The 54753-nt window shown below is 57.8% G+C and carries 57 protein-coding genes, 1 other RNA gene and 1 riboswitch (2 of these 59 cut by a window edge); of the genes, 32 read left to right on the plus strand and 26 right to left on the minus strand.

Features of this window, described 5'->3' with window-relative positions; genetic code table 11:
- Positions 1–441 carry the final stretch of an EamA family transporter RarD gene (gene rarD / locus ACRZ96_RS14880; RefSeq protein WP_170406626.1) on the plus strand. The gene continues 465 nt to the left of window position 1, outside the view, so 441 of the gene's 906 nt are visible here — the last part of the coding sequence; its start codon lies off the left edge, out of view; the stop codon is at positions 439–441.
- On the opposite strand, the gene ACRZ96_RS14885 is transcribed toward rarD, so the two are convergent.
- Positions 438–989 carry an SGNH/GDSL hydrolase family protein gene (locus tag ACRZ96_RS14885; protein ID WP_480705826.1) on the minus strand — a complete coding sequence of 184 codons (552 nt, stop codon included), beginning with the start codon at positions 987–989 and terminating at the stop codon, positions 438–440. The genes rarD and ACRZ96_RS14885 overlap by 4 nt on opposite strands.
- Before the next feature lie 155 nt (positions 990–1144).
- A complete protein-coding gene (locus tag ACRZ96_RS14890; protein WP_480771697.1) occupies positions 1145–1555 on the minus strand; it encodes a nuclear transport factor 2 family protein in 411 nt (136 codons plus the stop codon).
- A gap of 97 nt (positions 1556–1652) precedes the next feature.
- Between ACRZ96_RS14890 and ACRZ96_RS14895 the strand changes: the two genes are divergently transcribed.
- Positions 1653–2300: an RluA family pseudouridine synthase gene (locus ACRZ96_RS14895; RefSeq protein WP_480771696.1), complete on the plus strand. Its 648-nt coding sequence runs from the start codon at positions 1653–1655 to the stop codon at positions 2298–2300.
- A gap of 2 nt (positions 2301–2302) precedes the next feature.
- Here the strand turns inward: ACRZ96_RS14895 and ACRZ96_RS14900 are convergent, their stop codons facing one another.
- Complete coding sequence (locus ACRZ96_RS14900) at positions 2303–2494, minus strand: hypothetical protein (protein ID WP_480705821.1); 192 nt, start codon at positions 2492–2494, stop codon at positions 2303–2305.
- A 104-nt stretch (positions 2495–2598) separates the two neighbouring features.
- Between ACRZ96_RS14900 and ACRZ96_RS14905 the strand changes: the two genes are divergently transcribed.
- The 4 genes from ACRZ96_RS14905 to ACRZ96_RS14920 all read left to right on the plus strand — a co-directional run bounded on the left by ACRZ96_RS14905 (position 2599) and on the right by ACRZ96_RS14920 (position 5578).
- On the plus strand, positions 2599–3291 hold the full coding sequence (locus ACRZ96_RS14905; protein WP_480562316.1) for a helix-turn-helix transcriptional regulator: 693 nt from the start codon (positions 2599–2601) through the stop codon (positions 3289–3291).
- Positions 3292–3409: 118 nt separating this feature from the next.
- Positions 3410–4081 (plus strand): YiaD family glycine zipper/OmpA-like lipoprotein, encoded by a 672-nt coding sequence (locus tag ACRZ96_RS14910; protein WP_480562317.1) that lies wholly within the window; start codon positions 3410–3412, stop codon positions 4079–4081.
- A gap of 96 nt (positions 4082–4177) precedes the next feature.
- Positions 4178–4720, plus strand: coding sequence for an NADPH-dependent FMN reductase (locus ACRZ96_RS14915; protein WP_480814789.1), 543 nt, complete (start codon positions 4178–4180; stop codon positions 4718–4720).
- A 45-nt stretch (positions 4721–4765) separates the two neighbouring features.
- Positions 4766–5578, plus strand: coding sequence for an HTD2 family dehydratase (locus tag ACRZ96_RS14920; RefSeq protein WP_480814790.1), 813 nt, complete (start codon positions 4766–4768; stop codon positions 5576–5578).
- On the opposite strand, the gene ACRZ96_RS14925 is transcribed toward ACRZ96_RS14920, so the two are convergent.
- Entirely contained in the window at positions 5570–6604 is a 1035-nt protein-coding gene (locus ACRZ96_RS14925; protein ID WP_480814791.1) for an NAD(P)/FAD-dependent oxidoreductase, read from the minus strand. The genes ACRZ96_RS14920 and ACRZ96_RS14925 overlap by 9 nt on opposite strands.
- A gap of 55 nt (positions 6605–6659) precedes the next feature.
- Between ACRZ96_RS14925 and mnmC2 the strand changes: the two genes are divergently transcribed.
- Positions 6660–7325 carry a tRNA (5-methylaminomethyl-2-thiouridine)(34)-methyltransferase MnmC2 gene (mnmC2, locus tag ACRZ96_RS14930; RefSeq protein ID WP_480814792.1) on the plus strand — a complete coding sequence of 222 codons (666 nt, stop codon included), beginning with the start codon at positions 6660–6662 and terminating at the stop codon, positions 7323–7325.
- Positions 7322–8200, plus strand: a complete 879-nt coding sequence (locus ACRZ96_RS14935; RefSeq protein ID WP_170596824.1) for a DMT family transporter — start codon at positions 7322–7324, stop codon at positions 8198–8200. Before mnmC2 ends, ACRZ96_RS14935 begins: the two co-directional genes overlap by 4 nt.
- Here the strand turns inward: ACRZ96_RS14935 and ACRZ96_RS14940 are convergent.
- The gene (locus tag ACRZ96_RS14940) at positions 8165–10138 is read right to left on the minus strand and encodes a lytic transglycosylase domain-containing protein (protein WP_170625801.1); all 1974 of its coding nucleotides are present in this window, start codon (positions 10136–10138) and stop codon (positions 8165–8167) included. The genes ACRZ96_RS14935 and ACRZ96_RS14940 overlap by 36 nt on opposite strands.
- A 123-nt stretch (positions 10139–10261) precedes the next feature.
- On the opposite strand from ACRZ96_RS14940, the gene dapA reads away from it, so the two are divergent.
- On the plus strand, positions 10262–11134 hold the full coding sequence (gene dapA / locus ACRZ96_RS14945; RefSeq protein WP_170406596.1) for a 4-hydroxy-tetrahydrodipicolinate synthase: 873 nt from the start codon (positions 10262–10264) through the stop codon (positions 11132–11134).
- 132 nt (positions 11135–11266) lie between these two features.
- On the opposite strand, the gene ACRZ96_RS14950 is transcribed toward dapA, so the two are convergent.
- From ACRZ96_RS14950 to pdxR, 5 genes are all read right to left on the minus strand, one after another.
- Complete coding sequence (locus ACRZ96_RS14950; protein ID WP_480814793.1) at positions 11267–12154, minus strand: dimethyl sulfoxide reductase anchor subunit family protein; 888 nt, start codon at positions 12152–12154, stop codon at positions 11267–11269.
- Entirely contained in the window at positions 12154–12903 is a 750-nt protein-coding gene (locus ACRZ96_RS14955) for a 4Fe-4S dicluster domain-containing protein (protein ID WP_170514754.1), read from the minus strand. Before ACRZ96_RS14955 ends, ACRZ96_RS14950 begins: the two co-directional genes overlap by 1 nt.
- Before the next feature lie 91 nt (positions 12904–12994).
- Positions 12995–15811, minus strand: coding sequence for a molybdopterin oxidoreductase family protein (locus ACRZ96_RS14960; protein ID WP_480705807.1), 2817 nt, complete (start codon positions 15809–15811; stop codon positions 12995–12997).
- Between the two features lie 169 nt (positions 15812–15980).
- Positions 15981–17756 carry a sulfoacetaldehyde acetyltransferase gene (gene xsc, locus ACRZ96_RS14965; protein WP_170425785.1) on the minus strand — a complete coding sequence of 592 codons (1776 nt, stop codon included), beginning with the start codon at positions 17754–17756 and terminating at the stop codon, positions 15981–15983.
- 124 nt (positions 17757–17880) lie between these two features.
- A complete protein-coding gene (pdxR, locus tag ACRZ96_RS14970) occupies positions 17881–19341 on the minus strand; it encodes a MocR-like pyridoxine biosynthesis transcription factor PdxR (protein WP_170398719.1) in 1461 nt (486 codons plus the stop codon).
- 146 nt (positions 19342–19487) lie between these two features.
- On the opposite strand from pdxR, the gene ACRZ96_RS14975 reads away from it, so the two are divergent.
- Positions 19488–19796: an ArsR/SmtB family transcription factor gene (locus tag ACRZ96_RS14975; RefSeq protein ID WP_170398716.1), complete on the plus strand. Its 309-nt coding sequence runs from the start codon at positions 19488–19490 to the stop codon at positions 19794–19796.
- Positions 19789–20820 carry a permease gene (locus ACRZ96_RS14980; RefSeq protein ID WP_480705804.1) on the plus strand — a complete coding sequence of 344 codons (1032 nt, stop codon included), beginning with the start codon at positions 19789–19791 and terminating at the stop codon, positions 20818–20820. The genes ACRZ96_RS14975 and ACRZ96_RS14980 overlap by 8 nt, the downstream gene beginning before the upstream one ends.
- 44 nt (positions 20821–20864) lie before the next feature.
- On the opposite strand, the gene ACRZ96_RS14985 is transcribed toward ACRZ96_RS14980, so the two are convergent.
- Entirely contained in the window at positions 20865–21254 is a 390-nt protein-coding gene (locus ACRZ96_RS14985) for a hypothetical protein (RefSeq protein ID WP_170398710.1), read from the minus strand.
- Between the two features lie 54 nt (positions 21255–21308).
- Positions 21309–22070 (minus strand): DUF1013 domain-containing protein, encoded by a 762-nt coding sequence (locus tag ACRZ96_RS14990; protein ID WP_170398707.1) that lies wholly within the window; start codon positions 22068–22070, stop codon positions 21309–21311.
- Positions 22071–22200: 130 nt separating this feature from the next.
- Here ACRZ96_RS14990 and ACRZ96_RS14995 point away from each other — a divergent pair, with 130 nt between their 5' ends.
- Entirely contained in the window at positions 22201–22830 is a 630-nt protein-coding gene (locus ACRZ96_RS14995; protein WP_170508836.1) for a ribonuclease T2 family protein, read from the plus strand.
- On the opposite strand, the gene ACRZ96_RS15000 is transcribed toward ACRZ96_RS14995, so the two are convergent.
- The 5 genes from ACRZ96_RS15000 to ACRZ96_RS15020 all read right to left on the minus strand — a co-directional run bounded on the left by ACRZ96_RS15000 (position 22827) and on the right by ACRZ96_RS15020 (position 27068).
- The gene (locus tag ACRZ96_RS15000) at positions 22827–23315 is read right to left on the minus strand and encodes a hypothetical protein (protein WP_170406567.1); all 489 of its coding nucleotides are present in this window, start codon (positions 23313–23315) and stop codon (positions 22827–22829) included. The two genes, ACRZ96_RS14995 and ACRZ96_RS15000, sit on opposite strands and share 4 nt — an antisense overlap.
- 104 nt (positions 23316–23419) lie before the next feature.
- Complete coding sequence (locus ACRZ96_RS15005; RefSeq protein ID WP_170398699.1) at positions 23420–24001, minus strand: histidine phosphatase family protein; 582 nt, start codon at positions 23999–24001, stop codon at positions 23420–23422.
- Positions 24002–24070: 69 nt separating this feature from the next.
- Positions 24071–24664: a recombination mediator RecR gene (gene recR / locus ACRZ96_RS15010; RefSeq protein WP_170425779.1), complete on the minus strand. Its 594-nt coding sequence runs from the start codon at positions 24662–24664 to the stop codon at positions 24071–24073.
- Between the two features lie 64 nt (positions 24665–24728).
- Positions 24729–25073 carry a YbaB/EbfC family nucleoid-associated protein gene (locus tag ACRZ96_RS15015; RefSeq protein ID WP_170398693.1) on the minus strand — a complete coding sequence of 115 codons (345 nt, stop codon included), beginning with the start codon at positions 25071–25073 and terminating at the stop codon, positions 24729–24731.
- 234 nt (positions 25074–25307) lie between these two features.
- Positions 25308–27068 carry a DNA polymerase III subunit gamma/tau gene (locus ACRZ96_RS15020; protein ID WP_480705801.1) on the minus strand — a complete coding sequence of 587 codons (1761 nt, stop codon included), beginning with the start codon at positions 27066–27068 and terminating at the stop codon, positions 25308–25310.
- 172 nt (positions 27069–27240) lie between these two features.
- On the opposite strand from ACRZ96_RS15020, the gene ACRZ96_RS15025 reads away from it, so the two are divergent.
- Positions 27241–27741, plus strand: coding sequence for a phosphatase domain-containing protein (locus tag ACRZ96_RS15025; RefSeq protein WP_170398687.1), 501 nt, complete (start codon positions 27241–27243; stop codon positions 27739–27741).
- A 4-nt stretch (positions 27742–27745) separates the two neighbouring features.
- Here ACRZ96_RS15025 and ACRZ96_RS15030 read toward each other — a convergent pair whose 3' ends face one another.
- Positions 27746–28153 (minus strand): hypothetical protein, encoded by a 408-nt coding sequence (locus ACRZ96_RS15030; protein ID WP_170625809.1) that lies wholly within the window; start codon positions 28151–28153, stop codon positions 27746–27748.
- A 91-nt stretch (positions 28154–28244) separates the two neighbouring features.
- A riboswitch (cobalamin riboswitch) is annotated at positions 28245–28464 on the minus strand.
- A gap of 122 nt (positions 28465–28586) precedes the next feature.
- Here ACRZ96_RS15030 and ACRZ96_RS15035 point away from each other — a divergent pair.
- The gene (locus ACRZ96_RS15035) at positions 28587–29444 is read left to right on the plus strand and encodes an alpha/beta hydrolase family protein (RefSeq protein ID WP_480705799.1); all 858 of its coding nucleotides are present in this window, start codon (positions 28587–28589) and stop codon (positions 29442–29444) included.
- Positions 29445–29480: 36 nt separating this feature from the next.
- Here the strand turns inward: ACRZ96_RS15035 and rsgA are convergent, their stop codons facing one another.
- The 3 genes from rsgA to ACRZ96_RS15050 all read right to left on the minus strand — a co-directional run bounded on the left by rsgA (position 29481) and on the right by ACRZ96_RS15050 (position 32668).
- Entirely contained in the window at positions 29481–30509 is a 1029-nt protein-coding gene (gene rsgA, locus ACRZ96_RS15040; RefSeq protein WP_170611237.1) for a ribosome small subunit-dependent GTPase A, read from the minus strand.
- Positions 30510–30668: 159 nt separating this feature from the next.
- An RNA gene (ffs, locus tag ACRZ96_RS15045) (signal recognition particle sRNA small type) lies at positions 30669–30767 on the minus strand.
- A 38-nt stretch (positions 30768–30805) separates the two neighbouring features.
- Complete coding sequence (locus ACRZ96_RS15050; RefSeq protein ID WP_480771693.1) at positions 30806–32668, minus strand: bifunctional 2',3'-cyclic-nucleotide 2'-phosphodiesterase/3'-nucleotidase; 1863 nt, start codon at positions 32666–32668, stop codon at positions 30806–30808.
- Positions 32669–32864: 196 nt separating this feature from the next.
- On the opposite strand from ACRZ96_RS15050, the gene nudC reads away from it, so the two are divergent.
- From nudC to ACRZ96_RS15065, 3 genes are read left to right on the plus strand one after another with little or no spacing between them, the layout of a single operon-like run.
- Entirely contained in the window at positions 32865–33848 is a 984-nt protein-coding gene (gene nudC / locus ACRZ96_RS15055; protein WP_170425765.1) for an NAD(+) diphosphatase, read from the plus strand.
- Positions 33849–33887: 39 nt separating this feature from the next.
- The gene (locus ACRZ96_RS15060) at positions 33888–34355 is read left to right on the plus strand and encodes an SRPBCC family protein (RefSeq protein ID WP_170406543.1); all 468 of its coding nucleotides are present in this window, start codon (positions 33888–33890) and stop codon (positions 34353–34355) included.
- A gap of 14 nt (positions 34356–34369) precedes the next feature.
- Positions 34370–34867, plus strand: a complete 498-nt coding sequence (locus ACRZ96_RS15065; protein ID WP_480705795.1) for an N-acetyltransferase family protein — start codon at positions 34370–34372, stop codon at positions 34865–34867.
- A gap of 116 nt (positions 34868–34983) precedes the next feature.
- Here ACRZ96_RS15065 and ACRZ96_RS15070 read toward each other — a convergent pair whose 3' ends face one another.
- A complete protein-coding gene (locus ACRZ96_RS15070) occupies positions 34984–35817 on the minus strand; it encodes a prephenate dehydratase (RefSeq protein WP_170398663.1) in 834 nt (277 codons plus the stop codon).
- A gap of 121 nt (positions 35818–35938) precedes the next feature.
- Between ACRZ96_RS15070 and ACRZ96_RS15075 the strand changes: the two genes are divergently transcribed.
- The 5 genes from ACRZ96_RS15075 to ACRZ96_RS15095 all read left to right on the plus strand — a co-directional run bounded on the left by ACRZ96_RS15075 (position 35939) and on the right by ACRZ96_RS15095 (position 42311).
- Complete coding sequence (locus tag ACRZ96_RS15075; RefSeq protein WP_170398660.1) at positions 35939–36448, plus strand: c-type cytochrome; 510 nt, start codon at positions 35939–35941, stop codon at positions 36446–36448.
- A 175-nt stretch (positions 36449–36623) separates the two neighbouring features.
- Positions 36624–38534 (plus strand): extracellular solute-binding protein, encoded by a 1911-nt coding sequence (locus ACRZ96_RS15080; protein WP_170732480.1) that lies wholly within the window; start codon positions 36624–36626, stop codon positions 38532–38534.
- A gap of 1 nt (position 38535) precedes the next feature.
- The gene (locus tag ACRZ96_RS15085; RefSeq protein WP_170398655.1) at positions 38536–39630 is read left to right on the plus strand and encodes a microcin C ABC transporter permease YejB; all 1095 of its coding nucleotides are present in this window, start codon (positions 38536–38538) and stop codon (positions 39628–39630) included.
- Positions 39631–40737, plus strand: a complete 1107-nt coding sequence (locus tag ACRZ96_RS15090) for an ABC transporter permease (RefSeq protein WP_170398652.1) — start codon at positions 39631–39633, stop codon at positions 40735–40737. It abuts the gene before it with no gap.
- Positions 40734–42311: an ABC transporter ATP-binding protein gene (locus tag ACRZ96_RS15095; RefSeq protein WP_480705793.1), complete on the plus strand. Its 1578-nt coding sequence runs from the start codon at positions 40734–40736 to the stop codon at positions 42309–42311. Before ACRZ96_RS15090 ends, ACRZ96_RS15095 begins: the two co-directional genes overlap by 4 nt.
- A 22-nt stretch (positions 42312–42333) precedes the next feature.
- Here ACRZ96_RS15095 and ACRZ96_RS15100 read toward each other — a convergent pair whose 3' ends face one another.
- Positions 42334–44259, minus strand: coding sequence for an elongation factor G (locus ACRZ96_RS15100; RefSeq protein WP_480705791.1), 1926 nt, complete (start codon positions 44257–44259; stop codon positions 42334–42336).
- A 213-nt stretch (positions 44260–44472) separates the two neighbouring features.
- Entirely contained in the window at positions 44473–45828 is a 1356-nt protein-coding gene (hemN, locus tag ACRZ96_RS15105; protein ID WP_170398643.1) for an oxygen-independent coproporphyrinogen III oxidase, read from the minus strand.
- Between the two features lie 61 nt (positions 45829–45889).
- Between hemN and fnrL the strand changes: the two genes are divergently transcribed.
- Both fnrL and ACRZ96_RS15115 read left to right on the plus strand, forming a co-directional pair.
- Positions 45890–46633 (plus strand): transcriptional regulator FnrL, encoded by a 744-nt coding sequence (gene fnrL, locus ACRZ96_RS15110; RefSeq protein WP_170406526.1) that lies wholly within the window; start codon positions 45890–45892, stop codon positions 46631–46633.
- A gap of 39 nt (positions 46634–46672) precedes the next feature.
- On the plus strand, positions 46673–46927 hold the full coding sequence (locus ACRZ96_RS15115) for a GlsB/YeaQ/YmgE family stress response membrane protein (RefSeq protein WP_170398637.1): 255 nt from the start codon (positions 46673–46675) through the stop codon (positions 46925–46927).
- 42 nt (positions 46928–46969) lie between these two features.
- Here the strand turns inward: ACRZ96_RS15115 and ACRZ96_RS15120 are convergent, their stop codons facing one another.
- Entirely contained in the window at positions 46970–47809 is an 840-nt protein-coding gene (locus ACRZ96_RS15120) for a universal stress protein (RefSeq protein WP_170398633.1), read from the minus strand.
- A gap of 192 nt (positions 47810–48001) precedes the next feature.
- On the opposite strand from ACRZ96_RS15120, the gene ccoN reads away from it, so the two are divergent.
- The 4 genes from ccoN to ccoP are packed head-to-tail and all read left to right on the plus strand — an operon-like array spanning position 48002 to position 51436.
- Positions 48002–49609, plus strand: coding sequence for a cytochrome-c oxidase, cbb3-type subunit I (gene ccoN / locus ACRZ96_RS15125; RefSeq protein WP_170398630.1), 1608 nt, complete (start codon positions 48002–48004; stop codon positions 49607–49609).
- A gap of 14 nt (positions 49610–49623) precedes the next feature.
- On the plus strand, positions 49624–50352 hold the full coding sequence (ccoO, locus tag ACRZ96_RS15130) for a cytochrome-c oxidase, cbb3-type subunit II (RefSeq protein ID WP_170398627.1): 729 nt from the start codon (positions 49624–49626) through the stop codon (positions 50350–50352).
- A gap of 11 nt (positions 50353–50363) precedes the next feature.
- Positions 50364–50576 carry a cbb3-type cytochrome c oxidase subunit 3 gene (locus tag ACRZ96_RS15135; protein ID WP_170398624.1) on the plus strand — a complete coding sequence of 71 codons (213 nt, stop codon included), beginning with the start codon at positions 50364–50366 and terminating at the stop codon, positions 50574–50576.
- Positions 50573–51436, plus strand: coding sequence for a cytochrome-c oxidase, cbb3-type subunit III (gene ccoP, locus ACRZ96_RS15140; RefSeq protein WP_170398621.1), 864 nt, complete (start codon positions 50573–50575; stop codon positions 51434–51436). Before ACRZ96_RS15135 ends, ccoP begins: the two co-directional genes overlap by 4 nt.
- A 151-nt stretch (positions 51437–51587) precedes the next feature.
- Here the strand turns inward: ccoP and ACRZ96_RS15145 are convergent, their stop codons facing one another.
- The gene (locus ACRZ96_RS15145) at positions 51588–51746 is read right to left on the minus strand and encodes a hypothetical protein (protein ID WP_170398617.1); all 159 of its coding nucleotides are present in this window, start codon (positions 51744–51746) and stop codon (positions 51588–51590) included.
- Between the two features lie 101 nt (positions 51747–51847).
- Between ACRZ96_RS15145 and ACRZ96_RS15150 the strand changes: the two genes are divergently transcribed.
- The 4 genes from ACRZ96_RS15150 to ACRZ96_RS15165 all read left to right on the plus strand — a co-directional run.
- Complete coding sequence (locus tag ACRZ96_RS15150) at positions 51848–52726, plus strand: LysR family transcriptional regulator (RefSeq protein WP_480705784.1); 879 nt, start codon at positions 51848–51850, stop codon at positions 52724–52726.
- A gap of 111 nt (positions 52727–52837) precedes the next feature.
- Complete coding sequence (ccoG, locus tag ACRZ96_RS15155) at positions 52838–54265, plus strand: cytochrome c oxidase accessory protein CcoG (protein ID WP_170398610.1); 1428 nt, start codon at positions 52838–52840, stop codon at positions 54263–54265.
- A 2-nt stretch (positions 54266–54267) separates the two neighbouring features.
- Positions 54268–54726, plus strand: coding sequence for a FixH family protein (locus ACRZ96_RS15160; protein WP_170406514.1), 459 nt, complete (start codon positions 54268–54270; stop codon positions 54724–54726).
- Between the two features lie 2 nt (positions 54727–54728).
- On the plus strand, positions 54729–54753 hold the 5' portion of the coding sequence (locus ACRZ96_RS15165) for a heavy metal translocating P-type ATPase (protein ID WP_480814794.1). 2153 nt of this gene lie beyond the right edge of the window; the window shows 25 of its 2178 coding nt (coding positions 1–25); the start codon lies at positions 54729–54731; its stop codon lies beyond the right edge, outside the window.

Genomic DNA, 54753 nt, shown 5'->3' on the forward strand with positions numbered 1-54753 from the left:
AGCTTACCCTGGGCGGCTTTGGGCTTAATGTTCAGCTGGGGGTTTTATGCGTTCTTCAAGCGCTCACTCCCAATTGGGCCCAACCAAGGGTTTTTGTTGGAAGTCCTGATTCTACTGATACCCGCCCTGGCCTACGTCACCTGGCTTGGAACAAGTGGTGCCGGGCATTTTGGAGCAGCCGTGTCAGACACTGCGCTGCTTGCAGGCGCGGGGCTGGTGACTGCAATTCCGTTGCTGCTTTATGCCAATGGGGCCAAACTGGTGCGTCTGTCGACGATGGGCATCCTGCAGTACATCGCGCCCACGATGATTTTTATCACCGCGATCACGTTGTTCGGAGAGCGTATTGATCAGGCAAGATTGATCGCGTTCCCCCTGATCTGGGCCGGGTTGATTGTATATTCGATCCCGATGATCCGGCAAATACGGTCTCAGGCCTAGCGAATGAGCTGGGCAAGCTGTTCCGCCCAGATTGCATAGGCCTTGGGGCTTGGATGATATCCGTCCGGCGCGGCGAGCGCCGGGTCATCGGGCAGGTTCAGCGCCAGATGTGAAACTTGCGGATATGCTGCAGCCACCGTCTGCAAGCCGTGATCCAGCCTTGCAGCCTGTTGCCCCAAAAACCAGGCGAGCGGCTGAGGCAGAGCGGGAAAACGCGCCATCTGAGGAACCGCAGACACGATCACCCGCCTGGCTTTCATCGGCCCGGTCAGAAGGTCCAATAGGCGTGCTTGGTGGTCCTCAAAGCTCTGTCTACTTCTCGCTCGAGTCACGTCGTTCACACCCAGCGCCGTTATGGCTACATCAAACTGTTCGGAAAGCCCTTGCAGCTGCTCAATTGTGTTTTGAGTGGTATGCCCGGTGGCCGCCTCAAGCCGCCATTCCACGGTATAACGCTTTGCCAATTGGCCGACCAGTTGCCCGGATAGCGCCTGGCCTTGTGTGCCCGCCCCAACGCCAGCGGCCGAGCTGTCCCCGGTGATCAACAAGCGCAGTCTGGGCCCGTGCCCTGCACACCCTTGGCGGGGACCAGTCGGTTCTGGCAGAAATTGCGCATTGCGCCTTACCGCGAACCCCTGAATTGCCAGAATAGGCAAAAGCGGAATTCTGAGAATCTGATCGGCGGCAACAGGCAAAGGAACCGTTAGCTCAGCGCATCTTTGAACTTTAGAAAGCGCGCATCTTTCATGACTCGTGCCATCATGGCTTCGCGCAAGGCTCCGACGGTCTTGTAAGGACGCATGACGACCTCAAATTCCTGAATAAGTCCGTCTGCGTTCAGCGTGATCAAGTCTACACCCACGGCGTCCAAGGCACCGACTTTGCATTGAAACTCCAATGCCCAATCGTTGCCGTCGCCCATGATCCGGCGATAGCGAAATTCGGAAAACACCTGACCCACATGACCCAGAACCGCTGCAACAGGTTCACGCCCGGTCCAGGTGCTGTAGTAAGTGGGTGGTGAAAACCGCACATGTTCGGCCAGCAACTCTTGGATCAGGCCTTCATCGCCTTTGGCCACCGCTTCCTGCATTCGTTTGATCGTCGGGTGCATACCGTCTTCCCTCTTGTTGACCAAAGAGTTGCTGAACCTTTTCACTCACGCAAGGACGACGTTGCGGGAGGGGGCCGCCTGAGATAGGCAAGCGCGCATGAGCGAAACCTATGATCCCCCAAACTCCCCTCTGGATGTGCTGTTTGAAGACACGCAATTGATCGTGGTGAACAAGCCGGCGGGTTTGTTGTCCGTGCCGGGGCGGGGCGCGCATCTTGCTGATTGCCTGCTGACCCGCGTACAAGTTGCGTTTCCACAAGCGCTGCTGGTGCATCGGTTGGATCGGGATACATCCGGTGTAATGGTGTTTGCACAGACGCCGCATGCCCAGCGGCATCTGGGGCTACAGTTCGAAAATCGCCAGACCCGCAAAGCTTATGTCGCGCGCGTATGGGGGCGGGTAGAACCAAAAACGGGAACGGTTGATCTGCCGCTGATCGTCGATTGGCCCAATCGCCCCCGTCAGATGGTCTGTCACGACACCGGCAAGCCTGCTGTTACGGATTGGCGCGTGGTTAAATACGAGGGCGAGACAACGCGTGTTCGCCTGTCTCCCAAGACCGGACGATCGCACCAGTTGCGGGTTCATATGCAGGCGCTGGGGCATCCTATCTTGGGTGATCCGTTTTATGCCGATGGCGTGGCGCGCGACTTCCCGCGGTTGATGCTTCATTCGGAAGAACTGCGCCTCAAAAATCCCGAAGGCGGGGTGTCGATGAAATTTCGCGCGCCAGCCGAGTTCTGATTCTAAGCGTTACTGGTCCAAAGCATCTTCAGGTTTCCGAGCGAAAACCGCCTGGTGCGTTTGACCGGGCGTATAACTTGGCTTTCCCGTGCGGCAGCAATTTCACGTTCGATTTCGAATCCGCGCAAAACGTGATCTTGGGACCAGCGATCCAGTTTCAAGGTCATCATGACGTGATTGTCGAGGTAGGGCATGGTCACTCTCCTGAATTGCAATTGCCCAATCTTCGCCCAACACTCCTGACACCGCCTTGTCAGGGGGGTGTGCTAAGTTGTCAGCAGATCTTTAGGAGACCCGGATGCGCCGATCGACACGTCTATTCGAAATCATTCAGATCTTGCGTGCTGCTGAAGCGCCCGTGACGGCCGATGCGTTGGCCGCCAAGCTCGAGGTTTCGGTGCGCACCGTCTACCGCGATATTGCCGCGTTGCAGGCCCAGCGTACGCCAATCGAAGGCGAAGCGGGTGTTGGCTATCTGATGCGGCGCGGGTATGATCTGCCTCCGCTCAATTTCGACGCCGAAGAGGTTGAGGCCCTGTGGGTGGGCCTGTCGATGCTGGCCCGCACGGGTGACAGCACCTTGCAACAGGCCGCTGACCGAGTTTGTCAGAAGATCGAGGCCCTGCGCGCGCCAGCCGACTGGCTACAGGTTGCGCCCTGGGGCGCACCGATGGATGATCCGGAAAAGGGTTGTGTGCCCGTCGTGAACTATCGCGAAGCGATCCGGGCCGAACGTAAAATTCGCATCACCTACGTGAATTCGGAAGATGAGCGTACCGAGCGCACGATACGGCCCGTCGCCCTGATCTATCATATTGAATGCACCATGCTGGCCGCGTGGTGCGAGCTGCGAAATGGGTTTCGCCATTTCCGCACAGATCGGATCTGGGCATGCGAACTGACCGAGGATCATTTCTGCGGGCAAGGGGAACCTCTGCGCGCGATCTGGCAGGAGCAGAACAGCTGGGATAGCTCCAAAGGGGTCGCCTGAATGGCAGGTATTCGCCGATTTCACTCAATTGTTGCTTGAGGCTCTTTGTTCTCACTGTGTTATACTAAGCGCAACGAAACAAACCCGGCGAACGGGTACGTGAGCAGAAGGTGATTCCATGACGATTTCCAAATGTGTACTGACGGTTGGACTGTGTTCAGCCCTGTTTTTAGGGGCGTGTACCGACCCGGGCACCCTCAGAGTGCAAAACGATCCCAATCAGAATGCCAAACAAGGCGCGTTGCTGGGTGGTCTGATCGGTGCTGGTGTGGGTGCGATTGCGAATGATTCCGACCCGCTGCTGGGGGCCTTGGCCGGTGGTGCCATCGGCGCTGCAGGCGGTGGCGTGATCGGCAACCAACTTGACCGGCAGGCGGCAGAGCTGCGGCAGCAACTGGCGAATGACGGCATCACGATCGTCAACGCGGGTGATCGCCTGATCGTCACGGTTCCGAATGACATCACCTTCGACACCGACAGTTCCACCGTGCGCCCGGCCTTGCGTGCCGATTTGGTGAAGGTGGGGCAGAATTTGGTTAACTACCCGAATTCGAATGTCCAGATTATCGGTCATACTGACAGTGACGGAGAGGCGTCCTACAACCTCGGACTGTCTGAACGCCGCGCCAATGCGGTGGCTGATATTCTGCAGGCCAATGGTGTCAGCTACGCCCGTATCACTACTGTCGGGCAAGGTGAAAACAACCCGATCGCATCGAACCTGACACCCGAGGGGAAAGCCCAGAACCGGCGGGTCGAGATTGTGGTAGTTCCCAGCGACAACACCTGATCACGCGTTTCGCGCACAGTGACTGCGCGTCATCGGGGCTTTGGTTCAGGCCTGTCCCGGGATAACTAAGGGGAAACACCAGAGCGGAGTTTCCCCATGTCCGAACCGATCCTTCTTGGCCTCTCTGGCTCGCTACGGCAGGATGCGACCAACCGTAAATTGCTGCGCGAAGCTGCACGCCTGTTCGAGCCCGGCACATTCATTGAGGCCGATCTGAATCTGCCGCTTTATGACGGCGACCTCGAGGTAGGCGAGGGCGTACCCGCAGCCGTGCAGGTACTAGCCGATCAGATTGCTGATGCCGACGCGGTGATCATTTCGACTCCGGAGTACAACAAAGGGCCTTCGGGTGTTCTGAAAAACGCGCTGGACTGGGTCAGCCGGACGAAAGGCAAGCCGTGGATGGATAAACCGCTCGCCGTCATGTCCGCCGCTGCGGGCCGCGCCGGGGGTGAACGGGCGCAAATGATCTTGCGGTCCTTCATGGTTCCCTTTCAGCCGCGCATTCTACAAGGTCCCGAGCTGCACTTAGCGGACAGCTCGAATGAATTTGATGCTGACGGGCGGCTGTCCAACGACCGCTATGAGCATACGCTGCATCACCTGATGCAGAAGCTGCGGACAGAGGCCGGGTATTAATCCACTTCGCTTGTCGGTCTGTACCGCAACTTCTAGGTTATGCGGATGAAGGACCAAAACCAGATAGTGACTCAGGCCGATGTCATGGACCCGGCCCGGGCAGCCGCTTTGCAAGTAGCATTGGGGCAGGAACCGACGATTGAGGCAGGATCGCCACTGCCGCCCTTCTTTCATCAACTCTATTTCTGGCCGCCGCGTTTACCGCGCGATCTTGGGCGTGACGGACATCCAAAGGTGGGTCATGGTTTGATCCCTGACATGGGATTACCAAGGCGCATGTGGGCTGGCGGGCGACTGCTGTTCCATCAGCCCCTTATGGCTGGCGTCGCGGCTGAGCGTCGTTCGGTCAAGGAAAGCGCGGTAACAAAAACTGGGCGAAGCGGACCATTGGCGTTCATCACTCTGCGTCACGAGATTTGGCAGGATGGCGCGCTGTGCGTGAGCGAATGGCAGGATCTGGTTTATCGTGAAGATCCCTCATCAAACGCACCGGCTCCAAAAGTTCCGACGGCCCGAACGGATGAGTTGGATCACCGCAGTGTTGAATTTGATACAACCCTGCTGTTCCGCTATTCGGCGCTGACGTTTAACGGACACCGGATCCACTACGATCTTGACTATGCGCGCGACGTGGAAGGCTATGCCGGGCTGGTTGTCCATGGGCCTCTGCTGGCCCAATTCCTCATGTTGTTCGCAACGGATCTGTTGGGACCCTTGGCAGAGTTCAAATTTCGCGCGTCGTCGCCGCTGATGCATTTCGAAACGGCGACCCTGTGTCGGAACGGTCAGGAGTTTTGGGTGCGTGGACCCGGAGGCCGACAATGCATGTCAGCCAAGGCAATACCGCAATCAGAGTGAAGCTTCGGGCAGAAAATCCTGCGGGATTCTATCGCGCCCTTCCAGCATCAAGTCGGCTATGACCTCGGCCACCTTCGGTGCCATACCAAAACCGATCTTGAATCCCCCATTAGCGATAAACTGCCCTTTGTGCAGGGGATGCGCGCCCAGCATCGGCGCGCGGCTTTTGCTGCGGGGGCGAACACCGGCCCAGCGTTCGATCACTTCCGCCCCGTGCAGGACCGGCACGGCACGCATGGCGCGGTCCAGTACATCGTCCAGAGCGGCATCTGTGCTGGTCGGATCGTCGTATTCGCGTTCTGATGTCGAGCCAATGGCCAACGTACCATCGGCATGAGGCACGATGTGAACAGCATCGGCAAACAACTGTGGTACGTCGCCCGCATCAAATCGCAGCAACGCCGCCTGTCCTTTCACGCCGTTACCGATTGTCTTGCCAAACGCCTTGCTGAGCTCTTGCAGACCCGCAAGTCCAGTGGCGTGTACGACTTGCCCCTTGTCGAGCGCTTCGGCGGTAACTTCTACTCCCATTACGGCAAGCGCGGCCACCAGCGCCGTGCAGGCACGCCTTGGGTGCATGCGCGCGCTTAGCGTATCGTGGACGACATATCCCGTCGGGCTGGGTGGGCACCAGGCACCAATCTGATCTATAAACCGGACGCGCCAATTAGCCTGACCCTGCCAGAGTGTTGCAGCTGTTTGTTCACGCGCTTGGGCCAGCTCCAATCCGCGTGCGTCTGGTATGGGTTGCAGACGCCCAAGACGTGCGTAGCCGGGCGACACACCACCGGTGGCCTCGACCTGTTTCCAGAACGGTTCAGCCATGATTAAACTTTCAAACTGGAACGCCTTTTTGGTGTTCCAGTTTTCGGGCACATGTGGGGCCAGCGCGCCAACAAGCCCTCCACTGGACCCCGCGCCCGGACCAAATGGGTCGACGATCTGAACCTTCGCGCCGCGCCGTGCGCAGGTCCAAGCGATGGAGAGGCCAAATATTCCTGCGCCCCGCACCGTCACATCGACCATTGCCAATCCCCTTTTCGTTGTTCAGTGTCGCGCCGCTTAGCTACAGGATTCCCCGATGGCAGACCAGCGTGCCGAACTTACTTGGTCGGAAGACCAGATCCCGGTCTCGGATCGGTTCGATGACCCCTATTACTCGTTGCAGAACGGGTTAGAGGAAACGCGTCATGTGTTTCTGGCAGGCAACGATCTGCCATCGCGCTTTGTACCGGGGTTTCACATCGCTGAACTGGGCTTTGGCACAGGGCTGAATCTGTTGACCGCGTGGTCGGCGTGGGAAGCAGCAGGGCAGACTACACCTTTACGGTTCACCAGCTTCGAGGCCTTTCCGATGGCGCCTGACGATATGGCGCGTGCTTTAGCCGCCTTCCCCGAGATGACACCGTGGGCCGATCGCTTTCTGAAAACATGGAATGGGCAGAAATGCGTGCTGGACACGTTGCATCTTGAGGTCATGGTCGGAGACGCGCGCCAGACCTTGCCCACATGGGCAGGTGAGGCAGATGTGTGGTTTCTGGATGGCTTCTCACCCGCAAAAAACCCCGAGCTGTGGGAGGCTGAACTGATGCAGCAGGTGGCGGAGCACACGATTCAAGGCGGTACAGCGGCAACCTATACTGCCGCGGGTTTCGTGCGTCGGGGCCTATCCGACGCAGGTTTTGATGTTACCCGCAGCCCCGGCTTTGGCCGTAAACGGCACATGACCCGGGCGGTGAAGCAATGAGCCAGAAGAACAACGTCAACGCCGGTATAGCGCTTATGGTCAGCGCGACGATCGTGTTTGCTTTGCAGGATGGGATTTCGCGCCATCTGGCCGGTACCTACAATACGTATATGGTGGTGATGATCCGGTACTGGTTCTTTGCCGCATTCGTGATTGCTCTGGCTGCGAGATCTAGCGGAGGTTTGCGGGCGGCGGCGCAAACCAGCCAGTTGGGACTCCAGATATTCCGGGGTGTGTTACTGGCCGCAGAAATTTGTGTCGCCGTTTTCAGCTTTACCATTCTGGGCTTGATTGAAAGCCAGGCCGTTTTCATCAGCTATCCGCTGCTGATCGCTGCCCTCAGCGGTCCGGTTCTGGGTGAGAAAGTCGGCTGGCGTCGCTGGGCCGCCATCGGGGTCGGCTGCATCGGGGTGTTGATCATCCTGCAGCCCGGTGCCGGTGTGTTCAACCCTTGGGCTGTGATCCCGCTGATCTCGGCGTTTATGTTCGCGATTTATGGCCTACTGACACGGTATGCGGCTCGGCGGGACAGTACTGCGACCAGTTTTTTCTGGACTGGGGTGGCTGGTGCAGTCGCAATGACTGCTGTTGGTGTCTGGTTTTGGGAACCCATGGCCAGCAGCGATTGGTTTTGGATGGGGTTGCTTTGCATCGCAGGCGCTCTGGGACACTGGCTATTGATTAAGTGCTACGAAATGGCAGAGGCCAGCGCCGTGCAACCCTTTGCCTATTTCCATCTGATGTGGAGCGCAATTCTGGGCATCACGATCTTCCACGAGACGCTGCGCCCCGAGGTTGTTCTGGGCGCAGCTTTGGTGATCGCGGCGGGCCTGTTCACCTTATGGCGCGAACGACGAAAGGGTCGAACCGGTTAGTTCCTTTGAGAATGGCACTGGTAAAGCTGGCTGCCCAAGCCGAGCGCGATAGACCGGCAGGCTTTCGGCGACACGCATGACATAGTTGCGCGTCTCCTTGAAAGGAATGGTCTCGATCCAGTCGATCACGTCCACCTGGCCCCGGCGCGGGTCGCCATAGCGTTCCATCCACGAAATCGGCCGTCTTGGCCCCGCGTTATATCCAGCGGCCATCATCACGACATTGCCGTTGAAGTCCTCTGCAAGCGTTGCAAGATAATTCGCCCCCAGCTTTGCGTTATATTGCCAGTCCGAGGTTAGGCGCGCGGTTTTATGGCCACCCAGAATACCCAAATCCTGAGCCACAAGTTTGGCGGTAGCGGGCATGACCTGCATCAAACCGCGCGCGCCTGCGCCACTGATGACTACCGGATCGAACTCACTTTCGCGTCGGGCAATTGCCAGCGTCATTTCCTTCGCCATGGGAAGTCCCATATCTGCGACCGGGTGCACTGGGTAATAGGCGGCAGGCAAAACAACACCGGTTGTTGCCGCGCGCTTGGCGATCATGACGGCCAGATGCGGTTCGTTCAGTTCGATCACCAGGTCACCCAGCTGAGCGGCCTGGGTTTGATCGAGACCTTCCACCAAATGGGTTAGAAACCGTTCTGAAAGGTTTCCCTCTCCTGCGCGCTGCAACAGCAATCCAGCCTCCAACACGCTTGAGTCAGCGAATGCGGCTTGTTTCCAATGCGGCGCGCGGCGTGGGTTGGCCAATTCGCTGTCAAACGGACGGCCGATTTGTTCCGCCGCCAGCAACCCGTAGAACGAGGTCTGATAGTTCGCGCCTTCGGCATAAGCCTCGTGCGCCTTGTCAGCATCCCCCTGCGCCGCATAGGCGCGGCCCAGCCAATATCCACCGCGACCCTTCGAAATCGGCGATTGCACCGCCTCCGAGAAATTCTGGAAATGCCGCACCGCCGTGGCCGGATCATTCAGCTTGCGCAGCGCCAGAAATCCCGAGAGCCACTCCAAATCAGCATAGCCATAGCCCATTTCGGGGGTCATGTGGTGATTGGCGGCAATCGCATAGGCGCGTTCGGCATCTCCCGTGCGCATCTCAAGACGTGCCAGTCTGCGTCGCCCTTCCGCCCATTTGTCGGGTTCACCCAGCGATTTTGGTCCGGTCGAGCGTGCCAACATCAGATCAATGGCGCTGTCGTCCAGTTCTTTGCGATCCCGCCACACGAAACGATCAAATGCCAGGCCAGGGTCTTTGGCCAGTGATTCCGGCACTGCGGCGACTTTGCCGTCCACTCCGTTTTCGCGCTTTTGCAGGGCAATGCGCGCCTCGGCCAGTTTGCGCTGATCAGAGTTGACCAGGGGCAGCATCCGCCCGGCGCTGACCAGATGCCCATCCCACAACATCCGATCCAACCTGGCCTCGTGATGTGGTCTCAGAAGTTTCCCGAAGTTCTCAAGATAATCCTTTTGCAGGCCCGACCCCATCGGCATGGTCCGCCAAGCGGTTACGACGTCGGCTTCTGCTTCACCATTGCGGCCTTGGCTTTTCAAAGCCACGGCATAATTCAAAGCACCTTCTGCTGTTTGCGGAGGCATCCCTTCGTAGAATTTCAGAACTCGATTCGGATCGGCCCCGGTGAATGATGGCTCGCTTTTACGGCGCAGCCAGGCCAAACCGGGCCAATCCGGGCGCCGCTCAAGAAACACCAGCACATCGCCTGAGCTGCCAAAACCTTCGCGTAGCCAATGCCAGACAATAATGTCACGCGCCACCGATCCACGCTGGCCTGCAACGCGCAGCGCGGCATTCCAATCGCCCTTGCGCATCTCATAGAGCCCCGCGCGCAAATCCTGCGTCGCATCCGCCCGAGTGGCATGCGGCTGTAGCATCAGCGCCAGAATCATCGCTATTCCAAGCGACAGAATACGTCTCATCCCTTGCATTCCCCAACAAACCAAGGATACAGCCATGCAGGATAAACCTTGCGCCGCCGGGATCAACTCACAAACCCTTAATCGTGACAGACCGGTGCGCAAAAAACACCTAAGGAGCGTTCCATGTTTAAAGGCTCAATGCCAGCCCTGGTCACCCCGTTCAGCAACGGCGCGTTGGACCTGGAAACGCTCAAACACCTGGTGGAATGGCAAATACAGCAAGGTTCGACCGGTCTGGTTCCGGTTGGTACGACCGGCGAAAGCCCGACCCTCAGCCATGAAGAACATGAAACGGTTATCGCCGAAGTGGTGAAGGCTGCAGCAGGTCGCGTGCCTGTCATCGCAGGCGCGGGCTCTAACAATACTGTCGAGGCAATTCGGTTTGTTCAGTTTGCGCAAAAAATCGGTGCGGATGCGGCGCTGGTCGTAACCCCCTATTACAACAAGCCGACCCAGAAGGGGCTGCTGGCGCATTTCCAAACTCTGCATGACAGCGCCGATATCCCGATCATCATCTACAACATCCCGGGTCGTTCGGTCATCGACATGACTCCTGCAACGATGGGTGAGTTGGCGAAACTGCCGCGCATCATCGGGGTCAAGGACGCGACCGGAGATCTGGCGCGCGTCAGCCAGCAGCGTGCAAGCTGTGGTGCGGATTTCTGCCAGCTATCCGGGGAAGACGCGACTGCACTGGGCTTCAACGCTCATGGCGGAGTGGGCTGCATCTCGGTCACCGCAAACGTGGCTCCGAAGCTCTGTGCTGAATTCCAGCAGGCAACGCTGAATGGCGACTACGAAATGGCGCTGGAGTATCAGGACCGCCTGATGCCCCTGCACGAAGCGATCTTCATCGAGCCCGGTCTGGTCGGCGCAAAATACGCGCTCAGCAAACTTGGCCTGTGTAGCACCGAAGTGCGCTCGCCTCTGACCGAGCTGGAAGACAGCACCAAAGCTGCGATCGAAGCAGCAATGGCGCATGCTGGATTAATCTGAAATCAATATACGGACTCGTAAGGGCGGTCTCGAAGATCGAGTGCCGCCCTTTTTAATTCGGGATCCAAACTTCGTCTGGCCAAAAATATCTCGGGGGAGGCGCGGCTTGCCGCGACGGGGGCAGAGCCCCCATCAACGCTTGCCGTAGTACAACCCAACCACATGCTCTGCTTGCGCGAAGAACAACCAGCGTGAAACAGCAACGCCGGTGACATGCGACAACACCGCCACAAGCGCAAAGACATGCTTGATCAGTAAGCCGCCAAAGGGGATCAGAAGCAGCAGTAAAGGCAGCACAAAAGCCAGACCAAAAGATATCATCCGTAGTTTCTGCGCATGCTTCCGACCGACCACATGCACAAACTCACGCAGCAGATAGTTTGTACCTGTATGAGGTGGTTCGAATGCGCGGACAGCGCCTCGCTCACCAAGCCCTGTCGCGGTTGCCAGCGTGGTTCCCGATCGGGACAACGCACCGTCGCCCTTGGCCCAATAGGCAAGCTGTACGGCACCGGCAATAGCCAGCAACCAAGGGGCAAGCGCTTCAGCTCCGGCCAACAAAGCCCCGCCTGCGACGCTGAACGACAAGAACATGGCCGGTGTCAGGTTCATGTTCCAGCGAGGGATGGTCTTGAGCTGCGTGTAGATCATCGATGTGGTGAAGACCGTGGCCAGCGAGAATGCCGTGCCGATCCAGCCTAGCACACCCCAGCGTTGGCCTAGAAAGACCGCACCAATAGCATAAAGCCCCATGACAAGCAGCGCGATGACCGCGCACCAGCCCTCGCGGCTGAGCCAGCTTGAGCGCCACTGGGTGAAGGCTTTCCAGGCGCGCTCTGGGTGGCCGAGGTGGAAGGTCGACGCGAGCAAACCGCCGACGGACAAGCCATAGGCAATTGCGAAAAACACAAACGCGACCCAGCCCGAGACGTCAGGTATGCCGAGCCCCAGGAAGAACAAGAGTCCAAATCCGAGGCCGGACAGGGTGGTAAAGATGATAACGGAAGGTGCCGGGTGCATCAGAGCTTCTCCAGGGTTTTGTCGAGCCAGCCGAGGAAACCCTTGGGCTCTTCGGCGACCGGGGCCAGCAGAGGGGCCAGGATGTCAATTTGCTCCTCAATTTTGTCCTTGGGTCGGGGCGGCAGGTACTTGTTGACGGGTTTGGTGCCCTGTTCAGGCATCAGGTCCATGCCGCCACGTTCGACGACCAGCTTGCTGACATCACTGCCAGGGTCGCCGAGATCGCCAAAATGCCGAGCACCCGCCGGGCAGGTGCGCACACAAGAAGGCACACGATCCACCTCGGGTAGGTTCTCGTTGTAAATCCGATCGACGCAAAGCGTGCATTTCTTCATTACGCCTTCGGCCTGATCCAGCTCGCGCGCGCCATAGGGACAGGACCATGCGCACAGGCCGCAGCCGATACAGTCACTTTCGTTGACCAGAACGATGCCGTCCTCGACCCGCTTGTAGCTGGCACCGGTGGGGCAGACGGTCACGCAGGGTGCGTCTTCACAATGCAGGCAGGATTTTGGGAAGTGGATCAATTGGGCATGCCCTTCGGCGGGTTGCACCTCGTAAGAGTGCACCCGGTTCAGGAAGGTGCCTGAAGGGTCAGCACCATAAGCATCCTGATCCGACAGTGGCGCGCCGTAGTTTTCGGTGTTCCAGCCTTTGCATGAAATGACGCAGGCATGGCAGCCAACGCAGGTATCCAGATCAATGACCAGACCCATCTTGCGTTCGGTTGATTGGGGGAGCTGGGTCATGACTGCCTTGCCTCTGCGATTGTGGTCAGGGCGGGCTGGGGCTCTGCCCCAGACCCCGAGATATTTATAGCCAGATGAAGAACGGATCGGGTCATTTGCCCACCTTCCAGGCCAAATCCTTTGGCCCTTGCCCGACCGGCGATTTGATTGGAGCGAATTCTGGCTGGCTTTCAGCATCGCTTGGAGCGGCGGCCTTTTCGATTTTTACCTTCAGATCGAACCAGGCGGCCTGACCGGTGATCGGATCAGAGTTTGCCCAGCGCAGGCCGTCACCTTTGGGGGGCAGCAGCTCGTGGATCAGGTGGTTGAGCAGGAAACCCTTGGTGGCCTCGGGGGCGTCTTTCTGCAAGGCCCAGGCCCCTTTGCGCTTTCCGATGGCATTCCAAGTCCACACGGTATTGTTGTTCAGCGCAGCCATCTCCATGACGGGTACCGTGATCTCGCCATGTGGAGAGCTGACTTTGGCCCAATCGCCGTCTTGCAGCCCGTGTTCACGCATCAGCTTGGTCGGGACGTATAGCGGGTTGCGCCCATGCAGCTGACGCAACCAGGCGTTTTGTGTGCCCCAACTATGATACATCGCCATTGGCCGCTGGGTCAGAGCGTTGACGGTGAAGCCTTCATTGCCGGTCTGATCGGTTTCGTACCAAATGGGCAGGGGGTCCATTGTATCTTGGATCTGCGCGCGCAGGTGATCTGGGGGCTGGCGTTCCCCGTAGCCTTCGGCGGCCAGTTGGAATTTACGCATCGGCTCGGAATAGAGCTGGAATAGATAGGGCTGTGGGCTGTCATAGATACCCATGCCCACAGCCCAGTCTTGATAGGCAGTGTTCCAAGGTTTGTAGTAATCCGCACCTTCGGGAATATGCGCGACATAGAAGCCACCATTCTCGATGTATTGGTTCAATTGGTCGGGGTTAACCTCGCCACGACCTTCCTTGTCGCCGTTTTCGCCCCGGAAACCGGCAAGCGGTCCAATCCCCGGCTTGCGTTCGTGGTTGACGATATAGTCGGCGTAATCCGTCCACTTGGCGCTGCCATCATCGTTGGTAAAGCCGGGCAGGCCCATGCGGTTGGCCAGATCGATCAGAACCGACTGGAAGCCGCGTACGTCGCGGTCGGGTTCAATCACCGGCCAGCGGATCGCGTCTGCCGCTGCCTCGGCCTCGCAGATCGGGCGGTCCAGTAGCGAGATACAGTCGTGTCGTTCCAGATAGGTTGTATCGGGCAGGATAAGGTCGGCATAGGCCACCATTTCCGAGGAATAAGCATCGGAATAGATGATATGCGGGATCACGTAGTCGCCGTTCTCATCCTTGTCCGTCAGCATGTCCATGACACCCTTGGTGTTCATCGTCGAATTCCAGGACATGTTGGCCATGTACATGAACAACGTATCGATCTTGTAGGGATCGCCTGCATGGGCATTCGAGATCACCATGTGCATCAGCCCGTGGCTGGACATCGGGTTTTCCCATGTAAACGCTTTGTCGATCCGCGCCGGGCTGCCGTCTTCTTTCAGCGCCAGATGCTCGGGGCCGCGAACAAACCCCAGATGCGGCCCGTCCAGCGGTGTATTCGGCGTCACCTTACAATGCGGAGTCGGATGCGCCTCAACTGGCTTGGGGTAGGGCGGCTTGAAGCGGAAGCCGCCGGGGACTTCGACCGTTCCAAGCAGGATCTGCAATACATGTAGGGCGCGGCAGGTCTGGAAACCATTGGCATGGGCTGAGACACCACGCATCGAGTGCATCGCGACGGGGCGACCAATCATCTTCGAGTGCTTCTCGCCCCGGAAATCGGTCCATTCATGGTCCAGTTCGAACGCTTCATCAAAGGCCACACGGGCGAGCTCGCCAGCAATCGCGCGAATGCGGGTCGCCGGTACGCCGCATTTATCTGCGATTGCCTCGGGGGCGTATTCATCCGCCAGATACCGTTCTGCCATGTGGTGGAAGACGGGGCGGTGGGTGACACCGTCCTTTTCGTAGGTCGCTGATAGGTCAGGGCGGACGCCGGGGGTGTCGAAAGCAGTCAGCTTGCCGGTATTGCGGTCGATGACCAATGGCTTGCCGTCATGGTCTTTCAGGAACAGACCCTTTTCCGGACCGTCGGATGCGTTGATCAGGACCGGCGCGTTGGTGTAGCGACTTAGGTAATCCAGATCGATTTTGCCTGCCTTCATCAGCACATGGATCATCGACAAGATGAACAGGCCATCGGTACCGGGGGTGATGCCGACCCAATCATCTGCCACGGCGTTATAGCCCGAGCGGATCGGATTTACCCCAATCACACGGGCACCGCGCGCCTTGATCTTGCCGATGCCCATTTTAATCGGGTTGCTGTCGTGGTCTTCTGCCACGCCGAACAGCATGAACAGCTTGGTGTGATCCCAGTCGGGCTGACCGAATTCCCAGAATGCACCGCCCATCGTGTAGATGCCACCGGCTGCCATGTTGACCGAACAGAACCCGCCATGGGCCGCATAGTTACAGGTGCCGAAATTCTGTGCCCAGAAACTGGTGAAGCTCTGGCTCTGATCACGGCCGGTGAAAAAGGCCAGTTTCTCAGGATTGTCTTCGCGGATCGGTTTTAGCCAACCGACAGCGATCTCGAGCGCCTCGTCCCAACTGATCTCTTCGAACTCGCCAGACCCACGCGGGCCGACGCGTTTGAGCGGTGCGCGTAGGCGCGACGGGGCGTTCACCTGCATAATCCCCGCGCTGCCTTTGGCGCAGAGAACGCCCTTGTTTACCGGATGATCCCGATTGCCTTCGATATAGGCGACCTTCCCATCCTTCATGTGCACGTTGATACCGCAGCGGCAGGCACACATATAGCACGTGGTCCGGCGGATCTCGTCTGACACGGGTGGGGATAGGTTGAGGTTCGGTTGTTGATTCACGCTGTCTCTCCCTGTGGCGGATCGCCTTGGTACCTGTACGTGTTGAACACACTGGAGCGTAAGCACACCGGGCTCAACCATATAGAGGAAGAGAGTGCAGGCACCCCCTTCCTCTGCTTTTTTTAAGGGGACCGGTTGAACCCGGTCCGACTTATGTTTTTGACAGCAATCAAACCTGCTGCAGACGCATGTCGCTTGCGTCGATACCTGCAACCTCAACCGGCTTCTTCATCGCGTCGCGACGGAAGGGTTCACCCAGTTCCTGATTGATCATTGCTTCGATCAGGGTGGTGATGCCGTTCTTCTGATCCTCGATCGCCTGGCTCAGCGCCGCCGTCAGCTCATCCTGAGTGCGTGCGATGACGCCTTTCAGGCCACAGGCGTTGGCGATGCCGGCATAGGACACTTTTGTGTCCAACTCGGTGCCGACGAAGTTGTCATCGAACCACAGGGTCGAGTTGCGCTTTTCCGCACCCCACTGGTAGTTGCGGAACACAACCTGAGTGATGGCTGGCCATTCTTCGCGACCGATGGCGGTCAGTTCAGTGACTGCAATGCCAAAGGCACCGTCGCCAGAGAAGCCGACAACTGGTACATCCGGGCAGCCGATCTTCGCGCCAATGACCGAAGGCAGACCATAGCCACAGGGGCCGAACAGGCCGGGGGCCAGATACTTGCGGCCTTCTTCAAACGAAGGATAGGCGTTGCCGATGGCGCAGTTGTTGCCGATGTCGGACGAGATGATCGCCTCTTTCGGCAGCGCGGACTGGATCGCGCGCCATGCTTTGCGCGGGCTCAGCCAGTCCGGCTTGGCAGCGCGCGCGCGTTCGTTCCACGTGGTGCCCGGATCGTCCTGCTCGTGGTCCATCGAGGTCAACTCTTGCGCCCAACGCGATTTGGTTTCGGCGATCTTAGCCTTGCGCGCGTCGCGGCCTTCGTCACCGGCTGTGTCGGACAGTTGGTTCAGGATGCTGGTGGCAACGCTCGCCGCATCGCCCACGATACCAACCGAAACCTTCTTGGTCAGGCCGATGCGGTCGGGGTTGATGTCGACCTGAATGATCTTTGCATCTGCAGGCCAGTACTCCATGCCGTAGCCTGGAAGGGTCGAGAACGGGTTCAGGCGTGTACCGAGGCACAGAACAACGTCTGCTTCCTTGATCAGCTGCATACCGGCTTTTGAGCCGTTATAGCCCAGCGGGCCAGCGAACAGTGGGTGCGAGCCGGGGAAAGCGTCATTGTGCTGGTAGCCAACGCAAACCGGAGCGTCCAGACGCTCGGCCAGTGCTTTCGACGCTTCGATGCCGCCTTTCGACAGAACGGTGCCTGCACCGTTCAGGATAACGGGGTTCTTTGCGTTCGACAGCAGAGCGGCAGCTTCGGATACGGCCGATGCACCACCCGAAGGCAGTTCAAACTCAACAACAGCAGGCAGCTCGATGTCGATCACCTGAGTGAAGAAGTCGCGCGGAACGTTGATCTGCGCAGGTGCCGAAGCGCGCTTGGCGTTCATGATTACGCGGCTCAGAACCTCGGCCATACGGCTGGGGTCACGCACCTCTTCCTGGTAGCAAACGCAGTCTGCGAACATGCGCATCTGCTCCATTTCCTGGAATCCACCTTGACCCATGGTCTTGTTTGCGGCCTGCGGAGTGACCAGCAGCAGCGGAGTGTGGTTCCAATAGGCAGTTTTGACGGCGGTCACAAAATTGGTGATGCCGGGGCCGTTCTGGGCGATCATCATCGACATCTTGCCGGTTGCGCGGGTGTAGCCGTCAGCCATCATGCCGCCGGACCCTTCGTGGGCACAATCCCAGAAAGTGATGCCTGCTTTGCCAAAGATGTCGGAGATCGGCATCATGGCCGAGCCGATGATACCGAACGCATGTTCGATGCCATGCATCTGCAGGGTTTTTACAAAGGCTTCTTCAGTGGTCATCTTCATCTGCGTAATCTCCGATCATAGAAGGATGGAACGGGGGTTTTGCACCCAGTTTTCTGATCGGTTTTGGCGTACGGGTGTCTGTGGCGTTAGGGCCAGAACCGGTAGCGGTTTAAGTCCAGAGTGCTTAAGAACGCCGGATCGCTTCAGCAATCTGTTGGATTCCCGGTTCGATACGATCCGACGAGATTGAAGAGTAGCCCAGCCGATAAAAGTTCTTTGGCCTGTTCTGGCTTGAAAAAAATGCCTCACCCGGTTCGATATGGACGCTTTGGCGCTGCAGGTCTCGGGCCAGTTTGCTGGTGTCTACATGCAGCGGCGCTTGCATCCAGATCGATGATCCGCCCAGCATCCCGCGCCCAGCAACAGTCAGACCATATTGTCCAATCGCCTCCTCAATCGCTTCGCGACGGCGTTGCAGCGTTTTAGACATGCGCCGGATCTGAGCATCATAGTGGCCGAGCGATAGGAAGTAGGCTGCGGTTCGCTGCATGTGGCCAGGAGGGTGACGCAAGACCAGAGATCGCAGGGCGCGCGCTTCACGGATAAAGGGTTCGGACCCGACCATGTAGCCCAATCGAAGCCCCGGAAACAGCGACTTGGAAAAGCTGCCCACGTAGATCACCCGCCCATCGCGATCCATTGACCTGAGCGCCGGTGACGGGGCTCCGAGAAATGACATTTCAAATTCATAGTCATCCTCGACGATCATGGCATCCAATTCGCGGGCACGACGCAGCAGTGCATGTCGGCGGTCCACCGGCATGGTCGCGGTTGTCGGGCTCTGGTGGCTGGGGGTGGTGAATATGACGTCGGTATCGTCAGGGATTGTTTCCGGGGGCAACCCGTCCCGGTCGACCTTCAGATAAGACAGCTTGCATTCCGAGTGAATCAGAAGATCGCGCAGGGCGTAATAGCAGGGGTCCTCGATCGCTGCCCTACGGTTCCGGTTCAGCAATATGCGAGACGCCAGCCAAAGGGCGTTCTGAGCGCCCAGGGTGATCAAGATTTCTTCGGGCCGGGCTACAATTCCACGGCGGGGAAGAGTATGCCGGGCGATGAATTCAAGCAGCAGCGGGTCATCTTGATCGACATAGTCCCCGGTCAGAGAATCAAAGTCCTTATGTCCCAACGCCCGAACTGCGCAGAGACGCCAGTTTGCATGATCGAACAGCTTTCTGTCGACTTGGCCATAAATGAAGGGATAGCGGTAGTCACGCCAGTTGCTGGGTTTTGTCAGCACATCACCGCCCGAGAAACGGCGAGCAAACGCCTGATCCCAGTCAACCACTTCGGTGTCGCGCCGCACTGGCGTGTAGGTCGGCGGCACTGGCGCATTTTCGGAAACATAGTATCCCGACCGGCCTTTGGCGGTCAGGTAATCATTGGCCAGCAGTTCAGTATAGGCAAGCGTGACCGTAATCCGGCTGACACCCAAATGGGCAGCAAGTTTACGGGACGAGGGCAGCTTTTCCCCGACGTGGAAGCGTCCTGACAGAATGCCTTCGGCAATCAGCTGTTGCAGCTGCGCCTGTAAGGTGCCTTGCCCATTGCGTTCCAAAAAGAATGTGTCGACCGAAATACCCATTGCATCGTTATAGGTTGGACCTAAGGCGGTGGCAATCTGGACTTATGGCCCTGCGAACCATGTTGGGAGTTTTACGCACACGTGTGGTTGACGCAGGATACGAATTAAACTAAATAACCAGTAATCTAGTTTAATGGAGGTAAAGGATGTGGGAAGAAGCTGCCGCAGGTTTCTCTGCCATGGGCTCGGAAGCCCGATTGAAGGTTCTTAAGACCTTGGTTCGTGCTGGGGAAGCAGGCCTGACCGTTGGAGAAATTCAAACGAGGACAGGAATCGCGCCCTCGACTCTGGCGCATCATCTGCGGTTTCTGGCTGCTGGCGGAGTAGTTGAGCAAGAGAAGATCGGGCGTAGCACGATCAACCGCGCGTGCTTTGACGAATTGAGAAACCTGGCGCAGTTCATCCTTAGTGAATGCTGCGCAGACGAAATCGGAAAGGCCGCAAACGATGGCTGAACTGACCCAAAACCCCAAGCCACTTTCCAGAAACCTGATCGACCTGATCAAAACGCCCTGGGCTCTGATCGTGGTCATACTGGCACTGGTGGCCATTCTTGATCCGGGCAACTGGACCGAGGTTGTGAGTTTTGCCGCCAAAGCGCTTGCGCATACGGGCCAGTACATCCTGTTTGCTGTTCTGCTGCTATCATACCTGAAGGCAACCGGGGCCGAAGTCATGGTCGCCCGCGCATTTGAGGGTCGCGAGACACGGATGATCTTTCTGGCCGCGTTGTTTGGCGGGCTGGCCCCATTTTGTTCCTGCGAAGTGATCCCATTCATCGCGGGATTGCTGGCTCTGGGTGCGCCATTGTCGGCCGTGATGGCATTCTGGCTCAGTTCACCGTTGATCGACCCCCCGACGTTGCTGATTACTGCGGGTGCGCTGGGTTGGCCGTTTGCAATTGGTAAAGCGGTTGCTGCTGTCGCGTTGGGTTTGTTCGGCGGGTTTGCCGTGCGCACCCTGATGCGGGGAGGTGCCTTTGCGCAGCCGTTGCGTGAATACAAACCCGCTGGTTGCTGCGGTTGCGGACCAAAGCAAGATGACAAACCCGTCTGGAAGTTCTGGCAAGACCCTGACCGTCGGACGCGCTTTCGGGTTGAGTTCGTTCACAATGGCCTGTTCCTGCTCAAATGGCTGGCATTTGCCTACGTGCTCGAAGCATTGCTGGTCAGCTATGTTCCGGCAGACCTGATCGCCCGCGTTGTTGGTGGTGAGGGTGTTGTGCCAATTGTCATCGCTGCCTTGGTCGGAATGCCTGCCTATCTGAACTCCTACGTCGCACCACCGCTTCTTGCGGGTCTGATGGAGCAGGGTATGAGTGCGGGTGCTGCGATGTCGTTCATGGTGGCCGGCGCCGTCAGTTCGATACCTGCGATGGCGGCCGTGTGGTCACTGGTGAAACCGCGCGTCTTTGCCACCTATCTGGGATTGGGCATCAGCGGCGCTATCGTAGCAGGCATCCTGTTTCAGATGATCTGAACAAAAAAAACCGCCCGGTTGAGCCATCGGGCGGTTTTGCTTTTCTAGCTCGCTTCGCAATATCGTGGCAGTTTGAACCGATACCTTGGCTCTCCACTTTCAACGAAAACCCGTTTCTCGATACAGGCTTGGGTTCCAACTGTCTGAGCAATCGGCCCTTCGGTCGAGGTGATTGATGCTGCTGAGCCATCCGGCAAGCGCACCGAAGCAATGACCCCGTTCTTGAGATCGCCATTGATCGGTGTCGCCGACAAAACCGCGACGGTGAGAAACGCCTCGTGCTCGTGCTTGCCGTCGTCATTCAGCAACAGCAAGCCAGCGACTATCGCAATCATCACTACGGCACCTGTAATGGCCAACCACCAGGATTTCAGGAACACATAGATTGAAACGGCACGATGCGCGTCGAAGAATAAGGATAGAACCTTTAGCATCAAATCACCCAAAAAATCGGGTCCCGGCTATTCGAGGCCGGGACCATGCGCATCTCAGGGGCGCAGATCGTCTTCGTCTTCTTCATCACCACCACCCTTGGGCAGGTTGAAGAAGCTATCCGCATCGACGATGGGCTCTTCGTCTTCCTTCTCGTTGGTGTCCTCGGACAACGAGAATGTCTCGAGACCTTCGATCGCGGTCGGGATCTTGGGCGCTGAATCCATCTCAAGCGACTGTTCGGTCGAGACCAGTTTGCGACGCTCATCATCGCTCATCACGCCACCTTCGGCTGCTTTCTTGGCCGCGGCCTTTTGCACGATGGCATCCAGTTCGGATTGTTTGCACAGACCCAGGGCAACCGGATCGATCGGCTGCATGTTCGAGATGTTCCAGTGCGTCCGCTCGCGGATCGACTGGATGGTCGGCTTGGTGGTGCCGACCAGCTTGGCAATCTGGCCGTCGCTGAGTTCCGGGTGGAACTTGACCAGCCACAGGATCGAGTTCGGACGGTCCTGACGCTTGGACAGCGGGGTGTAGCGCGGACCACGGCGTTTCTCTTCGCCTGATGCCGCCGGATTGAATTTCAGCTTCAGCTTGTGCAGCGGGTTGTTTTGCGCGGTGTCAATTTCTTCCTGAGTCAGCTGGTTGTTGGCAATCGGGTCAAACCCTTTGACACCTGCAGCCACATCACCATCCGCAATACCCTGCACTTCCAGCTCGTGCATGCCTACGAAATCCGCGATCTGCTTGAAGCTGATCGTGGTGTTGTCCACCAGCCATACGGCGGTTGCCTTGGCCATAAGCGGTTTTGCCATCAGCCCGTCTCCTATAAATACATCTGTCCCGTCGCCGGAATTCGGCGGCCCCGAAGCTATGGGGCAGGTTTCCGTTGTCGGGGAACTTGGGGCCTATATAGTCGCGACAGCTAAAGAAGGGAAGAGGCGAATGCGCTGGGCGATTTTGTGGGTGCTGAGTGCCATGGCTGCGATGGCCGAGGGCGAAAAGGCGGGCGATTTTGACTACTACGTCCTGTCGCTCAGCTGGTCGCCCAATTGGTGCGCCCGCGAAGGCGATGCGCGCGGCTCGGATCAGTGCGACACGCGACACGATCATGGGTGGATATTGCATGGGCTCTGGCCGCAATTCCATCAGGGCTGGCCTTCGTATTGTCGCACGTCCGAAGCGCCACCCACACGCCGCATGACGCGGGAAATGGAGGATATTCAGGGCTCATCCGGGTTGGCCTGGCATCAATGGAAAAAGCACGGCACCTGTTCGGGCCTCAGTGCACCCGACTATTTCGCCCTTTCACGGCAGGCTTATGCAGGAGTTGCGCGCCCCGAGGTGTTCCGCAAGCTGGACGCGACGGTCAAACTGCCCGCTTCGGTGGTGGAAGAGGCCTTTCTCAAGGCCAATCCCACGCTCGAGCCTGACATGATCACCATCACCTGTAAGCAAGGCTATATCGAAGAAGTCCGCCTATGCCTGTCCCGCAATCTTGACCCGGTGCCCTGTGGCCGCGACGTGATCCGTGATTGCACCGCTAAAGACGCGGTGTTTGATCCGATTCGTTAGAGTTTTTTGTTCTGGCAGTCGCGCGCATAATCCAGCGCTTTAGCGGTGCCTTTCAGATCAATCGCCATGACGGTTTGACCTTCGGGATTGTAGACGGTCATGGTCTTGTTCTGCGCAATCGAGGTGACGAAACTCCGGTCCGTAAAGAACACCGTCGCGCCGGGCACGCGATCCTGCTTGAACCCGATGGCGGTGGCATCAAAGCTCTTGCCGTCCAGCTCAAACCGGATTGGGTATTGTTCCCCCGGTTTAATGTCGCCCCAAGCCTTGTTGTAAACGGTGAAATACCCGCGATTATCCAACGCGTCATAGCCTAGCCGCACCACCGAGAGGTCCTGATACACGGTTTGTATCAGGCACCCATTGCCAAGATTGGGGTCCATCATGATGTTCCAGCCTTCGACAAAACCTTTGTCGATAAGTTCCTGCGACAGGGCAGCAGTGGCGGCGAAGGCGGCTAAGGTGAGTGCGAGAAGGCGGGTCATTATGTGCTCCAAGTCTTTCGCTCAGTGGAATTTAACTCTGTTCGTTTTTCAAGCTAATTTGAGATTTGAATCTAAAGGACACCAAAAACACTTATCCGCCAAGATCATTGCAAACTACCCGTCTTGGTCAAGATCGTCTCGGTGCCGTTTGACAGGCGGAAAACACATCCTTGGGTCCTGGGAAGTTTTAACAGATCGTTGATGCCAAGGCCCAGCCAAATCCCGCGCAATATCAGTGACGTAACCCCGTGCGTCACCACGATTGCGGATTCGTCTTGCTCGTCTAAGAACGATTGTACCCTCTCATAGATCTCGTCAAAGCTTTCGCCATCCGGGCTGCGAAAATACCAATGATAGGACTCGTATGGGCAATCGATTTGAGTCCGAATGAATTCCCGCGTCGCGCCTTCCCATTGGCCAAATGCGATTTCCGTTAACCGGTCATCGTTTGCGAAATCAAACTGGGGTGCAATCGCCAGCCTTGCGGTGTGTTGCGCCCGCTCCTGCGGGCTGACGAACACGCGTTTGGGGTGGTTGGGGATACGGCCAAGTATCTCCCTCTGCTGCCGCGCCTGATAGATACCGGTTTCCGTTAGCGGAGAGTTCTTGCGGCCTTGAAACTTGCCCAAGGTATTCCACTCGGTTTCGCCATGTCTTAGGACAAACAGATCGGGGTACTTGGTCAATGCGGTTTCCTGAATTACCCACAAGCTAATTTCTAGTGTAGATTGACAGTGCATGCCGAACACACTTTGTCAGATTTCCTTCCTCGCCCGCAAAGCCGCCGTAATCGTCCCATCATCCAGATAGTCCAACTCGCCCCCAATCGGCACACCTTGTGCCAGGGATGTCAGACGAACCTGCCCCTCCAACTGATCCGCGATGTAGTGGGCGGTGGTCTGACCATCGACGGTGGCGTTCAGGGCGAGGATGATCTCGGTGATACTCTCGGCCACAACCCGGTCCTTCAACCGGGGGATACGCAATTCATCCGGGCCGACCCCGTCCAAAGCCGACAAAGTGCCGCCCAGAACGTGATAGCGACCCTTGAAGACCCCGGCACGCTCCATCGCCCAAAGGTCGGCGACGTCCTCGACCACACACAGCTCTCCGGTTGCGCGAGCCTCGTTGTTACAGATGTCGCAGATATCAGTGGTGCCCACATTGCCGCAGTTCAGACATTCACGGGCGGTGACGGCCACCTGCTGCATCGCGTCTGAAAGCGGCGTCAGCAGCAGGGCGCGTTTGCGGATCAGGTGCAGGACCGCGCGGCGGGCCGAGCGGGGCCCGAGGCCAGGCAGCTTGGCCATAAGGTCAATCAGATTGTCGATGTCGCTGTTCGAACTCACCGTGAGACCCTCGCAATTGGGCCAGGGAAATACGCCCCGGCCATAGATCCGTCAGGAGGGTGTATCAGAACGGCAGCTTGATGTCTGCGGGCAGGCCCATGCTTTCGGTCAGCTTGGCCATTTCTGCCTGCGAACGTTCCTGCGCTTTGGTTTGGGCGTCCTTGATCGCGGCGAGGATGAGGTCTTCGACTACTTCCTTGTCGTCACCGTTAAAGATCGACGGGTCGATATCCAGACCTTTCAGCTCACCCTTGGCGGTCGCGGTGGCCTTGACCAGCCCGGCACCGGATTCGCCGACGACCATGATGGTGTTCAGCTCTTCCTGCATATCTGTCATCTTGGTCTGCAGATCCTGCGCGGATTTCATCATCTTGGCCATGTCACCCAAGCCGCCTAAACCTTTTAGCATCGGTAATCTCCTGTCACTCGATTTGTGGCCTAGATACGAAGCGTAACCGCGCGGCACAAGAGGTCAGGATACTCCCGCCTGTCGTCAAGGTCTTTGGCAAGACCTTTCCTCCCGTTGGGCCCGGCGGCGAGTAAGGCGCGCTGCCGGGTCCAAAGCCGCTCAGGGGTATCGGCGTCAGCCGATGGCCCGCGGCGGGTGCGGGAGCATTTGGGTGAGGGGCGCTATGCACGAAGGTCAGTCTTCTTCGAACGGGTCCCATTCGTCTTCAACCTCGGGCAGGGCCTCGATTTCGACCTGAGCGGCGCGTTGTTCGGCGCTTTCGATGCTCTTAATCCGCGCTTTGGGGAAATGGGTCAGCACTGCTTGCACCAGAGGGTGCTGTTCCGCCTCGGCCTTCAGGGCCAGCTCAGCGGCATCCCGAACCTCGGCAATCGTCGGGGCGTCGCCCTCAGAGACAATAGAAACAGCCCAGCGGTTGCCTGTCCAACGCTGCAGCGACGCGCCCAATCGTTGCGACAGGTCGGTCGGGGCGTTGTCGGTCGGTGCGAACTCGATCCTGCCCGGTTGATAGGAAACCAGACGCACGCCGTTTTCGACCTCGACTAGCAGCTTCACGTCCCGGTTGGCTCGGATCAGTTCAACCACATGTTCAAATGTAGGATAACGTGCCAGCGCTGCCTGCACATCCTGGGCCAGCGCGGCCGTTGGCCCGCCCGCGCTGCCGCCAATCCCCGATGCGGCATAGGCCGGTCGGGCCACAGCCTGTGGCGCGGAAGGAGCATGTCCGGGCGCACCGATTCCCTTGCCGGGGCCACCATTGGGCGGCGGAGGCGTATCTTGCAGACGCTTGATCAGCTCCTCCGGGCTAGGCAAGTCGGCCACATGGGTCAGGCGGATCACGGCCATTTCCGCAGCCATCATTGCGTTGGGTGCGGCGGAAACTTCCTCGAGCGCTTTCAGCAGCATTTGCCACATGCGTGTAAGGACTCGCATGGGCAGAGCCTCGGCCATTTGTTGACCTCGGGCGCGTTCGTCGGGGGAAACGGTGGGATCTTCGGCGGCATCCGGGGTGATCTTGACCACCGAAACCCAATGCGTGATTTCAGCCAGATCGCGTAAGACGGCGAGTGGATCAGCCCCTTCGGCATATTGCCCGCTCAGCTCGGTCAACGCGCCTGCAGCATCGCCGCGCAGGATCATATCCATCAGATCCAGCACCCGGCCCCGATCGGCCAGCCCCAGCATCGCGCGCACCTGATCCGCGCTGGTTTCACCGGCCCCGTGCGAGATCGCTTGATCCAGCAGTGAGGTCGCATCCCGCGCCGATCCCTCGGCGGCCCGGGTGATCAACGACAACGCATCCTCGGCAATCTGTGCCCCCTCGGCACCTGCAATTTTGCGCAGCAGTCCGATCATATCCTCCGGCTCGATCCGGCGCAGATCAAAGCGCTGGCAACGGGACAGGACGGTCACCGGGACCTTGCGAATCTCGGTGGTGGCAAAGATGAACTTCACGTGTTCGGGGGGTTCTTCCAGCGTCTTGAGCAGCGCGTTGAAAGCGCTGGTCGACAGCATGTGAACCTCGTCGATGATATAGATCTTGTAGCGCGCGGACGCAGCGCGATAGCGGACGCTGTCGATGATCTCGCGGATGTCATTGACACCGGTGCGGCTGGCGGCGTCCATCTCCATCACATCGACATGGCGGCCCTCCATGATGGCTACGCAGTGTTCACATTGACCGCAGGGTTCGGTGGTAGGGCCGCCGCTGCCATCGGGACCGATGCAGTTCATACCCTTGGCTATGATCCGAGCGGTCGTCGTCTTGCCGGTACCGCGGATGCCGGTCATGATGAAGGCCTGCGCGATCCGGTCCGCCTCGAAGGCGTTTTTCAGAGTGCGCACCATGGCATCCTGACCGACTAGATCGGCAAAGGTTTCGGGGCGGTATTTGCGGGCAAGAACCTGGTAGGCGGGGCTGGGCGTCTCGGTCATGTCTGCTCTGTCGGATTCGCGTTACGCCGCAGCGTAGAGGCCCCCGCCGCCCGCGTCCACAGCCGGCCGGGACGATTTTCATTTTGGAATGCGTGGGTATGCGGCTAAAATCCACTCTATTCTATTTACTGGACCAGTATGTTGTTGGGTGAAGTTTGTTTGGGGGGAGATTATGTCGCAACTGGTGGTTTATGCGTTGCAGGTTGGCGGAGGCACCTTGGCCTTGTCATCGATGCCCGGGCGCGGAGGCACTTATACCGAAGACCTCGATCTTATCGCAGACTGGAAGCCGGGACTTGTGATCTCGATGACGACTGAGGTCGAGATGATTCAGGATGGTGCGCGGAATTTTGGCGCTGATATTCAGGGGCGTGCCAGCAGATGGGTGCATTTGCCGATCGAAGATTTTGGCACGCCACCCAAAGAGATTTTGGACCGCTGGCCCCGCGTTGGCGCGACTGCCCGTCAGGCGTTGTCAGGTGGTGGCCGTGTGCTAGTGCATTGCCGTGGTGGCTGTGGCCGATCCGGGATGGTGGTTCTGCGTCTGATGGTTGAATGCGGTGAACGGCCTGAGGCGGCATTGAAGCGATTGCGTACGGTGCGTCCTTGCGCAGTCGAGACAAATGCCCAGATGCTTTGGGCCGTTGAACCGGCCCGTGTTCAAGCCGTTTGACGGCTTAGACACCAACATGTGGCGAGATTTCGCCACCGTTGTGCTGCACCAGAAGCGAAGCCTCAAGCATGGCGCAAGGAGGATTCCTTAGCAGGTCTGCGGGTAGGCTGCGGTACTCGGTTCCGAACATCATGTCTGCGTAGTCATCCAGCCGGCCGGTATCGATTTCAGGATCGGTTCCGCAGAATACACGTATCTGGTCGCATTGGGCGCGAAAGCGGGCGGTACATCCCTCTGGGCAGTGCGACAGGTCAATACTGCCTTCAATCTCAAACCCAGATTTTGTGACCGGTTTTGTGGTGGACATGGCCTGCGTCAGAGCCCGCGCCATTTGCGCCAGTGCGGGGCAGGTTGCCCCAGTACGTTGGCACACGGTCGCCGCGAATTCGTGCGTTTTAGTCTTCCAGATCATCAATGCGCCCTCCGCGCGCAGGGCGAGGGCGTGGCACAGGTTGGTCGGTGCAGAGCACGATCAAACCCGTCCCGGACACCCCGCCCGAGTTTCGGTTCTACATCTGATGGCAGGTCTCCTGACTTGCGGGTCATCGCTTTGCCGACCTTCCCAGCCTTCAAGGCCAGTGGTATCTCGGCATTGCTCTCCGCTTACAGTTGCGGGGGCAGTCTCGGACTAGGTTCTTTCCGGTTTTCTCCGTGCAGAACCGCACCGTGTTCCCTTTTCATCCCGGCCCGATTGGGCGCGAGAACCATCGCGACATGGCTATCGGCTGCGCCGTGCCCGAGTCAAGAAGATTGCGTCAGGCAAGTGACGTACGGTCCAGCCACGTCAACCTTGACTTGAGGCGCTTCGGGTGAACTGATCAGTTCAGTCGGTATTGGAGGGCACCATGTTGGACACGCAGCAGGCGGTTGTGACCGAGGATTTTCAGATCCCGTCCGACCCGGCAATGTTGTCGGCGCGGCTTTACCGTCCGGTTGCCGACCCCGAAAAGGTGGTCGTCATAAACGGTGCGACTGGGGTGCCGAGGGATTACTATCAGCACTTCGCCCGATGGCTCGCCGAAGAACAGGGCATGGCCTGCCTGACCTATGACTACCGGGATTTTGGTCACTCTTTGGTGGGTTCGCAAAAGCGGTCAAATGTCACCATGGCCGATTGGGCGTTGATCGACATTCCAGCCGCCCGGGCCGAGATGCGCCGACGGTTTCCACAGGCCAAGCTATGGAGCATCGGTCATTCCTTGGGCGGAATGTTTGGCCCGATCCAACCCGATATCGATCAGATCGACAGGATGATCTGTGTCTGTTCGGGTCTGGTAACGCTGGCGGATCACCCTTGGCCTTATCGCGCTTTGGCGGCGTTGTTCTGGTATGGTCACGCGCCGCTGGTGGTCAAGGCGCTTGGCTACCTGCCCGGACGGTTGGTCGGGTTTGGATCGGACCTGCCTGCCCAAGTCTATTGGCAATGGCGCAAATGGTGCACCGCCCCCAAAAGCTATGTGCCAGAGATCGGCACGACACTGCCCGCCGCCCGCTGGAAAGACTTGGGCAAACGTGTCGATCTGTTTACCTTCGCAGATGATGAAATGGTGCCGCCGGATGCTGTCTGGCGTCTTGCCGATCTCTATGGACCCAAAGCCGGGCGCCATCTGCTTGCACCAAGCGAATTAGGAGTGTCCAAGATCGGCCATATCGGTGCATTCGCAAGACGGAATGCGGCAGTCTGGCCTAGACTGATCGCCTGATAGCGCTGGGCACCGGTAGGTCGGTGCCCAGCTTCGTTATAGCCCTTTACGGGATTTTTTCTCGTGCATCACGCTGCGCACCATCTTGCCGAACGCCTTGTCGCGGGCGCGGGCCTGCGCCACCGAAGCGGAATTGTGTTGGTCTTCGCGCCGCAGCTTGCGCCAGCGGTCCAGCCGCGCGGGATCAAGCGTACCAGCGTCGATTGCCGCCTGCACCGCACATCCGGGCTCGGTCTCGTGCTGACAATCCGAGAAGCGGCAATTCAGGCTGAGGTCTGAGATGTCCGAGAACACCTCATCCAACCCCTCTTGCGCATCTAGCAGACGTAACGCGCGCATGCCGGGCGTATCGATCAGCCAGCCGCCATTGCGCATGCGATGCAAGGCGCGTGAGGTTGTTGTGTGCCTGCCGCGCGCATCGTCTTCGCGAATACCTGCGGTGGCCTGATCCTGCCCCGTCATCCCGTTGGCGAGCGTCGTTTTCCCAACGCCGGATGATCCAAGCAAGGCGCTGGTTTGTCCTTTCGGACACCACGACAGAACTTGTTCGAGATCGCCGTGATCCAGCGCGTTGACCGCAAGTACCGTCAGAAACGGGGCGAGCGATTGGGCTTGATCTACATAAAGGCTCGGATCATCGCACATGTCCGATTTGGTCAGAACGACCACCGGATAGCAGCCTGCCTGATGTGCCAGCGCAAGATACCGCTCCAATCGTGGCATATTGAAATCGGCGTTGCAGGAACTAACGATGAACAGCACATCAACATTTGCAGCAATCAGCTGCGCCGCTGCCCCTGTACCTGCGGCCCGGCGCTGCAGCAGGCTGCGCCGGTCCAGCACTCGGCGTATGCGTTTGTTTTCATCCGCCAGAACCCAATCCCCAACGGCATATGCGCCGGTTGATTGATCCAGAGATAACAAAGGCGATTCACCTTCAGGGCTCAGCCCGATCAGTCGATCCCGGTGTACGGCCGAGATGCGATACGGTAGAAGTGACGGATCAGCCGCATGCTGAGCCGCGAAATGAGAGGACCATCCGAGGTCCGATAAGGAAAGTAACATTGGTCTGCCTGTGATCAGAAACAGCAATCCCGCCGGATGGCAATCGCGCATCCGCTGGTGATGTGTTCAGGCAGTCAGTTGATCGGAAAGGATCAGAACCGGTCTGCCCGAAGGGAATTTGCTACAATCATAAACGCCCTCCTGCGGCTGATGGGTTCTAAGTGAGAGGTTGGACATCGACCCAAGCGGGGCTCGTTGTGGCTGCTTCCTTCCGGACCTGACCAGGTTGGCGAGGCGCTCGCCCGCGCCAACCTCTCAAAGCCGATATAGGTGCATCCCCTGAAAATGGCAACCCGTCAGAAGGTCAGATGAATACGCATGAAACCATCCGCATCGTCGGGCAGAATGCGTGGATGATACTCAGCAAGCTCTGCAACATGGTGTAGCGCGCGCGGCCCCGTTGTCAGGATCGCGCCCTGCCTTTGGTTTGGTACAAAAGAAAAGGGGCGCGGTGCATGTGCAAGTGGGTCGGCGGGCAGTGTGCCAGCGACGTATTTGCATAGAATATCCTGTATGCTGATCTGAGGCAGGTCAATCATACGGGCTTGTCGCGCAATTGGAAAATGACCACCGCCATTGGCGCGGTAGTTATTGGTGGCGACAAGGAAACTCTGGTCAGGCGCAATCGGCTGCCCATCGAATTCCAGGTTGCGTATGCGGGAAAATGCCGGATCAATCACTCGACCGAGCGTATCGAACCGCGCCGGTTGCGAAAGATCGATCTGGTAGGTGACGCCATGCAGGACATCGAAGTTGAAGCCCGTGCGCTGAGGATCGGCAAGATCGATCGGGGCGTCTGATCCAAGTTGATGGAACAGCCCGGCTGACATCTCAAGCCAGTCCCGAATCTGAGAACCTGAGGCCAGCACCGCGCGCAATTCATTAGGAAAGACACTGAGATCGGCGATATGTCGAACTGAAATCTCACCTGAGGGGATATCCGTGTAGTACTTGCTTCCTGTGCGCCCGCCGAACTTTGCCGGGGCGGCTGACGATATGATAGGCAAATCTGCCCAGTCGGTATCGACCAAATGCGGGCGTAGGGCAGCGACCTGAGCCGCCGCAACCAAGGCCAGACCGCGATCCGGTAAGCAATATGAGAAGTAGCTGTGCAGCGTGTGTGGGATTGTGCCCACTGGCCTGGTCACCCTTTTGCGCGTCGCAGCGTGGCCGGTCGCAAACAGCTCTGTGATCCTTTGGCATTCGGGTATTTCTGTGCCCGATTGAGCGATTGCCCGCGCTTCGACATGGCTGCCTGTAATGCGCCAATCGCCGGTGGTATCTTTTTGCAGTGTCAGATCAATGATCCCAAGATGAGACCCGGCCCAACCCTGCATGACAACCGGCGTTCCATGGACAAGCCCCCGCGTACTGTCGACGAATGGATAACCATCATGCGCCTTTCCGGGCAGTGTCAGATGGGTGTGGCCTGCGACGACGGCATCAATCAGCGGCATCTCGGCCAGCGGGATGATCGCGTTTTCCATATCCGGCTCGGCCATTGCCGATCCCAGTCCGGTATGCGCAAGGGCGACAATCAGGTCGCAACCTTGCACGCTGAGATCTTCAGCAGCGCGCCGCGCAGCGGCCAGAATGTCTGTTACCACGACCCGGTCCGTTAGCAGATGTGCTTCCCACTGTGCGGTTTGAGAGGGCAAAACAGAAAGAACCCCGATGCGGATTGCGGTGTCCTGTCCATTTAGTCTGACAACCCGATGCAGAATCGTGTGTGCACCCCAACCTTGTTCGGTCTGAGTGGTTTGCATATTGCTGCAAATCATTGGGCAGGCGGTTTGGCGAGCGATGCGATTGACGAGTTCCAGCCCAAATCCGAAATCGTGATTACCCAATCCGATCGCGTCATAGTTCAACGTGTTGAACGCGCGTGGCAGGGGATGGGCGTCTGGCACGTTTTCAGCTGCCCAGTTGCCAAATGGCGTTCCCTGCAGGCTATCACCATTGTCAAACAACAGCACAAGGGCGTCATCGCGTTCAGCCTGTCTGCGCGCCTCGTGAATCAGGCTGGCGGTACGGGTCAAACCAATCGCGGGTTCGGGGCGATCCGAATAGTAATCATATGACGTCAGGTGCATGTGTAGATCGGATGTAGCAAGGATTCGAATCCGTGCGCTATCACCCGCATCTCTTCGTCGTCGCATTAAATGCTTTGATTTCAATATCTTCAACTTCTAGCTGTCAGTGTGCCAACGTTTCCACCATGAGGTCGATTTAATGCAATTTCCGGGGCGATGCTGCGGTCATTCCGCGGCAGGGTCGAAAAATGTTTGGTCGATACCCGTTGCACGATCAGGTAAGACGTGGCAGCCCTTTGCGCGGCAGTCAGGAACGGCAGGCATGAAACGCGCAGAACAGGTGACATTTGGCGGCTCGGCACTGGATCGGGCGGGTTTGCTGCGCGGCGACGCGGACAAACTGGCACAGGTTTATCGTGACCCTTTGGCAACATGTGTGTTGCTGTGGCGTGGCAAACTGTTGGTTGAGGGTGAGGCACTGGACCGGCTCGTCCGGCTTCCGATGACGCACAAGATTCTCGAACAAGGCCCGGGCGGTGTGATCGAGCAACCGATTTTCCTTGGAAAATCCGAGGATGGATCGCCGCTTTTTGCCATGGACATCTCGGGCTGGGCGGCTGAAGGGCTGGATTTATCCGGTGTCGGAGATTTTGTCGATCGCAGCGAACAGCAGCACCCTGATCTGCCCGAGGGGTGTGTCTTTGCCGAGCTGCGCCGCATCATGACACGCCTCAACCCACGAGACGCAGAGATTGCGGCAACCGCCAAGGCGGTGATCGGCTGGCACGAAACGCATCAATTCTGTGCCCGATGTGGTGCCCGCAGCGAGATGTCTCAGGGTGGATGGCAGCGCAGTTGCCCGGCCTGCGGCGGCCAGCATTTCCCGCGCACCGATCCTGTGGTCATCATGTTGATTACCCATGGCAATTCGGTGCTGATGGGGCGCTCTCCGGGCTGGCCTGAAGGCATGTATTCGCTTTTGGCTGGTTTTGTTGAGCCCGGTGAAACGCTGGAAGCCGCTGTGCGGCGTGAAGTGATGGAAGAGGCGGGCGTGCCCGTGGGTGCGGTGAGCTATCTCGCAAGCCAACCCTGGCCCTTTCCCGCATCCCTGATGTTTGGATGCGCAGGCGAGGCGTTATCGCGCGATATCCAGATCGATCCGGTCGAGATCGAGGATGCGATCTGGGTCACACGGACCGAGATGATGCAGGCCTTCGCTGGGGATCACCCTAAGCTGTTGCCTGCCCGAAAAGGTGCGATTGCGCACTTTTTGTTGCAACACTGGCTTGCAGACACGTTGGACTGACGAGAAACTGAACCCAATCTAGGGCAGAGAAAAGCAATCATGCAGTTTTCAGCGCAGGAAGATATCGATGTCCCAATCGAGACGGTCTTCAACATGGTCTCGGATTTTGAACGCTTCGAACGCAAAGCCTTGCGGCGCGGGGTCGATGTGCGTCGGGTCACGGGGTCGGTTGTGCCGCAGGCCGGAATAACCTGGGAGACCGAATTCAAGATACGTGGCAAGCCACGTCATATCATTATCGAGATGACTGAATGCGACCGCCCGTCCTTGATGCGGTTCCAGTCCAGCAGCAAGGGAATGAACGGCGACACGGTGATCGAGCTTTTGGCGCTTTCCCAACGTCGGACACGGCTGCGCGTTGAAACATCGCTGGGTGCGAAAACGCTGCCCGCCCGCCTATTGCTTCAATCCCTGAAGTTAGGGCAATCCCGATTCAGGCGGCAGTTCCAGACCCGTCTCAGCGAATTCGCGCGCGATATGGAGGAACGACACCTCCATGGTGTCTGACAACCGAGAAGTAGATGAGCACTTTAACGAGACCGATCATACGCGACGCTGTCGAAGCCGATGCGGATGGCTTGTCCGGTGTGCTAACAGCGCTTGTAACGGCCGGAAAGCGGACCAAGCCCGCCGACAGCGCCTTTGCACTGACGCATTACATCTGCGACCCTGAGCGGATTCAGTGTAGCCTTACCGTTGCGCCGGACGGACAGATACTGGGTTTCCAGTCGTTGAAGCTTGCCACCCGAAACAACACGTATGGCGTTGCGGTCGGGTGGGGCATCATTGGGACGCATATCAAACCGTCCGCTGCGCGATGTGGTATCGGTCGGGCGTTGTTCAAACGTTCTCTTCAAGCCGCTAGGCAGCAGGGATTGCCCGCTATCGATGCTACGATCGGGGCCAATAATTTCGACGGCCTTGGCTATTATGAGGCGATGGGATTCAGAGAGTATCGGCAGATGGATGGCGCGATATGCAAGGTCTTTCGCATGGGGACCGGAGTGACCAACCCGTAGTCCGCCGCACTTTCAGGATGTCGCACCGAAGGACTCAAGTTACCGTTCTAAGCTGCAAGCGTAGCTGCCCCGCCTATCCAGGCCGTTCCTTTGAAGGGGCGAGCCGATTGCCTGCACTATCCACGAGGTTGCGCCGCCGGATAAACACCGAGGACTTCTACGTTGGTGGTAAAATGCTCAAGCTCATCCATCGCCAGTTGCACATTTCGATCGCCTGGATGACCCACGATATCGGCATAGAACTGGGTCGCGGTGAAGGACCCGTCGACCATATAGCTTTCCAGCTTGGTCATGTTGATTCCGTTGGTGGCAAATCCGCCCATCGCTTTGTACAGCGCCGCCGGGATGTTACGCACCTGAAAGACAAAACTTGTGATCATGCCGTGATCACCACGGCGCGATTCGTCGGCCTCACGAGACATCACCAGAAAACGGGTCGTGTTGTCGCCCTGATCTTCAATGTGACGGGCCAAAACGTTGAGGCCGTAAATCTCACCTGCCAGCTCACTGGCTAACGCTGCGGAGTGTTTGTCGCCGATCTCGGCGACCTCGCGTGCGGCACGAGCATTATCCGGGCTGACCCTGCCACGAATTCCGTGTTGCTTCAGGAAACCTGCGCATTGTGGTAGCAAGACGAGGTGGGAATGCGCCTCAGTGATATCCTCCAGAGTCGCGCCCGGTACGCCCAACAGGTTGATGTGCACGCGCACAAATGCTTCGTCGATGATGTGCAGCCCGCTATGCGGAAGCAGGCGGTGAATATCGGCCACACGACCATAGGTGGTATTTTCCACCGGTAGCATGGCCAGATCAGCCTCACCTGAGCGCACTGATTCGATCACATCTTCGAAAGTGCGGCAGGGCAGGGCGTCCATATCCGGGCGTGCGTTCCGGCAGGCTTCGTGACTGTATGCGCCGGGTTCTCCCTGAAATGCTATGCGATTGGTCATTTGGTCGTTTCCGTGCAACAAGTTCTTGAATTGGGCGTTTAGTCGCGGTGTCTATACCTTGCGTCTTCTCAGGGGAAGCCTTAGACACCCCGCAGACAGCTGAAATGGACACGCGATCAAAATGTTCGACACGATGACAGTTACCAAAGCCGCAGCCGGCTTGTTTGGCACCTTCCTGGTGTTGCTTCTGGCAAAATGGGGGGCGGATGTCCTCTATAGCTCTGACAGCCATCTTGCCGAAGCTGCTTACATTATCGAAACCGAAAGCTCGGGCGAAAGCGCGGACGGCGAAGAAGTGGTCTTCGAGGATATGTTGGCTGCAGCCGACCCTGAAAAGGGCGCACGTGTATTCCGCAAGTGCACCGCCTGCCACAAGTTGGAAGACGGCGCCAATGGTACAGGTCCTTACCTTTACGGTGTCGTAGATCGCCCGGTTGCCTCAGCTAAAGGCTTTACCGGTTATTCGGCCTCGATGCAGGCGCATGGTGGCAACTGGACACCCGAAGCCCTGGACGCGTTCCTGGAACGCCCAAGCGCCTATATCTCGGGCACTTCGATGAGCTTTGCTGGCCTGAAAAAACCACAAGAACGCGCCGATCTGATTGCGTATCTGCAGACCATCGGCAACTGATCTGTTGATCAGATTTGCAGGATTTAAAGCCGCTGCCTTGCGCAGCGGCTTTATTTTTTTGTCTGAGAAGAACTTCACAAAGCGTTCACGCATTCTAAACTTGCAACTGACAGTGCTGGACCTTTAGCTGGCGGGCACGACAATGAAGATGACAGAAATTCAGAGGACGAGCCTGATGAAACCCCTGCTGCCCCAGATGCGCTTTACCGGAATTCACGCTTGGGCTGCGGCTTTTGGGATTTCGGCGACACTGGTTCTGGGCAGCAGCGATCCTGCCCGTGCCAATGAAGAGGGCGTCACGCGTAGCCACGGGTATTCCTATTTCGGAAATCTGGATTATCCGGCCGACTATCCGTACTTGAACTACGTCAACCCAGACGCACCAAAGGGCGGAGAGCTGTCTTTATCGGGCTCAGGTACGTTTGATTCCCTGAACCCTTATTCGCGCAAGGGGCGGGCAGGCGCTTTGACTACGCTTCAATATGACCCGCTGATCGAAAGTACCGCGGACAGTGTCGGGCAGTATTATGGGGTTGTTGCGGAAAGTATGGAATATGACGAAGGGCGCAATTATGTGATCTTCAATCTGCGCCCCGAAGCTATGTTCTGGGATGGCACCCCGGTGACTGCCGAAGACGTCGTCTATAGTCATCGTTTGTTCATTGAGCAGGGTTTGCCGTCTTATGCGCAAGCCGTCGGGCGCATGGTTACAGGGGCTGAAGCTCTGGATGACCACACTGTAAAATTTACTTTTAGTCCGGATGTCACCCGGCGCGGGTTGATCGAAACCGTCGGGTCGACCCCGGTATTTTCAAAAGCCTGGTTCGAGGCCGATGAAAGCCGTCGTCTGGACGAACCGCGGCTGGAGGTCGCCGTTGGTTCAGGTCCTTACAAACTGGACAGCTATGACATCAACCGTCGTATAGTCTACAAGCGTCGCGACGATTATTGGGGCAAGGATCTGCCGATCAACATAGGCCGCAACAATTACGACACTATCCGGATCGAGTATTTCGCGGATCAAACCGCCGCCTTCGAAGGGTTCAAGGCGGGCGAATACACGATGCGTATCGAAAGTGACCCCAAGCTCTGGGCCTCTAGTTACGATTTCCCGAAACTCAGCGAAGGGTTTGTCGTGCAGGACGAGATCGTGGATGGTAGCCCACCGACGCCGTCGGGTTTCGTTTTCAATCTGGGCAAGCCTCAATTTGCCGACAAGAATGTGCGTAAAGCGCTGGCGCTGGCGTTCAATTTCGAATGGGCAAATGAATCGCTGATGTTCGGTCTGAACGCACCGCGCAGTTCATTCGTGCAGGGGACACATCTTGAAGCGACAGGCGTGCCGGAGGGTGCCGAACTGGCGTTTCTGGAAACGCTGGGTGACGTGGTTCCGGCCGAGGTGTTCAGCGAGCCTGCGCTTGTCGTCCACGAATCCAATCCAGCTCGGTTGAACGACCGTCGCAATTTGCGGCAAGCCTCGAAACTGCTGGACGAGGCTGGTTGGCCCGTCGGCGACGGCAATCTGCGCCGCAATGCCGATGGGCAGACGCTGAAGGTCAATATTCCGTATGCGTCGAGCATTCCAACCTCGACCGCCACCATGATCGAGACCTATGTGCAGAACCTGCAGTCGATCGGTGTGGATGCTTCGGCCGAGAAGGTAGATCCTTCTCAATTCACCCTGCGGCGGCGTGAGCGTGATTATGATATGGTATATTCGAACCGCTATGGCTCGTTCCTGTCGACCGGCGGGGGTCTCAGTCAGATGTACGGATCGGAAGAAGCCGCGTTTAGCTTGTTCAACCCTGCCGGTCTTGCCAGCCCACTTGTTGACGCTGTGATCGAAGCGTCATTCGACACGACAAATCAGGCGGAACAGGATGCTGCGCTGATGGCGTTGGATCGTGTCTTGCGTTATGAGTTCTTCGTCATTCCCGATGGGTATGTGGCGGATTACTGGACGGCTTATTACGACATGTACGAATACCCTGAAAACCTGCCTCCATTCTCGCTTGGGTATCTCGATCTGTGGTGGATCAACCCCGAGAAAGAGGCTGACCTGAAAGCGAAAGGCGCGCTGCGATAACATGGGCGCCTATATCCTAAGACGCCTGTTGCTGGTCATTCCGACCCTTCTGGGCATCATGATCGTCAACTTCACGCTGGTGCAGTTCGTGCCCGGTGGTCCCATTGAACAGATCATTGCGCAGATCGAAGGGCAGGGCGACGTCTTTGCTGGGTTCGCCGGTGGTGGCGATGCCGGAGCCGGGGCCGAGCCCGCAGGTGGTGCCTTTGATGACAAATACGTCGGTGCGCGTGGCCTTCCGCCCGAATTCATCGCTGAACTGGAAAAAGAGTTTGGCTTCGACAAACCGCCACTGGAACGCTTTCTAGGCATGATGGGCAACTACCTGACGCTGGATTTTGGCGAGAGCTATTTCCGCTCGATCAGTGTGATTGATCTGGTGCTGGAAAAGATGCCGGTGTCTATTTCGCTGGGTCTGTGGTCGACGCTGATCGCCTATCTGGTCTCGATCCCGCTAGGTATCCGCAAGGCGATCAAGGACGGGTCGAGCTTTGATACTTGGACCAGCGGTGCGATCATCGTGGCCTATGCTATCCCCGGTTTCCTGTTTGCCATTCTGCTGCTGGTGTTGTTCGCCGGTGGCTCTTACTGGCAGATTTTCCCGCTACGGGGTTTGACCTCGGACAATTGGGACAGCCTCAGCCTGTTTGGAAAGATTACTGACTATTTCTGGCACATCGCTTTGCCGATAATCGCGCTGACCATCTCGGCCTTTGCGACGCTGACGCTGCTGACCAAGAACTCGTTTCTGGATGAGATCAAGAAGCAGTACGTGATGACCGCTCGCGCCAAGGGTTTGAGTGAAAGCAAGGTGCTGTATGGTCATGTCTTCCGCAACGCGATGCTGATCGTGATTGCAGGTTTCCCTGCTGTATTCATTGGTGTGTTCTTCGGTGGATCGATCATCATCGAAACCATTTTCTCGCTCGATGGTCTTGGGCGTCTGGGCTTTGAGGCGGCAGTGGCGCGCGACTATCCGGTGATTTTTGGTACGCTTTTCATATTTGGCCTGATGGGGCTGGTCGTCGGCATTATCAGCGATCTGATGTATGTGCTCGTTGACCCGCGTATCGATTTCGAAAAGCGGGAGGGGTAAATGGCACTCTCCCCTCTCAATCAGCGCCGTTGGCGCAATTTCCGGCGCAATGGCAGGGCGTTCTGGTCGCTGATCATCTTCTCGGTGTTGTTCGGCCTATCGCTGTTTGCCGAGTTCATCGCCAACGACAAACCGATCCTGGTAAAGTACCGGGGTGAAATCTACACGCCTGTCTTCAACTTTTACGCTGAAACGGAATTCGGAGGCGATTTCCAGACCGAGGCGATCTATCGCGACCCCGAGGTCATGTGCCTGATCGATAGCGGCGGATTGGATCAGTGCTTCGACGACCCCGAAGGTATCATCGACGAAATCAAGGCGGGCACGTTCGAAGCGGATGGGTTTGAGCGAGGCTGGGCCATCTGGCCTCCAATCCCGTATTCCTTCAACACCAGCGTGGACCGCCCGGGCGCTGCACCGCTGCCGCCTAATGGTCAGAATCTGCTCGGCACTGACGACACCAAGCGAGATGTGCTAGCTCGTGTCATCTATGGCTTCCGCCTGTCGATCCTGTTCACTTTACTCGTCACCGGCGTGGCCAGTCTGATCGGCATTTTTGCTGGGGCCATTCAGGGGTTCTTTGGCGGTTGGCTGGATCTGATCTTCCAACGTATTATCGAGATCTGGTCGGCGACACCCTCGCTTTATGTCATTATCATCATGTTCGCGATTCTTGGGCGAAGTTTCTGGCTCTTGGTGATTCTGATGATCCTGTTCAGTTGGACCGGACTGGTGGGCGTCGTGCGCGCTGAATTCCTGCGGGCACGAAATTTGGAGTATGTCCGTGCCGCGCGGGCGCTGGGCGTGGGTAACATGACGATCATGTTTCGCCACATGCTGCCTAATGCGATGGTCGCCACGCTGACCTTCATGCCGTTCATCGTGACCGGAACCATCGGTGGGCTGGCTTCGCTGGACTTCCTTGGCTTCGGTTTGCCGTCTTCAGCCCCGTCGCTTGGAGAGTTGACTTTGCAGGCGAAACAGAACCTTCAGGCACCGTGGCTGGCCTTCACTGCCTTCTTCACCTTTGCCATCATGCTGTCGCTGTTGGTCTTCATTTTTGAAGGCGTCCGCGATGCGTTTGATCCCAGAAAGACCTTCTCATGAGCCTTTTGGATGTGAACAACCTCAAGGTCTCGTTCCGGCAGGACGGGCAGGTGAGTGCGGCAGTCAAAGGCGTGTCCTTTACCGTCGACCGGGGTGAAACGGTGGCTTTGGTGGGCGAATCCGGCTCGGGCAAATCCGTTACGGCGTTGAGCACTGTGTCGCTGCTGGGTGATAGCGCAATTGTCGAAGGCTCGGTCACTTATGAAGGGCAAGAGATGATCGGCGCGTCCGAAGACAGGTTGATGGACGTGCGCGGCAACGACATTAGTTTCATCTTTCAGGAGCCGATGACCTCGCTCAATCCATTGCACACGATCCAGAAACAGATGGCGGAATCGCTGGCTCTGCATCAGGGCGTTACCGGCGATGAGGCGCGGGAACGGATTGTAGAACTGCTGACCAAGGTCGGCATCCGAGACCCCGAGGAGCGGCTGGACAGCTATCCGCACCAGTTGTCCGGCGGGCAGCGTCAACGCGTGATGATCGCGATGGCGTTGGCGAACAAGCCGGACATTTTGATCGCGGATGAGCCGACAACGGCGCTGGACGTCACCATCCAGGCGCAGATTCTGGAGTTGCTGGCCGAACTGCAAAAGTCCGAGAACATGGGTATGTTGTTCATCACCCATGACCTTGGCATCGTCCGCCGCATCGCCGACCGGGTTTGCGTGATGAAGGACGGTGAAATTGTCGAAGCCGGAGTGACAACGGAGATTTTCGACAACCCGCAACACCCCTATACTCGCAAGCTTCTGGAGGCCGAGCCGTCCGGGCACCCCGACCCGGTGGCCCCGGATGCCGAAGAGGTAGCCCGCACCGATCACCTGAAAGTCTGGTTCCCGATCCAGCGCGGTTTCCTGAAACGGACCGTAGGCTATGTGAAGGCCGTCAACGACGCGACCCTCAGCGTCCGTGCCGGGGAAACGATTGGGATCGTGGGGGAGAGCGGCTCGGGCAAGACGACGCTGGCGCTGGCGATCATGCGTCTGATCGCGTCCGAGGGCGGGATCACTTTCCGCGACCAGAATGTGCGCCGCTGGTCAACGCGCGAGTTGCGGCGGTTGCGCAAGGACATGCAGATTGTATTTCAGGATCCGTTCGGCAGCCTCAGCCCGCGGATGACCTGCATGCAGATCATCGCCGAGGGGCTGGCCATCCATAAGGTCGATCCTCATCGCGCCCCGCGCGATCTGGTGGCCGAAGTGATGAACGAGGTCGGATTGGACCCCTCTGCGATGGACCGCTATCCGCATGAGTTTTCCGGCGGGCAACGCCAGCGGATCGCCATCGCCCGCGCCATGGTGTTGCGGCCCAAGCTGCTGGTTCTGGACGAGCCTACAAGTGCGCTGGACATGACCGTGCAGGTGCAGATCGTTGACCTGCTGCGTGACCTGCAAAGGAAATACGGGCTGGCCTATCTGTTTATCAGCCACGACCTGAAGGTCGTGCGCGCGATGTCACATAACGTAATCGTCATGCGAAACGGCGATGTCGTCGAGATGGGCGCTGCCGAAGATTTGTTCGAACACGCCCAGACCGACTACACCCGCGAACTGATCGCGGCAGCGGGCTGATACGCAGCCCGCGCCTTCGATGTCAGGCTATTTCCTTGTTTTTGGCTGACGCGGGAACGGGGCCGCGCAGTTCTTCATAGTGATCGAATTGCAGTTTGACCCAACCGGTGCCACGGGTGGCACTGGCGAGGGTTCGGTGCAGTTCATCTTCCGCAACGGCGGGGAGTGTCGCATTGAAGATTTCCCAGCCTGAGGCGTTGGGGTTGCCTTCGAAACCTAGGACTTGTCCCTGCAGCGAGCTGATCGTTGGAACGAGATCGCCTACGAAGGTTGACGGCAGATGGATCTCGGCGTTCAGGATCGGTTGCAGCACGACTGGTTTCGCTTCGGGCAGCGCTTCACGCACCGCGTTCTTGCCAGCGGTGCGGAAGGCATAATCCGAACTGTCCACGTTATGGTGCTTGCCGTCGCTGAGCGTCACCTTAACGTCCACCACAGGGAAACCTTCGGGGCCTTCGACCAGTGCGTCCTTGGCCCCGTGTTCAACCGAAGGAATGTAATTCCGGGGTACGGCCCCACCTTTCACCACTTCCTCGAACTGGAACCCCGAGCCGCGCGGCAGCGGAGCGATGGATATGACCACATCGGCAAACTGCCCCGCACCGCCGGATTGCTTGCGGTGGCGATGGCGATGATCGACCCTTGTGCGAATGGTTTCGCGATAGGCGGTTCCGGCGGCCTCGGCCTCGATCTCGATGCCAAAATCCTCGGCGAGTTTGGCGGTCACGCGCCGCATATGCTGCGGACCTTGTGAGCCCAGAATGGAATGACCGCTCAGCTCGTCTTGCTCCAGATGCAGGCCGGGGTCGATCTCAACCAGCCGGGTCAACGCATTCGACAGGCGCACGTCGTCTCGCTCATGCGCAGGTGATACGACCTGACGATGCGCGGCAGGATGGGATGAGGCCCATTCCGGCAACGGCGTTGCCGCCGCGCTGTCATAGATGAAGCCAGGATTAAGGTGGTCGGATTTGACAGCAAGGCCAATATGTCCGGCTTCAAGCGCGCTGATCTGTGTCTTGGCGTCCAAGGTTGTCAGATTTCCAACAGTTTCGCCACCAAGGGATTCATGTGCTTTCACGCCGTCGCCCAGACCGCGCAAAACGGTGATCTTGCCGATATGCTTCTTCACATCCGCAAAGCCGGCAATGGCACAGGCGTTTTCTTCGGCCTCATCCCGGTCAGCTGCAATTTTGAATTCCGGTGCTTCATGACGCAGCGCTTTCATCAAGCGGGTCAGACCGTTGCCATGGCTCGCGGCACCTAGGCAGGCCGGGATAAGCTGATGGTTCTGCAAGACCTGTGCGGCCAGCTCGTAGACCTCGTCGCTTGGGGGCTGTTTGTCCTCAATCAGTTGCTCCAGCAGATTGTCATCGAAATCCGATAGGGTCTCCAACAACTCAGTGCGTGCTTCCTGTTCGCGGTCTTCCGCTGATTGCGGTAGCTCGATCAGGGCCGAGGGCTGCCCCTCCTGATACTTCCAGGCGCGCTCCGAGATCAGATCGACTGCGCCGATAATGGTGTCTCCGTCGCGGATCGGCACCTGCCGCAGAGCGATGTGGTGGGCGCAATAGGTCTGCAGTGCAGCAACGATGTCGCGGATGCGACCGTTGGGGCTGTCCATGCGGTTGATGAATAAAAAACAGGGAATGCCCGCCTCTTCGACCAACCTTAGATACGGGGCACACAGAACGGCGGCATCCGGATCGGGTGGGACAACCACAACTGCTGCGTCCGAGATCGCCATGGCCGGGCCGACATAGGCTAGCGCATCGCCGCCTCCGTCCACGTCCACCGCGCACCACGGTTCGTTTAAATAAGAAAAACCGTGCAGATGCACGGTTCCGGCAACATCGAATGTGGTGGGCCGCCCGTCGAGGCGGCTGATCGCTTCGACCAAGGTGGATTTGCCCGATTGGCTGGGGCCGAGGACGGTGAAAACGCGCATGAGTGCTGTCCCTCTTTCAGGTTGCAGTATGGCTGCACGAAAAGGGCTGTCGAACGCATGCGCGTCGGCAAGAACTGTCTGCGTTTGCCTGCCTCAGGCTGTGAAGAGGTGGGTCTCTCCACCCCTTGAGTGTGGAGAAAACCGAAGGCATGCGTCAAGCCCCCGTGCCGGTTTGTAAGGGAAGGTCGCGAAAAACGACCTGCCGAAGAGTGTTCAGATAGCGGAACTATGCCCAGCCTTACTCAGATCATACGTGTCAAAGCTGCGCGCGATCATGCGGGTCAGCGCACGTGCTTCGGGCGGTATGAACAATCCGTTTTCATCCACGCGTAGCAACCCGTCGAAGGCCGCGTTTGCTGTTGCGTACATTTGCTGCAGTTCCGCAGTTGAAATGTCATAATCGCGCAGAATCTCGGCCGAGTTGATTTGGAAATCGCACATCAATGCTTCGATCAGACGCGACCGTAGAACATCCTGACCTTTGAACAAATGCCCGCGCGACGTCGAGAACCGCCCTTCGCGAATGGCCTTCGTGTGAGCCGAGGTTGCCGGTGCGTTCTGCGCATATCCTTGCGGGAAGCGTGAGATCGAGCTGGCACCCAAGCCAATCAGGATTGGGGCCTGATCGTCCGTGTAGCCTTGGAAATTCCGTTTCAATCGACCAGCGCGCAGCGCATGGGTCAGCCCATCGTCCTGCGTCGCGAAGTGGTCAATCCCGATCTCGGCATAATTGTCCCATAGGAACAGTCGCCGGGCGGTTTCAAAAAGTTCCAGTCGCTGTTCCGGTGTGGGCAGGGCATCTGATGGAATCAACTGCTGGCGCTTGGCCATCCACGGCACATGCGCGTAGCCATAGAGTGCGACCCGGTCAGGGTTCAGCGACAACAGCTTTTGCACACTTTCGGTCATGCGCGCCTTGGTCTGGTGGGGCAGGCCATAAAGGATGTCCGCATTCAGGCTGGATATACCACGCGCTCGGATCATCTCGGCTGCTTCGCGGGTGGTGTCATAGCTTTGAATGCGACCGATGGTTTTCTGGATTTCGTCGTCAAAATCCTGAACACCGATCGATGCGCGGTTCATCCCGGCTTCGGCCAGTGCATCCAGCCGGGCTTCGTCGATCTCATTCGGATCGATCTCGACGGAAAACTCGGCGTCTGGGCCTAAAGGCACAATCTCAAGGATTCGCGCGGCCAGATCCCGCATCAGGTCTGCATTCAACAGCGTCGGCGTGCCGCCGCCCCAGTGCAGCCGCGACAATGTAACACCCTCTGGCAGGCGTGCCGCCAGCAAATCCAGCTCGGCCTTTAGCACGTCGACATAGGCGATGACCGGGTTATCCGTCTGGGTGCCTTGTGTCCGGCAGGCGCAAAACCAGCACAGCCGACGGCAGAAGGGTACGTGGATGTAAAGCGAGATTGAACTGCCCGGAGCAATCCCGGAAATCCAGTCGCTAAACAGATCAGCCCCGACGTCATTGCTGAAGTGGGGTGCGGTGGGATAGCTTGTGTAACGCGGTACTTTCGCGTCAAAAAGTCCAAGCCGTGCCAGTTGAGGTTTCAGTGTCATAAAGATATGACTATAGCTGGAGGGCCCAGGGTACTTTGACCGAAATCAAATGGAAGCGCGAATGACACTCAAGGCCCAATTCGACCACACCAATTGCGCAGAATGCCCGATCCGGCATCGTGCGGTGTGCGCGCATTGCGAAAAGGACGAGCTGGAAGAGCTTGAGAACATCAAGTACTACCGCAGCTTTGAGGCGGGGCAGACGATCATCTGGTCCGGCGATCCGATGAATTTTGTCGGCTCGGTCGTGTCGGGAATCGCGTCTTTGACACAGACGATGGAGGATGGGCGCAGGCAAATGGTCGGCCTGCTGCTGCCCAGCGATTTCGTGGGTCGCCCTGGACGAGACAACGCGCCATACGACGTGGTGGCGACCACCGATCTGATGATGTGTTGTTTCCGCAAAAAGCCGTTCGAGGACATGATGATCACGACGCCGCACATCTCGCAGCGCCTGCTGGAAATGACGTTGGACGAATTGGATGCGGCCCGTGAGTGGATGCTGGTGCTTGGACGCAAGACCGCGCGAGAAAAGATTGCCAGCCTGCTTTCGATCATCGCGCGCCGGGACGCATCGATTCATCAAGCCGGAATGGTAGCTCCGATTGTCTTTGACCTGCCACTGACGCGCGAGGCGATGGCCGACTATCTTGGGCTGACCCTGGAAACTGTCAGCCGGCAGATTTCCGCCTTGAAGAAAGATCAGGTCATTACTCTGGAAGGTAAACGCCATGTAACAATCCCCGATATGGGGCGCCTAATGGAAGAGGCGGGCGACGATACCGATGGCGGATTTCTGGTCTGATGCCTCAGCCCGCCGCCCTCGAACAATTGGGAGTCCCTTATGGAATTTAGCGGTTTACTCGCCATGCTGTTCATCGGCGCGATTGCTGGCTGGCTTTCGGGAAAAATCATGGAAGGGCGTGGGTTCGGCCTGATCGGGAATATTATAGTCGGGATTGTCGGTGCGTTTCTGGCAGGCACGATCTTTCCAGCCCTGGGCTTTGCGGTTGGCGGAGGGCTCATCTCTTCGATCTTCTTTGCCACTATCGGCGCGGTGATCCTGCTGTTCCTGATCGGCCTGATCCGCAAGACATAAAGCCGCACCAGAGACGGGCGGCTTTTGCGTTTGTTGGCGTCGTCAGTGAGCCAGAAACACGGGGATTTCTGATTGCTCCAGCATATTGCGGGTCGCACCGCCCAAAATGGCCTCGCGAAAGCGCGAATGGCCATAGGCCCCCATAACGATCATATCGGCCTCGGTATCGGCAGCGTGGCGATTGAGGATGTCCGAGACGCGCGTCATGGTCTTGCTGAGCACGTCGATTTCGCACTTCACCCCATGTCGCGCCAGCATCTGAGATAGCAGACCGCCCGGGTCCGATCGATCCGGCCCATGACGCGGTGGATCAATCACAACAATCCGTGTGAGTTCGGCCTGCTTCAAGAATGGCAACGCGCGACGGATGGCGCGCATCGCTTCGACGCTTTCGTTCCAGCCCACCATGACGGTTTTTGGGGCCGAAATCGGTTTGTTATCATCGGGCACCAATAGCACCGGCGAATGGCCTTCGAACATGGCGGCTTCGACGATGGGTTCCGCTTCTGCGTCGCGGTCTTTTCCATAAGGTCGGGGCAATACTACGAGATCCGAAAAGCGTGCGCGGCGTGCGACATGTCGCCCGAGATCAGCGATCTGAGCTACCCCGTTTTCAGCGGACCAGCGCACGCCCGACTTACCCAGATAATCCTGAGCGTAGGCGAGTATCTCGTCCGCCTCGGCATTGGCGCGGCTCAGGGTCTCCTGCAGGATCAAAGCGTTTGCACCGGCATAATAATAACCGGTCTGACTGCGATCGACGCCAAGACACAACGCTTCGACATGGGCGTCCTGCCCTTCTGCCAATGCCACCATTTGTGCCAGTGCGTTCTGAGAAAGCTTGGTTTCCGTCATGACCGTAAGAAGAGATTTAAATGCCATGTCGACCTCATGTTTCCGGCGCTGTCCGTTGCCAGCGCGTGTCTGTTTCTGCAAAATACCTCTCACAGAAAACAGGGGCTTGTCTTGATGCAGATCAAAGCGTCAAAGGCGACCTCGCTGCATTACAGCATGCAGTCAAAAAGGTTTCGCGTGACACGAAGAATCGCGCGAGGCATGGCAAAGGGACGCAATATGTCAAATTACATCAAGCTGATCGTGCTTGGGCTGGTGGTGCTGTTCGCAGCCATCGGCTCTAACTACGCACGGGATTTGGCGTATCAGGTGCACGCAATTCTGGTGATGTTGATCGCCGGCGGTCTGTTCATCTGGACGCTTAGAAACACGGAAGAGCCAGATATCCTCGTCGACCGCTCTGGTGAGTATATGGATGATGTGATCCGCTACGGCGTGATCGCAACCGCATTCTGGGGGGTAGTCGGGTTCCTGGCGGGGACTTTTATTGCGTTCCAGCTAGCCTTTCCGGCGCTAAACTTCGAATGGGCGCAGGGCTATCTTAATTTCGGGCGTCTGCGGCCTTTGCATACATCGGCGGTTATCTTTGCCTTTGGCGGTAACGCATTGATCGCAACTTCGTTCTATGTCGTACAGCGCACCAGCGCTGCGCGACTTTGGGGTGGAAACCTGGCATGGTTCGTGTTCTGGGGCTATCAGCTGTTCATCGTGCTTGCGGCAACCGGTTATATACTTGGTGGAACGCAGTCGAAAGAATATGCCGAACCTGAATGGTACGTTGACCTGTGGCTGACTGTTGTCTGGGTTGCCTATCTGGCTGTTTATCTGGGCACGATCATCAAGCGGAAAGAGCCGCACATCTACGTGGCAAACTGGTTCTATCTGGCCTTTATCGTGACTGTCGCCATGCTGCACCTGGTCAACAACATGACCATCCCGGTCAGCATCTGGGGATCGAAATCGGTCATCGTCTGGTCTGGTGTTCAGGATGCCATGATCCAGTGGTGGTATGGCCACAACGCCGTGGGCTTCTTCCTGACTGCCGGTTTCCTGGGTATGATGTACTACTTCATCCCGAAACAGGCTGAGCGTCCAGTATTCAGCTACAAGCTGTCGATCATCCACTTCTGGGCGCTGATCTTCCTGTATATCTGGGCCGGCCCGCACCACCTGCACTATACCGCGCTGCCTGATTGGGCCTCGACCCTTGGCATGGTGTTCTCGGTGATCCTATGGATGCCTTCGTGGGGTGGTATGATCAACGGTCTGATGACCCTGTCGGGTGCATGGGACAAACTACGCACTGACCCAGTGATCCGGATGATGGTGATTTCGGTCGGCTTTTACGGCATGTCCACGTTCGAGGGACCGATGATGTCGATCCGCGCTGTGAACAGCCTCAGCCACTATACCGACTGGACTATCGGTCACGTACACTCGGGCGCGCTGGGCTGGAACGGAATGATCACCTTTGGTGCTCTTTACTTCCTGGTCCCTGTTCTGTGGAAACGTGAGCGTCTTTACTCGCTGCAGCTGGTCAGCTGGCACTTCTGGCTCGCCACCATTGGCATCGTTCTCTACGCGGCGTCGATGTGGGTCACCGGTATCATGGAAGGCCTGATGTGGCGTGAAGTGGATGCCAATGGCTTCCTGGTGAATTCGTTCGCTGACACCGTTGCTGCGAAGTTCCCGATGTATGTGGTGCGTGCGCTGGGTGGCGTGATGTTCGTCGCTGGCTCGCTGATCATGTGCTACAACCTGTGGATGACTGTACGGAAAGCGCCGGCCAAAGAGGCCAGCCTGACCGTCGCGGTCCCGGCTGAATAAGGAGGGCCGGAGCAATGGCAATTCTCGACAAACACAAGATCCTCGAGACCAACGCGACCCTCCTGCTGATCTTCAGCTTTCTGGTCGTGACCATCGGTGGCATCGTACAGATCGCGCCCCTGTTCTATCTTGAGAACACCATCGAGAAGGTGGAGGGCATGCGCCCTTACACCCCTCTCGAACTGGCGGGGCGTGAGGTTTATCTGCGCGAAGGCTGCTATGTTTGCCACAGCCAGATGATCCGCCCGATGCGTGATGAGGTTGAACGCTATGGCCACTACTCGCTGGCGGCTGAATCCATGTATGATCATCCGTTCCAATGGGGGTCCAAACGCACCGGGCCGGATATTGCCCGCGTCGGTGGCCGGTATTCGGATCAATGGCAGGTGGACCACCTGCGCGATCCACAATCGGTGGTGCCGGAATCGGTGATGCCGAAATACGGCTTCCTTGAGGATCGTAAGCTAGACGGCAAGTATATCGGTGACATCATGGCGGCAAATGCCGTGGTCGGCACCCCGTATACCGACGAGATGCTTGAACAGGCGCAGGCCGATTTTCGGGCGCAGGCCGATCCGGACAGCGATTATGATGGATTGTTGGAACGCTATGGCGACAAGGTCAATGTGCGTAACTTTGACGGTCAGCCCGAGCTGACTGAAATGGATGCGTTGGTTGCTTACCTCCAGATGCTGGGCACGCTGGTCGATTTCTCGACCTTCACCCCGGACGCAAGCCGTTAAAGGAGGGTGTGATGGAACTATACACAATTCTAAGGCAGTTCGCGGATAGCTGGATGTTGCTGCTCCTGTTCTCGTTTTTTATTGGCATCATCATCTGGGTTTTCCGCCCTGGTGCCAGCAAGGAATACAAGGACACCGCCAACATCCCGTTCCGGCACGCTGATGCCCCAGCGCCCCGTCGGGGCGACGACAAACCCGCCACATCCAAGGAGGCGCGGCAATGAGTAAGACACCTGAAAAACAGCCGGGCGATCCTAACACCACGGGTCACAGCTGGGACGGAATCGAGGAATTCGATAATCCGATGCCACGCTGGTGGCTTTGGACCTTTTACGCGACCATCATTTGGGGCGTGATCTACACGATCATGTACCCCGCATGGCCCTTGGTTCAATCGGCAACCGCCGGTGTGCTGGGTTGGTCCTCGCGCGAGCTGGTGCAGCAGGAAATGGTCGCGTTCGAAGAAGCGAATGCGCCGTGGAATGCCAAGTTGGTGGAAACACCGCTGGAAGAAATCTCGGCCGACGCGGAGCTGCAACAATACGCAGTTAACTCTGGTGGCGCTGTGTTCCGAACCTGGTGTGCGCAGTGCCACGGATCGGGCGCGCAGGGTGCGCCGGGTTTCCCGAACCTGCTGGATGATGCCTGGCTGTGGGGCGGCTCGCTTGAGGATATCGAGTACACCATCGCCTATGGCATCCGGAACGAGGAAAGCGACGACGCGCGCTATTCCGAGATGCCGGCCTTTGGTGAGATCCTCGAAAAGGATGAGATCACTCAAGTGGTTCAATACGTCATGTCCCTGACCAACGCCCAGACCGATGACGCGGCGGCGCAGGCAGGCAAGGTTGTGTTCGAAGACAACTGCGCGGCTTGCCACGGTGATGACGGCAAAGGCGACGTTTCCCAGGGTGCGCCGAATCTGACCGATGCGATCTGGCTTTACGGCGGCAGCCAAGAGGCCCTGACCGAGACGGTCACCTACAGCCGCTTTGGCGTGATGCCCCCATGGGAAAATCGCCTGACCGACGCGCAAATCCGCGCCGTGACGGCGTATGTTCATCAGTTGGGTGGTGGTCAGTAAGGGTTAAAAGAACACCTCCGGGCGGTCTCCCGCCCGAAGGTCTAGGCACCGGCTGTTCCATCTGTTCGCGCGTTTCCAGAACAGCCGGTGCCGATTTTCAAACAATAGGGCTGCAATCTCTGCCGGTCCAGATACGGCATTCAAACCAGTATCAAAGATCGTTCAGATTTACATCGCGCGGGTTTTCTCTCCACCAATGATGTTCGGGCAGCCAGCGCCGCTTGCGACGGCCCGGCTTTGGCGCATCGTAGATGTGAGGCGTATTGATGCGTGTCGCGTTCAAAAAAGATCTGGCGAATACGGTCAGCATGGTTTCCCTCCTGTGCAGAGTTGTTTCTGAGCTTTAAGATTGACCTTTCGCACGCCGAATGCGACTCAATTACCATTTCAATGTGTAAGTAGGGTTTACATATGGACTGGCTATCACTGCCGCCGTTGGCCTCTCTCAGGGCTTTTGCAGCCTTCGCTGAGAAGCGAAGTGTTGTCGAGGCCGGTGCTGCGCTCAATGTTAGCCACGCTGCAATCAGTCAGCAGCTTCGCGCGCTCGAGAAACATCTGGGCGCGGCTCTGCTGGACCGAACGGGCAAAGCGCTGACACTTACCGCGGAAGGTGAGCATCTGGCCCGTGCCCTGCAGCTTGGATTTGGTGCGATCGAGGCTGCTGTGGGTGATCTGGCTCGCTCGGCTCAGGACCGCCCGGTTCATGTGTCGCTGACGTCTTCCTTCGCTGCATCTTGGCTAATGCCGCGACTGCCGAGTTTCCGCGCGACGCATCCCGACGTAAACCTGATCCTAGATCCAACCTTTGAGGTGGTCGAGCTGCAACCGGGTGGCGTGGATGTAGCGATCCGTTATGGCGCCGGCGGTTGGCCGGGGGTGGAGTGTGAGATGTTGTTGCAGACGCCGATGGTCATCGTCGCCTCACCCACACTATTGGGTAACAAGACCGATTGGTCCCCGGCAGAACTTGCGCAGTTGCCGTGGCTTGAGGAAATTGGCACGACTGAGGGGACAAAATGGCTGACTGAGCGAGGTGTCGGACCCGAACGCGGCGCGGGGCGTACGCAGCTTCCCGGTAACCTGTTGCTGGATGGTTTGCGGTCTGGGCAAGGGGTCACCGTCACTGTGCGACAATTCGTCGAAGCGGACATCAATGCGGGCCGCATCGTCGAACTGTTCGCCGAGCCGGATACGCGCGGGTATCATATAGTTACGCAAAAACAAGCTCTTAGGCGATCCGTGAAAATCTTCATCAACTGGCTGAGGCGCGAAGCGCGAAGCCAGCAGTAATTCACGCGTCTAAAGGTGTCTGCACGATGCGCGTTTTGACCCATGTCAAAGTCCCTTGCCTCGTGATCTGGAAGAACACACACTCAGAATAGCCAGTTGCGGAGCCAGCCTGTGAGCGATTCCAATCCCACCCCCAGTCTCTACGCCGCCAGAGAGCCGATTTTCCCGAGACGTGTGTCCGGCCCGTTTCGCAATCTGAAATGGATCATCATGGCGGTGACGCTGGGCATTTACTATGTGACGCCTTGGATCAGGTGGGATCGCGGTCCAAGCCTTCCGGATCAGGCCGTTCTTCTGGATCTGGCGAACCGCCGCTTCTATTTCTTCTGGATCGAGATTTGGCCGCACGAGTTCTATTTTGTCGCTGGGCTGCTGATCATGGCAGGATTGGGTCTGTTCCTGTTCACCTCGGCGCTTGGGCGGGTCTGGTGCGGATATGCCTGCCCGCAGACGGTTTGGACGGACCTGTATATCCTTGTCGAGCGCTGGATCGAGGGCGACCGTAATGCGCGCCTGCGTCTGCACAGGCAGAAAAAGCTGGATTTCCGCAAGGCGCGGCTGCGCCTGACCAAGTGGGTCGCTTGGTTCTTCATCGGGCTCGCGACCGGTGGCGCCTGGGTTTTCTATTTTGCGGATGCACCAACTCTGGCGCGTGATCTGGTCACCGGAAACGCGCATCCAGTGGCCTATACGACGATGCTGATTCTGACCGGCACCACGTTTTTCTTCGGTGGCTTTGCACGCGAACAAATCTGCATCTATGCCTGCCCATGGCCGCGCATACAGGCCGCGATGATGGACGAGGATACCCTGGTCGTCGGATATCGCGAATGGCGGGGTGAACCACGCGGCAAAGGCAAACGTACGGCTGACAGCGAGCTGGGCGATTGCATCGATTGTATGGCTTGCGTCAATGTCTGCCCGGTAGGGATCGACATCCGAGACGGTCAGCAACTGGAATGCATTACCTGTGCACTTTGCATCGACGCCTGCGATGACATGATGGCCAAGATAGGCAAGCCCCGTGGTCTGATCGATTACATGGCGCTGAGTGATGAGGCCCGCGAACGCGAAGGTCAGCCACCCAAAAACGTTTGGAAACACATCCTGCGTCCGCGCACGATCCTGTACACGGCGCTATGGTCACTGGTCGGATTTGCATTGCTCTTTGCGCTGTTCATTCGTTCGGATATCGATTTGACGGTTGCGCCGGTGCGGAACCCGACTTTCGTTACCCTTTCAGATGGCACGATCCGTAACACCTATGATGTACGCCTGCGCAACAAACATGGCGAGGATCGGCCATTCAAACTGACGATTGCGGGCGATCCATCGCTGCAGATTGAAATCGAAGGTGTTGAAGGCGAGACTGTTAATGTCACTGCAGATACGGCACAATTGACCCGCGTCTATATCACCGCTCCGCAGGGTACTGCCCCAGCGGCGGCTGACAGCACCTCGGTTCGCATCTGGGTCGAAGATCTGGAAAGTGGTGAGCGGGCCTACAAGGATACCAGTTTCAACGGACGAGGAAGCTGAGAATGGCAGAACGTCAATTCACAGGCAAACACGCATTGGCGGTATTTGTCGCGGCCTTTGGCGTGATCATCACGGTGAACCTCGTCTTGGCTTATAGTGCAATCAAGACCTTTCCGGGGCTTGAGGTGAAGAACTCTTATGTAGCCAGCCAGGAGTTCAATGAACGTTTGAAGGAACAGCAGGCCTTGGGTTGGAACATCAAGGCCGAGCTGACCGGAGGGCTGCTGGTGCTATACATAACGGATCAGACCGGTTCCCCTGTTGAAGTGGCAGATCTGCAGGCCGTGGTGGGGCGCGCCACCCATGTGAAGGAAGACTTCTCGCCGGACTTTACTTTTGATGGCATCGCCTATGCCGCTCCGGCTGCCCTTGGCGAAGGGAACTGGAACATTCGCCTTGTGGCCAAAGCAAAAGATGGTGCCGAGTTCGCGCAACGTGTGCCCCTGTATGTGAAAGGTTAGAGATGGTTGCGCAAGCCACTCCATCTC

This window comes from Ruegeria sp. CF1, from assembly GCF_056537445.1.

Excerpts from the sequence above, each read along its gene's own strand:
- ACRZ96_RS14890 (WP_480771697.1), bottom strand. The coding sequence starts at position 1,555 with ATGCACCCGACGATCAAACGAATGCAGGAAGCGGTGGCCAAAGGCGAT.
- ACRZ96_RS14895 (WP_480771696.1), top strand. The coding sequence starts at position 1,653 with ATGAGCGAAACCTATGATCCCCCAAACTCCCCTCTGGATGTGCTGTTT.
- ACRZ96_RS14900 (WP_480705821.1), bottom strand. The coding sequence starts at position 2,494 with ATGCCCTACCTCGACAATCACGTCATGATGACCTTGAAACTGGATCGC.
- ACRZ96_RS14905 (WP_480562316.1), top strand. The coding sequence starts at position 2,599 with ATGCGCCGATCGACACGTCTATTCGAAATCATTCAGATCTTGCGTGCT.
- ACRZ96_RS14910 (WP_480562317.1), top strand. The coding sequence starts at position 3,410 with ATGACGATTTCCAAATGTGTACTGACGGTTGGACTGTGTTCAGCCCTG.
- ACRZ96_RS14915 (WP_480814789.1), top strand. The coding sequence starts at position 4,178 with ATGTCCGAACCGATCCTTCTTGGCCTCTCTGGCTCGCTACGGCAGGAT.
- ACRZ96_RS14920 (WP_480814790.1), top strand. The coding sequence starts at position 4,766 with ATGAAGGACCAAAACCAGATAGTGACTCAGGCCGATGTCATGGACCCG.
- ACRZ96_RS14925 (WP_480814791.1), bottom strand. The coding sequence starts at position 6,604 with ATGGTCGATGTGACGGTGCGGGGCGCAGGAATATTTGGCCTCTCCATC.
- mnmC2 (WP_480814792.1), top strand. The coding sequence starts at position 6,660 with ATGGCAGACCAGCGTGCCGAACTTACTTGGTCGGAAGACCAGATCCCG.
- ACRZ96_RS14935 (WP_170596824.1), top strand. The coding sequence starts at position 7,322 with ATGAGCCAGAAGAACAACGTCAACGCCGGTATAGCGCTTATGGTCAGC.
- ACRZ96_RS14940 (WP_170625801.1), bottom strand. The coding sequence starts at position 10,138 with ATGAGACGTATTCTGTCGCTTGGAATAGCGATGATTCTGGCGCTGATG.
- dapA (WP_170406596.1), top strand. The coding sequence starts at position 10,262 with ATGTTTAAAGGCTCAATGCCAGCCCTGGTCACCCCGTTCAGCAACGGC.
- ACRZ96_RS14950 (WP_480814793.1), bottom strand. The coding sequence starts at position 12,154 with ATGCACCCGGCACCTTCCGTTATCATCTTTACCACCCTGTCCGGCCTC.
- ACRZ96_RS14955 (WP_170514754.1), bottom strand. The coding sequence starts at position 12,903 with ATGACCCAGCTCCCCCAATCAACCGAACGCAAGATGGGTCTGGTCATT.
- xsc (WP_170425785.1), bottom strand. The coding sequence starts at position 17,756 with ATGAAGATGACCACTGAAGAAGCCTTTGTAAAAACCCTGCAGATGCAT.
- pdxR (WP_170398719.1), bottom strand. The coding sequence starts at position 19,341 with ATGGGTATTTCGGTCGACACATTCTTTTTGGAACGCAATGGGCAAGGC.
- ACRZ96_RS14975 (WP_170398716.1), top strand. The coding sequence starts at position 19,488 with ATGTGGGAAGAAGCTGCCGCAGGTTTCTCTGCCATGGGCTCGGAAGCC.
- ACRZ96_RS14980 (WP_480705804.1), top strand. The coding sequence starts at position 19,789 with ATGGCTGAACTGACCCAAAACCCCAAGCCACTTTCCAGAAACCTGATC.
- ACRZ96_RS14985 (WP_170398710.1), bottom strand. The coding sequence starts at position 21,254 with ATGCTAAAGGTTCTATCCTTATTCTTCGACGCGCATCGTGCCGTTTCA.
- ACRZ96_RS14990 (WP_170398707.1), bottom strand. The coding sequence starts at position 22,070 with ATGGCAAAACCGCTTATGGCCAAGGCAACCGCCGTATGGCTGGTGGAC.
- ACRZ96_RS14995 (WP_170508836.1), top strand. The coding sequence starts at position 22,201 with ATGCGCTGGGCGATTTTGTGGGTGCTGAGTGCCATGGCTGCGATGGCC.
- ACRZ96_RS15000 (WP_170406567.1), bottom strand. The coding sequence starts at position 23,315 with ATGACCCGCCTTCTCGCACTCACCTTAGCCGCCTTCGCCGCCACTGCT.
- ACRZ96_RS15015 (WP_170398693.1), bottom strand. The coding sequence starts at position 25,073 with ATGCTAAAAGGTTTAGGCGGCTTGGGTGACATGGCCAAGATGATGAAA.
- ACRZ96_RS15020 (WP_480705801.1), bottom strand. The coding sequence starts at position 27,068 with ATGACCGAGACGCCCAGCCCCGCCTACCAGGTTCTTGCCCGCAAATAC.
- ACRZ96_RS15025 (WP_170398687.1), top strand. The coding sequence starts at position 27,241 with ATGTCGCAACTGGTGGTTTATGCGTTGCAGGTTGGCGGAGGCACCTTG.
- ACRZ96_RS15030 (WP_170625809.1), bottom strand. The coding sequence starts at position 28,153 with ATGATCTGGAAGACTAAAACGCACGAATTCGCGGCGACCGTGTGCCAA.
- ACRZ96_RS15035 (WP_480705799.1), top strand. The coding sequence starts at position 28,587 with ATGTTGGACACGCAGCAGGCGGTTGTGACCGAGGATTTTCAGATCCCG.
- rsgA (WP_170611237.1), bottom strand. The coding sequence starts at position 30,509 with ATGTTACTTTCCTTATCGGACCTCGGATGGTCCTCTCATTTCGCGGCT.
- ACRZ96_RS15050 (WP_480771693.1), bottom strand. The coding sequence starts at position 32,668 with ATGCGACGACGAAGAGATGCGGGTGATAGCGCACGGATTCGAATCCTT.
- nudC (WP_170425765.1), top strand. The coding sequence starts at position 32,865 with ATGAAACGCGCAGAACAGGTGACATTTGGCGGCTCGGCACTGGATCGG.
- ACRZ96_RS15060 (WP_170406543.1), top strand. The coding sequence starts at position 33,888 with ATGCAGTTTTCAGCGCAGGAAGATATCGATGTCCCAATCGAGACGGTC.
- ACRZ96_RS15065 (WP_480705795.1), top strand. The coding sequence starts at position 34,370 with ATGAGCACTTTAACGAGACCGATCATACGCGACGCTGTCGAAGCCGAT.
- ACRZ96_RS15070 (WP_170398663.1), bottom strand. The coding sequence starts at position 35,817 with ATGACCAATCGCATAGCATTTCAGGGAGAACCCGGCGCATACAGTCAC.
- ACRZ96_RS15075 (WP_170398660.1), top strand. The coding sequence starts at position 35,939 with ATGTTCGACACGATGACAGTTACCAAAGCCGCAGCCGGCTTGTTTGGC.
- ACRZ96_RS15080 (WP_170732480.1), top strand. The coding sequence starts at position 36,624 with ATGAAACCCCTGCTGCCCCAGATGCGCTTTACCGGAATTCACGCTTGG.
- ACRZ96_RS15085 (WP_170398655.1), top strand. The coding sequence starts at position 38,536 with ATGGGCGCCTATATCCTAAGACGCCTGTTGCTGGTCATTCCGACCCTT.
- ACRZ96_RS15090 (WP_170398652.1), top strand. The coding sequence starts at position 39,631 with ATGGCACTCTCCCCTCTCAATCAGCGCCGTTGGCGCAATTTCCGGCGC.
- ACRZ96_RS15095 (WP_480705793.1), top strand. The coding sequence starts at position 40,734 with ATGAGCCTTTTGGATGTGAACAACCTCAAGGTCTCGTTCCGGCAGGAC.
- ACRZ96_RS15100 (WP_480705791.1), bottom strand. The coding sequence starts at position 44,259 with ATGCGCGTTTTCACCGTCCTCGGCCCCAGCCAATCGGGCAAATCCACC.
- hemN (WP_170398643.1), bottom strand. The coding sequence starts at position 45,828 with ATGACACTGAAACCTCAACTGGCACGGCTTGGACTTTTTGACGCGAAA.
- fnrL (WP_170406526.1), top strand. The coding sequence starts at position 45,890 with ATGACACTCAAGGCCCAATTCGACCACACCAATTGCGCAGAATGCCCG.
- ACRZ96_RS15115 (WP_170398637.1), top strand. The coding sequence starts at position 46,673 with ATGGAATTTAGCGGTTTACTCGCCATGCTGTTCATCGGCGCGATTGCT.
- ACRZ96_RS15120 (WP_170398633.1), bottom strand. The coding sequence starts at position 47,809 with ATGGCATTTAAATCTCTTCTTACGGTCATGACGGAAACCAAGCTTTCT.
- ccoN (WP_170398630.1), top strand. The coding sequence starts at position 48,002 with ATGTCAAATTACATCAAGCTGATCGTGCTTGGGCTGGTGGTGCTGTTC.
- ccoO (WP_170398627.1), top strand. The coding sequence starts at position 49,624 with ATGGCAATTCTCGACAAACACAAGATCCTCGAGACCAACGCGACCCTC.
- ACRZ96_RS15135 (WP_170398624.1), top strand. The coding sequence starts at position 50,364 with ATGGAACTATACACAATTCTAAGGCAGTTCGCGGATAGCTGGATGTTG.
- ccoP (WP_170398621.1), top strand. The coding sequence starts at position 50,573 with ATGAGTAAGACACCTGAAAAACAGCCGGGCGATCCTAACACCACGGGT.
- ACRZ96_RS15145 (WP_170398617.1), bottom strand. The coding sequence starts at position 51,746 with ATGCTGACCGTATTCGCCAGATCTTTTTTGAACGCGACACGCATCAAT.
- ACRZ96_RS15150 (WP_480705784.1), top strand. The coding sequence starts at position 51,848 with ATGGACTGGCTATCACTGCCGCCGTTGGCCTCTCTCAGGGCTTTTGCA.
- ACRZ96_RS15160 (WP_170406514.1), top strand. The coding sequence starts at position 54,268 with ATGGCAGAACGTCAATTCACAGGCAAACACGCATTGGCGGTATTTGTC.